This is a genomic window from Methylobacterium platani, assembly GCF_001653715.1.
In the GTDB taxonomy this organism is placed as follows: Bacteria; Pseudomonadota; Alphaproteobacteria; order Rhizobiales; family Beijerinckiaceae; genus Methylobacterium; species Methylobacterium platani.
This window is the reverse complement of sequence record NZ_LWHQ01000009.1, coordinates 55838-112530: the sequence shown is the minus strand read 5'-3', so window position 1 is coordinate 112530 and position 56693 is coordinate 55838. Positions and strand designations below refer to the sequence as shown.

48 protein-coding genes (1 of these 48 cut by a window edge) are annotated in these 56693 nt (G+C 72.3%); 27 read left to right on the top strand and 21 right to left on the bottom strand.

The features are described from left to right. The 3 genes from A5481_RS04495 to A5481_RS04485 form a co-directional block, all read right to left on the bottom strand. Positions 1-359, bottom strand: partial view of a transporter family protein gene (locus tag A5481_RS04495; protein ID WP_048433176.1) — the 5' end (the start) only. It extends 646 nt beyond the left edge of the window; 359 of the gene's 1005 nt are visible here — the first part of the coding sequence; its start codon is at positions 357-359; the stop codon falls past the left edge of the window. Positions 360-713: 354 nt separating this feature from the next. After that, on the bottom strand, positions 714-3704 hold the full coding sequence (uvrA, locus tag A5481_RS04490; protein ID WP_048433177.1) for an excinuclease ABC subunit UvrA: 2991 nt from the start codon (positions 3702-3704) through the stop codon (positions 714-716). Between the two features lie 216 nt (positions 3705-3920). After that, positions 3921-4385: an Lrp/AsnC family transcriptional regulator gene (locus A5481_RS04485; RefSeq protein WP_048433178.1), complete on the bottom strand. Its 465-nt coding sequence runs from the start codon at positions 4383-4385 to the stop codon at positions 3921-3923. A 166-nt stretch (positions 4386-4551) separates the two neighbouring features. On the opposite strand from A5481_RS04485, the gene A5481_RS04480 reads away from it, so the two are divergent. Further along, a complete protein-coding gene (locus A5481_RS04480) occupies positions 4552-5562 on the top strand; it encodes a 1-aminocyclopropane-1-carboxylate deaminase (RefSeq protein ID WP_048433203.1) in 1011 nt (336 codons plus the stop codon). Positions 5563-5866: 304 nt separating this feature from the next. Here the strand turns inward: A5481_RS04480 and A5481_RS04475 are convergent, their stop codons facing one another. Further along, positions 5867-6727, bottom strand: coding sequence for a glycoside hydrolase family 25 protein (locus A5481_RS04475; RefSeq protein WP_425339727.1), 861 nt, complete (start codon positions 6725-6727; stop codon positions 5867-5869). Positions 6728-6929: 202 nt separating this feature from the next. On the opposite strand from A5481_RS04475, the gene A5481_RS04470 reads away from it, so the two are divergent. Together A5481_RS04470 and A5481_RS33255 are read left to right on the top strand one after the other, a co-directional pair. Continuing rightward, positions 6930-7373, top strand: a complete 444-nt coding sequence (locus A5481_RS04470; protein WP_048433179.1) for a DUF488 domain-containing protein — start codon at positions 6930-6932, stop codon at positions 7371-7373. 424 nt (positions 7374-7797) lie between these two features. Next, positions 7798-8268, top strand: a complete 471-nt coding sequence (locus A5481_RS33255) for a hypothetical protein (protein WP_156311785.1) — start codon at positions 7798-7800, stop codon at positions 8266-8268. A gap of 623 nt (positions 8269-8891) precedes the next feature. Here A5481_RS33255 and A5481_RS04465 read toward each other — a convergent pair. Further along, positions 8892-9995: a glycosyltransferase family 4 protein gene (locus A5481_RS04465; protein WP_048433180.1), complete on the bottom strand. Its 1104-nt coding sequence runs from the start codon at positions 9993-9995 to the stop codon at positions 8892-8894. Next, positions 9992-10882 carry a UDP-2,3-diacylglucosamine diphosphatase gene (locus A5481_RS04460; RefSeq protein WP_425339728.1) on the bottom strand — a complete coding sequence of 297 codons (891 nt, stop codon included), beginning with the start codon at positions 10880-10882 and terminating at the stop codon, positions 9992-9994. The genes A5481_RS04465 and A5481_RS04460 overlap by 4 nt, the downstream gene beginning before the upstream one ends. 260 nt (positions 10883-11142) lie before the next feature. Here A5481_RS04460 and A5481_RS04455 point away from each other — a divergent pair, with 260 nt between their 5' ends. The 5 genes from A5481_RS04455 to A5481_RS04435 all read left to right on the top strand — a co-directional run bounded on the left by A5481_RS04455 (position 11143) and on the right by A5481_RS04435 (position 15547). Further along, positions 11143-12123 carry a DMT family transporter gene (locus A5481_RS04455; RefSeq protein WP_048433181.1) on the top strand — a complete coding sequence of 327 codons (981 nt, stop codon included), beginning with the start codon at positions 11143-11145 and terminating at the stop codon, positions 12121-12123. A gap of 125 nt (positions 12124-12248) precedes the next feature. Continuing rightward, a complete protein-coding gene (gene thiE / locus A5481_RS04450; RefSeq protein WP_048433182.1) occupies positions 12249-12953 on the top strand; it encodes a thiamine phosphate synthase in 705 nt (234 codons plus the stop codon). Beyond that, entirely contained in the window at positions 12950-13750 is an 801-nt protein-coding gene (gene thiD / locus A5481_RS04445) for a bifunctional hydroxymethylpyrimidine kinase/phosphomethylpyrimidine kinase (protein ID WP_048433183.1), read from the top strand. The genes thiE and thiD overlap by 4 nt, the downstream gene beginning before the upstream one ends. Before the next feature lie 136 nt (positions 13751-13886). Further along, a complete protein-coding gene (locus tag A5481_RS04440) occupies positions 13887-14507 on the top strand; it encodes a helix-turn-helix domain-containing protein (protein WP_048433184.1) in 621 nt (206 codons plus the stop codon). 89 nt (positions 14508-14596) lie between these two features. After that, positions 14597-15547 (top strand): phosphatase PAP2 family protein, encoded by a 951-nt coding sequence (locus tag A5481_RS04435; protein WP_053082312.1) that lies wholly within the window; start codon positions 14597-14599, stop codon positions 15545-15547. Positions 15548-15569: 22 nt separating this feature from the next. On the opposite strand, the gene A5481_RS04430 is transcribed toward A5481_RS04435, so the two are convergent. The 5 genes from A5481_RS04430 to A5481_RS04410 form a co-directional block, all read right to left on the bottom strand. Beyond that, positions 15570-16190 (bottom strand): ABC-type transport auxiliary lipoprotein family protein, encoded by a 621-nt coding sequence (locus A5481_RS04430; protein ID WP_048433185.1) that lies wholly within the window; start codon positions 16188-16190, stop codon positions 15570-15572. Positions 16191-16324: 134 nt separating this feature from the next. Further along, on the bottom strand, positions 16325-17404 hold the full coding sequence (locus A5481_RS04425) for an MlaD family protein (protein ID WP_048433186.1): 1080 nt from the start codon (positions 17402-17404) through the stop codon (positions 16325-16327). Positions 17405-17514: 110 nt separating this feature from the next. After that, complete coding sequence (locus A5481_RS04420; RefSeq protein ID WP_245238741.1) at positions 17515-18348, bottom strand: ABC transporter ATP-binding protein; 834 nt, start codon at positions 18346-18348, stop codon at positions 17515-17517. Positions 18349-18366: 18 nt separating this feature from the next. Next, entirely contained in the window at positions 18367-19491 is a 1125-nt protein-coding gene (locus tag A5481_RS04415) for an MlaE family ABC transporter permease (protein ID WP_048433187.1), read from the bottom strand. Between the two features lie 121 nt (positions 19492-19612). Further along, positions 19613-20779 (bottom strand): MFS transporter, encoded by a 1167-nt coding sequence (locus tag A5481_RS04410; protein ID WP_048433188.1) that lies wholly within the window; start codon positions 20777-20779, stop codon positions 19613-19615. Positions 20780-21000: 221 nt separating this feature from the next. Between A5481_RS04410 and A5481_RS04405 the strand changes: the two genes are divergently transcribed. Together A5481_RS04405 and A5481_RS04400 are read left to right on the top strand one after the other, a co-directional pair. Then, positions 21001-21864, top strand: a complete 864-nt coding sequence (locus A5481_RS04405) for a hypothetical protein (RefSeq protein ID WP_245298618.1) — start codon at positions 21001-21003, stop codon at positions 21862-21864. A 98-nt stretch (positions 21865-21962) separates the two neighbouring features. Beyond that, positions 21963-22403 (top strand): DUF1489 family protein, encoded by a 441-nt coding sequence (locus A5481_RS04400; RefSeq protein WP_048433190.1) that lies wholly within the window; start codon positions 21963-21965, stop codon positions 22401-22403. 43 nt (positions 22404-22446) lie between these two features. Here A5481_RS04400 and A5481_RS04395 read toward each other — a convergent pair whose 3' ends face one another. Together A5481_RS04395 and A5481_RS35665 are read right to left on the bottom strand one after the other, a co-directional pair. Further along, positions 22447-22941: a hypothetical protein gene (locus A5481_RS04395; protein ID WP_048433191.1), complete on the bottom strand. Its 495-nt coding sequence runs from the start codon at positions 22939-22941 to the stop codon at positions 22447-22449. 254 nt (positions 22942-23195) lie between these two features. Then, on the bottom strand, positions 23196-33158 hold the full coding sequence (locus A5481_RS35665; protein WP_064503793.1) for an apolipoprotein A-IV repeat region-like domain-containing protein: 9963 nt from the start codon (positions 33156-33158) through the stop codon (positions 23196-23198). 438 nt (positions 33159-33596) lie between these two features. Between A5481_RS35665 and A5481_RS04385 the strand changes: the two genes are divergently transcribed. The 3 genes from A5481_RS04385 (at position 33597) to A5481_RS04375 (ending at position 35808) form a co-directional block, all read left to right on the top strand. After that, complete coding sequence (locus A5481_RS04385) at positions 33597-33929, top strand: Hpt domain-containing protein (RefSeq protein WP_048437707.1); 333 nt, start codon at positions 33597-33599, stop codon at positions 33927-33929. A gap of 129 nt (positions 33930-34058) precedes the next feature. Then, positions 34059-34379 (top strand): 2Fe-2S iron-sulfur cluster-binding protein, encoded by a 321-nt coding sequence (locus A5481_RS04380; protein ID WP_064503792.1) that lies wholly within the window; start codon positions 34059-34061, stop codon positions 34377-34379. A 268-nt stretch (positions 34380-34647) separates the two neighbouring features. Further along, positions 34648-35808: a methyl-accepting chemotaxis protein gene (locus tag A5481_RS04375; RefSeq protein WP_082984893.1), complete on the top strand. Its 1161-nt coding sequence runs from the start codon at positions 34648-34650 to the stop codon at positions 35806-35808. A 4-nt stretch (positions 35809-35812) separates the two neighbouring features. On the opposite strand, the gene A5481_RS04370 is transcribed toward A5481_RS04375, so the two are convergent. From A5481_RS04370 to A5481_RS04355, 4 genes are read right to left on the bottom strand one after another with little or no spacing between them, the layout of a single operon-like run. Next, entirely contained in the window at positions 35813-36988 is a 1176-nt protein-coding gene (locus A5481_RS04370) for a vWA domain-containing protein (protein ID WP_048435955.1), read from the bottom strand. Positions 36989-37021: 33 nt separating this feature from the next. After that, positions 37022-37918 carry a DMT family transporter gene (locus A5481_RS04365; protein ID WP_053082519.1) on the bottom strand — a complete coding sequence of 299 codons (897 nt, stop codon included), beginning with the start codon at positions 37916-37918 and terminating at the stop codon, positions 37022-37024. Between the two features lie 12 nt (positions 37919-37930). Next, positions 37931-38827, bottom strand: a complete 897-nt coding sequence (hemF, locus tag A5481_RS04360) for an oxygen-dependent coproporphyrinogen oxidase (protein WP_156312002.1) — start codon at positions 38825-38827, stop codon at positions 37931-37933. Positions 38828-38867: 40 nt separating this feature from the next. After that, complete coding sequence (locus A5481_RS04355; RefSeq protein ID WP_048435943.1) at positions 38868-39323, bottom strand: tRNA (cytidine(34)-2'-O)-methyltransferase; 456 nt, start codon at positions 39321-39323, stop codon at positions 38868-38870. A 123-nt stretch (positions 39324-39446) separates the two neighbouring features. Between A5481_RS04355 and A5481_RS04350 the strand changes: the two genes are divergently transcribed. Beyond that, entirely contained in the window at positions 39447-41306 is a 1860-nt protein-coding gene (locus tag A5481_RS04350) for an ABC transporter ATP-binding protein (protein WP_048435944.1), read from the top strand. A 48-nt stretch (positions 41307-41354) separates the two neighbouring features. Here A5481_RS04350 and A5481_RS04345 read toward each other — a convergent pair whose 3' ends face one another. Continuing rightward, on the bottom strand, positions 41355-41819 hold the full coding sequence (locus A5481_RS04345) for an outer membrane protein assembly factor BamE (RefSeq protein WP_048435945.1): 465 nt from the start codon (positions 41817-41819) through the stop codon (positions 41355-41357). A 263-nt stretch (positions 41820-42082) separates the two neighbouring features. Here A5481_RS04345 and A5481_RS04340 point away from each other — a divergent pair, with 263 nt between their 5' ends. The 11 genes from A5481_RS04340 (at position 42083) to A5481_RS04290 (ending at position 53203) form a co-directional block, all read left to right on the top strand. After that, positions 42083-42640, top strand: coding sequence for a ubiquinol-cytochrome C chaperone family protein (locus A5481_RS04340; protein WP_048435946.1), 558 nt, complete (start codon positions 42083-42085; stop codon positions 42638-42640). Between the two features lie 188 nt (positions 42641-42828). Continuing rightward, positions 42829-43350 (top strand): YceD family protein, encoded by a 522-nt coding sequence (locus A5481_RS04335; protein WP_048435947.1) that lies wholly within the window; start codon positions 42829-42831, stop codon positions 43348-43350. Between the two features lie 168 nt (positions 43351-43518). Continuing rightward, complete coding sequence (plsX, locus tag A5481_RS04330) at positions 43519-44553, top strand: phosphate acyltransferase PlsX (protein WP_048435948.1); 1035 nt, start codon at positions 43519-43521, stop codon at positions 44551-44553. A 29-nt stretch (positions 44554-44582) separates the two neighbouring features. Further along, on the top strand, positions 44583-45560 hold the full coding sequence (locus tag A5481_RS04325) for a beta-ketoacyl-ACP synthase III (RefSeq protein WP_048435949.1): 978 nt from the start codon (positions 44583-44585) through the stop codon (positions 45558-45560). A gap of 120 nt (positions 45561-45680) precedes the next feature. Further along, on the top strand, positions 45681-45998 hold the full coding sequence (locus A5481_RS04320) for an integration host factor subunit alpha (protein WP_048435950.1): 318 nt from the start codon (positions 45681-45683) through the stop codon (positions 45996-45998). A gap of 44 nt (positions 45999-46042) precedes the next feature. Continuing rightward, on the top strand, positions 46043-46603 hold the full coding sequence (locus tag A5481_RS04315) for a MerR family transcriptional regulator (RefSeq protein ID WP_082173345.1): 561 nt from the start codon (positions 46043-46045) through the stop codon (positions 46601-46603). A gap of 45 nt (positions 46604-46648) precedes the next feature. Continuing rightward, positions 46649-47101, top strand: a complete 453-nt coding sequence (locus A5481_RS04310; RefSeq protein ID WP_048435951.1) for a hypothetical protein — start codon at positions 46649-46651, stop codon at positions 47099-47101. 199 nt (positions 47102-47300) lie between these two features. Then, positions 47301-47792: a hypothetical protein gene (locus A5481_RS04305; RefSeq protein ID WP_048435952.1), complete on the top strand. Its 492-nt coding sequence runs from the start codon at positions 47301-47303 to the stop codon at positions 47790-47792. A gap of 354 nt (positions 47793-48146) precedes the next feature. Further along, positions 48147-50099 carry a PrkA family serine protein kinase gene (locus tag A5481_RS04300; RefSeq protein ID WP_048435953.1) on the top strand — a complete coding sequence of 651 codons (1953 nt, stop codon included), beginning with the start codon at positions 48147-48149 and terminating at the stop codon, positions 50097-50099. A 117-nt stretch (positions 50100-50216) separates the two neighbouring features. Then, positions 50217-51530 (top strand): YeaH/YhbH family protein, encoded by a 1314-nt coding sequence (locus A5481_RS04295; RefSeq protein ID WP_064503790.1) that lies wholly within the window; start codon positions 50217-50219, stop codon positions 51528-51530. Positions 51531-51622: 92 nt separating this feature from the next. Next, positions 51623-53203 (top strand): SpoVR family protein, encoded by a 1581-nt coding sequence (locus tag A5481_RS04290; protein WP_048436061.1) that lies wholly within the window; start codon positions 51623-51625, stop codon positions 53201-53203. Positions 53204-53209: 6 nt separating this feature from the next. On the opposite strand, the gene A5481_RS04285 is transcribed toward A5481_RS04290, so the two are convergent. After that, complete coding sequence (locus A5481_RS04285) at positions 53210-53551, bottom strand: ATPase inhibitor subunit zeta (protein WP_048436065.1); 342 nt, start codon at positions 53549-53551, stop codon at positions 53210-53212. Positions 53552-53716: 165 nt separating this feature from the next. On the opposite strand from A5481_RS04285, the gene A5481_RS04280 reads away from it, so the two are divergent. Next, on the top strand, positions 53717-54208 hold the full coding sequence (locus A5481_RS04280) for a YciE/YciF ferroxidase family protein (protein WP_048436060.1): 492 nt from the start codon (positions 53717-53719) through the stop codon (positions 54206-54208). 45 nt (positions 54209-54253) lie between these two features. Further along, positions 54254-54667, top strand: a complete 414-nt coding sequence (locus tag A5481_RS04275; RefSeq protein WP_048436059.1) for a VOC family protein — start codon at positions 54254-54256, stop codon at positions 54665-54667. 16 nt (positions 54668-54683) lie between these two features. On the opposite strand, the gene A5481_RS04270 is transcribed toward A5481_RS04275, so the two are convergent. Next, entirely contained in the window at positions 54684-55673 is a 990-nt protein-coding gene (locus tag A5481_RS04270; protein WP_048436058.1) for a glucokinase, read from the bottom strand. Between the two features lie 68 nt (positions 55674-55741). Then, positions 55742-56692, bottom strand: coding sequence for a 3-hydroxyacyl-CoA dehydrogenase family protein (locus A5481_RS04265; protein WP_048436057.1), 951 nt, complete (start codon positions 56690-56692; stop codon positions 55742-55744). Position 56693 lies beyond the last annotated feature (1 nt).

Sequence of the window (56693 nt, the reverse complement as noted above, 5' to 3'; positions counted from 1 at the left end):
AAGATGCCGCCGAGGAACGTGCCGACATTGATGCTGGTGTCGCGGCCGCCGGCGGCGCGCGAGAAGGTGAAGACGGTCGGCGGGGCGATCACCGCCTCGAAGCGGGCGCCGAGCACCTTCCACGGGGTCGACCAGACCAGGACCGGGATGTTGACCGCGGTGTCGGTCGAGGTGAGATTCGGGCCGTCGGGGCTGCGATAGGTGAAGGTGTTGATCGCGTAGACGCCTTCCGGCAGCGGCGCGCCGATCGCGAGGCCGACCTGCTCGCCCGGAACCGTCGTGGTCTGTGCGTAGGACACCGTCGCGGACGCGCACAGCGACAGGGCAGCCGCCCCCGCGGCCAGCCAATACTTGCCCATGATCTTTCCTTCCCTAACGTCCCTGGGGCAGGCTCACGCACAATCCCCGGCCCGGTCGGCGCCCGATCGTTGCGCGCCTCGACCGGACTGGAACGCGCCCGGCCCCCACCCGACGACACAGTCTGAACAAGAACGATGGTCTTCCAGATTGTCCCGGAACGCCAGCCTTTTGCTCGCCAGGAAGGCAAACGACGACCCGGCGTTGCGCAAATGACGCATTTTCGTCATGCACTCGCCGCTTTGTACTTTGGTGGTAATGGGCATCAAAACGGAAACAAAACCCGGCTTGGTGCACCGCACAGACGGATTTTCCGCCCGTGCGGTCAAGCTTCGCGGGTGTTTTCGGCCGAAACGCTACTCGGCCGCTTGCTTGCTGCTCGCCGCCGCCTTGCGCGGCCGGGCCGGGCGGGCGGCCGGCTTCGCGGCGGGCCGGCGGGCCAGGACCTCGCGCAGGAAGCGGCCGGTATGGCTCGCCGCCGAATCGGCGATCGCCTCGGGCGTGCCCTCCGCAACGATGGTGCCGCCGCCGTCGCCGCCCTCCGGCCCCATGTCGATCACCCAGTCGGCGGTCTTGATGACCTCGAGGTTGTGCTCGATCACCACGACGCTGTTGCCCTGGTCGACCAGCTCGTGGAGCACCTCCATCAGCTTGGCGACGTCGTGGAAGTGCAGGCCGGTGGTGGGCTCGTCGAGGATGTAGAGGGTGCGGCCGGTGGCGCGCTTCGACAGCTCCTTGGAGAGCTTCACCCGCTGCGCCTCGCCGCCCGAGAGTGTGGTGGCCTGCTGGCCGACCCGGACGTAGCCGAGGCCGACCCGGGCCAGGGTCTCGAGCTTCTCGCGGATCGCCGGCACCGCCTTGAACAGCTCGGCCGCCTCCTCCACCGTCATGTCGAGCACGTCGGCGATCGAGCGCTCGCGGTACTTCACCTCCAGGGTCTCGCGGTCGTAGCGCTTGCCCTTGCAGACGTCGCAGGTGACGTAGACGTCGGGCAGGAAGTGCATCTCGATCTTGATGACGCCGTCGCCCGAGCAGGCCTCGCAGCGTCCGCCCTTGACGTTGAAGGAGAACCGGCCCGGCTGGTAGCCGCGGGCCTTCGCCTCGGGCAGGCCGGCGAACCAGTCGCGGATCGGCGTGAAGGCGCCGATATAGGTGGCGGGGTTCGAGCGCGGGGTGCGGCCGATCGGCGACTGGTCGATGTCGATGACCTTGTCGAGGTGCTCCAGCCCCTCGATGCGGTCGTGCGGCGCGGGATGCTCGAGGGCGCCGTTGAGCTTGCGCGCCACCGCCTTGTAGAGCGTGTCGACGACGAGCGTCGACTTGCCGCCGCCCGACACCCCGGTGATGCACGTGAAGGTGCCGAGCGGGATCGCCGCGGTCACGTCCTTCAGGTTGTTGCCCCGCGCGCCGACGAGGCGCAGCATCTGCGGCGCCGGCGGCTCGCCCTTGGCCGCCGCGGGCACCGTCTTGGCCTTGCGCCGCATCTTCGGCACCCGCACCGAGAGGGCGCCGGTCAGGTATTGCGCGGTCAGCGAGTTCGGGTCGGCCAGCAATTCCTGCGGCGTGCCCTGCGCCACGATCCGCCCGCCATGGATGCCGGCGCCGGGGCCGACATCGACGACGTAGTCGGCCTGCAGGATCGCGTCCTCGTCGTGCTCGACCACGATCACCGAGTTGCCGAGGTCGCGCAGGCGCTTGAGCGTCCCGAGCAGGCGCTCGTTGTCGCGCTGGTGCAGGCCGATCGAGGGTTCGTCGAGGACATACAGAACGCCGGTCAGCCCCGAGCCGATCTGCGAGGCCAGCCGGATGCGCTGGCTCTCGCCGCCCGACAGCGAGCCCGAGCCGCGGGCGAGCGTCAGGTATTCGAGGCCGACATCGACCAGGAAGGTCAGCCGGTCGCGGATCTCCTTGAGGATGCGGACCGCGATCTCGTTCTGCTTGGGCGTCAGGTGCTCCGGCAATTCGCCGAACCAGCGATGCGCGTCGCGCACCGAGAGCACCGTGGCATCGCCGATGTCCGAGCCGGCGATCTTGACCGCCAGGGCCTCGGGCTTCAGCCGCTTGCCGCCGCAGGCCGAGCACGGCGTCTCGGCCATGAACCGGCCGATATCCTCGCGCGCCGCGTCGCTGTCGGTCTCCTTGTAGCGCCGCTCCAGGTTCGGGATCACGCCCTCGAAGGGCTTGGAGACCTCGTAGGCGCGCAAGCCGTCATTGTAGGCGAAGCGGATATCGTCGCCGTCCGAGCCGTAGAGCACGACCTGCCGGGCGGCCTCGGTGAGCTTCGCCCACGGCGTGTCGGTGCGGAAGCGGTAGTGCCGCGCCAGCGCCTCGAGGGTCTGGCCGTAATAGGGCGAGGTCGATTTCGCCCACGGCGCGACGGCGCCGCGCGACAGGCTGAAGGACTCGTCGGCGATGACGAGCGTCGGGTCGATCCGCATCTCGTGGCCGATGCCGCCGCAGGTCGGGCAGGCGCCGAACGGATTGTTGAAGGAAAAGAGTCTGGGCTCGATCTCGGGAATCGTGAAGCCGGAGACCGGGCAGGCGAAGCGCGACGAGAAGGTGATCGGCTCCGGCGCCTCGCCGTCCTCGGGCGCATCCGCGAAGGTCACCACCGCGATGCCGTCGGCGAGCTCGAGCGCCGTCTCGAACGAATCGGCGAGCCGCGAGGCCATGTCGGCCCGCACGACGATCCGGTCGACCACGACGTCGATGTCGTGCTTGAGCTTCTTGTCGAGCTTCGGCACGTCGTCGATGGCGTAGTACTCGCCGTCGATGCGCAGGCGCTGGAAACCCTTCTTCTGGAACTCGGCGATCTCCTTGCGGTACTCGCCCTTGCGGCCGCGCACCACCGGGGCCAGCAGGTAGAGCCGGGTCTTCTCGGGCAGCGCCAGCACCCGGTCGACCATCTGGCTGACGGTCTGGCTCTCGATCGGCAGGCCGGTCGCCGGCGAGTACGGGATGCCGACCCGCGCCCAGAGCAGGCGCATGTAGTCGTAGATCTCCGTGACGGTGCCGACCGTCGAGCGCGGGTTCTTCGAGGTGGTCTTCTGCTCGATCGAGATCGCCGGCGACAGGCCGTCGATCTGGTCGACGTCCGGCTTCGCCATCATCTCGAGGAACTGGCGGGCATAGGCCGAGAGCGATTCGACGTAGCGGCGCTGCCCCTCGGCGTAGATGGTGTCGAAGGCGAGCGACGACTTGCCCGAGCCGGACAGGCCGGTGAATACCACCAGCTTGTCGCGCGGGATCGTCAGGTCGACGTTCTTCAGGTTGTGCTCGCGGGCGCCCCGCACCGCGATCACGCGCGCTTCCGCGGAACGGTCGAAGAGCTTGTCGAGAGAGGCCATGCAGGAAGGCTCCGGGCCGCCGCCGAACGGGGCGCGGCCAGGCTTGGTGGGACCGGGGACCGGCCGGGAGCCCGCGATGCCGGGAACCCTGTCGACCGTACGGAGGACCAGATGGGGCCTGTCGCACGGATAACCAGATCGGGCTCCCGGCCGGGGCTCCGGTCAATCTCGATCGACGACTAGAACAAACTGCGTACAGCGGCAACCGCCGTGTTCTCACAAGCTGAGCGGTGCGTTGTCGATCACCTCCTTCATGACGAAGAAGGTCCGGGTCTGGCGCACGCCGGGCAGGGCGATGAGGATCTCGCTGTGCATCCGGTTGAAGTCGGCCATGTCCGAGACGCGGATCTTGAGGAAGTAGTCGAAGTCGCCGGCGACGAGGTGGCAGTCGAGCAGCATCGGCATCGCGAGCGCCGCCGCCTCGAAGGCCGAGAAGCTCTCGGGGGTCGAGCGGTCGAGCACCACGCCGACCAGCACCAGCGAGCCGCGCCCGACCCGGTCCGGCGCCACGACGCCGCGCACGCCGCGCAGGTATCCCTCGTCGAACAGCCGCTGGGTGCGGCGGTGGCAGGTCGCCGGGCTGGTGTTGACGCGCTTGGCGAGCTCCGCGTTGCCGATCCGGCCATCCTCCTGCAGCAGCCGGAGAATCTTGACGTCGATCCGGTCGAGCCCAGGGCTCATGAAAGATCCTTCCGCAGGACTGGCAGAAACCGAGCGATCGTAGCACGAAAGCGCGGACCGGGCGCCATACGGGAGCGCATTTCGGGCAAGTTCGAGAGCACCTTCCGCTGGATCGCGGCTAGGATGACGGCGGCTTCCACACAGGACCTCCGCGATGATTCCGTCGATGCTGTCGCAGTTCGAGCGCTACCCCCTGACCTTCGGCCCGACCCCGATCGAGCACCTGCCGCGGCTGACCGCCCATCTCGGCGGCGACGTGCAGATCTACGCCAAGCGCGACGACTGCAATTCGGGCCTCGCCTACGGCGGCAACAAGCTGCGCAAGCTCGAATACATCGTGCCGGACGCGATCGCGTCGGGCGCCGACACCCTGGTGTCGATCGGCGGCGTGCAGTCGAACCACACCCGCATGGTGGCGGCGGTGGCAGCCAAGATCGGCATGAAGTGCCGGGTGATTCAGGAAGCCTGGGTGCCGCACGAGGACGCGGTCTACGACCGGGTCGGCAACATCATGCTGACGCGGATCATGGGCGCCGAGTCGCAGCTCGTCGACGAGGGCTTCGACATCGGCATCCGCGACAGCTGGAAGCAGGCGATCGAGGACGTGAAGGCCAAGGGCGGCAAGCCCTACGCGATTCCCGCCGGCGCCTCGGTGCACAAGTTCGGCGGCCTTGGCTATGTCGGCTTCGCCGAGGAGGTGCGCCGGCAGGAAGCCGAGATGGGCCTGCGCTTCGACTACATCGTGGTCTGCACCGTCACCGGCTCGACCCATGCCGGCATGGTGGTCGGCTTCAAGCCCGACGGCCGGGCCGGCAACGTCATCGGCATCGACGCCTCCTGCACCCCGGCCCAGACCCGGGCGCAGGTGCTGGAGATCGCCCGCAACACCTCGGCGCTCGTCGGCGCCGGCGAGATCACCGAGGACGACGTGGTCATCAAGGAAGACTACGCCTACCCGGTCTACGGCGTGCCCTCGAAGGAGACGGTCGAGGCGATCCGCCTCGCCGCCCGGCTCGAGGCGATGATCACCGACCCGGTCTACGAGGGCAAGTCGATGCAGGGCATGATCGACCTCGTGCAGAAGGGCTTCTTCCCCAAGGGCTCGAAGGTGCTCTACGCCCATCTCGGCGGGGCGCCGGCGCTGAACGGCTACAGCTACACGTTCCGCAACGGGTGAGGGGGAGGCCTGTTCGGCAGACGATCATTCGTCGAACAGACCCCGGACCATCATACCCTCCCTGTCATCCCGGGGCCGCTCGGCGGAACCCGGGATTCATGAACGCCGGCGCCTCCGAAAGAATCGGCACGCTGGTCGCTTCGCTCTGGACCATCAGCGGTTATGGATCCCGGCTTCCCGGCTGCGCCGAGCCCCGGGACGACGCGGAGGGTTTCAGATCCGGGTGCGAGAAACCATCGATGGGAACAGATGAAGCCCGGCCGCTCGTCGCGCGCCGGGCTTCTTCGTCTTCAGCCGTCTCTCGTCACTTGTCCGTGCACAAGCCTTCGGCTGAGAGCCGGCGATGGTGGCGCGGGTCGCAATCGGTCGCCAGGAACGAGGCCCACTCGGCCTTGGTGCCGTAGAAGGCGTTGCGGTCGACGTCGCCGCGCACCCCCGGCACCCGCCCGGTCGAGGTGAACTGCCACAACATCCAGTCGCGGTTGACGTAGCGCTGCTCCGGCTCGGCGGCCGTGGAGCGGACCCAGTGCGGATAATCCGGCAGCTCGCCTTCCAGCACGTCCTTGTGGAACGTGATGTCGGTGTAGATGATCGGCCGCTTGCCGGTATAGGCCTCCATCTCCCGCAGCATGTACTCGGTCATGGCGAGAGCCTGGGCCTTCGGCAGCTTCTTCGGGCAGAGCGCCGAATGGCCGTTCCACTCGACGTCGAGGACCGGGGGGAGGGCGGTCGGGTCGTTGGGGACGTTGCGCTTGAACCAGTCCATCTGGTCCTTGGCGGAGCGGCACCAGAACACGAAGTGGTAGGCGCCCCGCGGCACGCCGGCGCGGCCGGCACCGTCCCAGTTCTCGCGGAAGCGCTCGTCGACGTGGTCGCCGCCCTCGGTCGCCTTGATGTAGGCGAACTGGGTGCCGGCGCCCCGGACCGAGGCCCAGTCGATCGGGCCCTGCCACTTCGACACGTCGATGCCCTGGATCGGGTGCATCTTCGCCTTGGCGACGCCCGGATGGGGCTTCACGTCGCCCTTGGTCGGATAGAAATCGGCCCCCCCGCCGGCGCAGGCCGCGAGCGTCGCGAGGCTCGCCGCCGCCAGGGCGCGCCTGCCCCACAGGACGCCGCGCGACAGGAGGGAGGTCCACGGGGCGGAGGGGATCGTCGACTCCATCGGCATCGGGGCGCGGCCTGACTTGACGCGGAACACTATGGCTATTCGATGCGGTGGGGCCGGTTAATGGAAGCTTGACGGGATCTGAACGGAATTCCGAAATCCGTGGCCGATAAGCCACGTAAGAACCGCCGACAGCTCGCCCCGGCCTCGGCCATCGGGCATAAGCCCCGGCCATGCTTGAGATTTGTCGGGGCGGCGCATGGGCAAGGTTCTGTTTACCATCGGGTACGAAGGCGCCGATCCCGAGCGGTTCGCCGCCGCCTTGCGCGATGCGGGCGTGGCGAGGCTCGCCGATGTGCGGGCGGTGGCGGCCTCGCGCAAGCGCGGCTTCTCGAAGAGCGCGCTCGCCGCCGGCCTGACCGAGGCGGGCATCGCCTACGCGCATCTGCGCGGGCTGGGCACGCCGAAGGCCGGCCGCGAGGCGGCCCGCGCCCACGATGCCGGGCTGATGCGGCGGATCTACTGCGAGGAGGTGCTGGAGACCGGGGCGGGGCAGGCCGCCCTCGACGAGCTGGCAGCGCTCGCCGCGGCCGGCCCGACCTGCCTGCTCTGCTTCGAGCGCGATCCGGAACGCTGCCATCGGCGGGTCCTGAGCGAGCGGTTGGCGGGGCGGGGGTTTTCGATCGTGGACCTGTTCGCCTGAGGCGATCCCGCGATGTCGGTCGGCACCGGACCACGGTGCCGGCGACCCGGGCGAGAGCCGAGGCTGCGTCGCGTGCAGCCGACCCGCGGCCGGTCGGGGAGACGCCGGCACGCCGGACGGCCGGGCCCCTTGGCGGCCGCGGAAAGTCCAGCGCAGGTCGCGGGGAAGACGTCGTCTTGCCGTTCGTCCGGTCTTCCGCCGTTCGTCCGGCAGGCTTCGGTCGGCGGTCTCGCTGCTGCCCCTCGCGTCCATCCGCAGGACGCCTCGGGTTGGGGAAACGCCCATCGTGTCAGTAGATTCAAGAGACAACAACAATCAAGATTCCAGCGTTAAACCAGAATAATCTTGTTATTTCTTCACCTGTCAATCTTTCAGGAAAGACAATTCCAATAAATACGGTTTACACGGCAATTTCGATATCGTCATGTCGATGCGAGCGGTGCCGATCGACGCGATCGAGGATCCGCTCGCCGGGCGGGCGCGCTCAAGCCGAGCCGTCCGTTCGCAACGTGATTTTCAAGATCGGAGGATATCGTCCATGGCGTGGGATATGACGAAATGTCGTTGGGGCGTTCCTGCCAATTTCACCAATACGGATGCCGAGAACGCCGTCAGAAATGCCAATTTCAGCGCATCCGTATACGTCAACATCTCTTCTGCTCAGCAGATGACCAAGCAGGCTTACTGCTTCTATGAGTTCGGCGGTTTCCGCATCTGTGTTGTTGGTCATGTGCACCGAGATTCCAACCAGCAATGGACCATTGCTGGAAATTCCTTCATCCCGGGATGGGCGGGGTGGGACATGACGACACCGGCCAATCAAGTCACGGTGATCGGCGGTCTGCAGGCGGGCGGTGCTTTCCCCGGAGACGACCGCTACCCGCACCCCCTTTGAGCGCCTGTTGGATCGAGAGAACCTCAGTCGCATCCTCCGACGTCTTCCCGGGGCTCGCCGCTTGCGAGACCCCGGGATCCGTCACCGCTGACGGCGGAGGATCACGCGATCAACGTTCCGCCTCATCCTGCGGCGTCAGCGGTGACGGCTTCCGGGTTCCGCTGCGCGGGCCCGGGAGGGCGGGGAGACGTGTCGATATTTATGCAAGATCGAATCGAAGCGCCAATCGAACCGGCTCCGATGGCTACCGGCTATCTTGCCATATCGCGGCACAATCGATTTGTCTTGATTCTCCGGCCGAGAGGCACCGACCGACCAACCGGATCGACAGTGTCGTCGGATCTCTCGCTGTAGCGCGACAGGAAACGAGCCAGCGCGGGCTTGGCGGCGCCGGCACGGGCGAGATCGGACCTGTCTCCCGTCGTATCCGCCGTCCGGCGAGGCGGGCACGACTCGTTCCGGACCATCCCTCCGCCGGTATCGTGGATCCGTGCTCCGCGGTCGACCGCGGAACCGCGATGTCGCTCGTCGTCCGGTCATCGCATGCCGTCTTCGCTCCGACCGGGTGGACCGGGTTGGGCGACGGCCCGGGATCCGCCTCGCCGGACCATGCTCGGGCCCGCTCAGCCCTCGCCCGCCCGCGGCACCGGTGCTTCGCCCGGCAGCGCCCGCGGCCGGCCGAGGCGCCGCCGCCGGGGGAGAGCCGCGTCCTCCGCGTGGGCGGCCTCGATGTTGCCGTAGAACTGGTCGGCGCTCGCCGCCCAGGTGTAGCGCAGGGCCTCCGCCCGGCAGGCCGCGCGCGGGATCGCGAGCGCCGCCCGGGCCGCCGCCCCGAGGTCGTGGCCGAGAACCCCGACATTCGTGCCGCCGATCACGTCGAGGGGACCGGTGACCGGATAGGCCGCCACCGGAAGCCCGCTCGCCAGGGCCTCCAGGAGCACGATGCCGAAGGTGTCGGTCAGGCTCGGGAAGACGAAGACGTCGGAGGCCGCGTAGACCCGGGCGAGCGCCTCGCCGGTGAGGGTGCCGAGGAAGCACGCTGCCGGATCGACGGCGGCGAGCCGCGCCCGGTCCGGCCCGTCGCCGACGACGAGCTTGGTGCCGGGCAGGTCGAGGCGCAGGAAGGCCTCGACGTTCTTCTCCACGGCGAGCCGCCCGACGAACAGGAAGAACGGCCGGGGCAGGCCCGCCAGCGCCCCGGGCGCGGCCTCGCCGTCGCGGGGATGGAACAGGTCGGTGTCGACGCCGCGGGTCCAGCGCATCAGCCGCCCGAAGCCGCGACCCGCGAGGTCGCGCTCGAGCGACGGCGTGCTCACCATGGTGCCGCTCGCCGCGCCGTGGAAGCGGCGCAAGCACGCATAGCTCCAGCGCTCCGGCACCGGCAGGCGGGCGGCGAGGTATTCGGGGAAGCGGGTGTGGTAGCTCGTGGTGAAGGGGCGCCCCTGCGCCAGGCAGACCCGTCGCGTCGCGAGCCCGATCGGCCCCTCGGTGGCGATGTGGACGTGGGTGGGGGCGAGCGCCGGGAACCGCGCCGCGACGCCCCGGGCGGTCACGAGCGACAGGCGGATCTCGGGGTAGCCCGGCAGCGGCACGCTGGCGAAGTCGAGCGGCGTCAGCATCACCGGGTCGTGGCCGCGCCGGCGCCCCGCCGCGACCATGTGCTCGAGCGAGCGGACGACGCCGTTGACCTGGGGGTGCCAGGCATCGGTCGCGACGAGGAGCCTCACGCGACGGCCCGGGTGCCGGGGGCCGCGGCGGCCGGCAGGGGGTGACGCGCGGCGGGCGCCAGCTCCTCGACCGGGGCGGCCGGGCGCGGGCGCGCGGCGAGGGGCGCCGGGGCCTCGGCGTTGGCGCGGCTCCACTCGGCGAAGCGGATCACCTCCATCGTGCCGTCGTAATGCTCGACCACCGCGGTGCAGGATTCGACCCAGTCGCCGGTGTTGAGATAGTGCATGTCGCCGACCATGCGGCTCGCCGCGTGGTGGATGTGGCCGCAGATCACCCCGTCGGCCTCGGCCCGGCGGGCCTCGGCGATCAGGAATTCCTCGAACCGGCCGATGAAGTTGACCGCGTTCTTGACCTTCAGCTTGGCCCAGGCCGAGAGCGACCAGTAGGTCAGGCCGAGGCGGCGCCGCACCCAGTTGAGATGGGTGTTGACGAACAAGGCCGCCGTGTACGCGCCGTCGCCGAGCAGCGCCAGCCAGCGGGCGTGGCGCACCACGAGGTCGAACTGGTCGCCGTGGATGACGAGGTAGCGCTTTCCGTCCGCCGCCTCGTGCAGCACCTGGTCCTGGATCTCGATCCCGCCGAAATGCATGTCGAGGAAGTCGCGCAGGAACTCGTCGTGGTTGCCCGGCACGTAGACGAGCCGGGATCCCTTTCGCACCTTCCGCAGCAGCTTCTGCACCACGTCGTTGTGCGATTGCGGCCAGTACCAGCCCGAGCGCAGCTTCCAGCCGTCGACGATGTCGCCGACGAGGTAGATCTCGTCGGCATCGACGTCCCGCAGGAACTCGAGCAGCAAATCGGCCTGGCAGCCCTTGGTTCCCAGATGGATATCCGAGAGGAACAGGGTTCGCACGCGAAGCGCGTCGGCGTCCTCGGCCACGTGCATTCTCCTTGGCGGCGTCTCGCGCCAGCCAAACCCCATTCGCGTATCACTTTGATGACGCGGAGCCGGACCGGGACAGCGCGGCCGGGGATGCAGGCCGAAATCCGTTTGCGGAGACTTAAACGAGACCATGCGGATCGCGCAGGTCAGCCGCCCGGGCCGGCCTCTACCTCGGCCGTGCCGATTCGTGGTTCTGACAGGACGCCCCGCCGCGTGCCCCGCGGCCGCGCACCTCCCCCGACCGTCAGAAAAGCGCCCCGCCCATGGCAGCCCCCCTCGTCGTCCCCGGCCGTTCGGTCACCGGATCTGGCGCGTCGGGCCGTGCGGCCGCGCGGCCCTATCTTGGGATCGGGCTGAAGGTGCTCTCGGCGCTCGCCTTCACGCTGATGTCGGCCGGCGTGAAGATCCTGGCCGACCGGTTCCCGACCGGCGAGATCGTGTTCTTCCGCTGTTTCATCGCCATCGCGCCGCTGCTGCTGTGGCTGCGCTGGCAGGGCAGCGTGCGCGACGCCGTGCGCACGCAGAACCTCAGGGGCCACATCCTGCGCAGCATCATCGGTGCCTGCGGCATGTTCGCGGGCTTCGCCGGGCTGTCCTTCCTGCCGCTCTCGGATGCCGTCGCGATCGGCTACGCCTCGCCGATCCTCGTCGTGGTGCTGGCGGCGATCGTGCTGCGCGAGAAGGTCCAGGCCTATCGCTGGGCCGGCGTGAGCGTCGGCTTCCTCGGCGTGCTGATCACGCTCGCCCCCCACCTCGAATTCGGCGGATCGAATGGCGGCGGCGCGACCGGCGCCCTGTTCGCGATCCTGGCGGCGGGCTGCTCGGCGGCGGCCACGATCCAGGTCCGCAAGCTCACCGGCACCGAGCGCACCGGCGCCATCGTGCTCTACTTCTTCCTGTTTACCTCGCTCCTCGGCCTCTCGACCCTGGCGCTCGGCTGGCGGATGCCGGGCCTGTCCGACCTCGCCCTGTTCGTGGTCGTCGGCGTGCTCGGCGGCATCGGGCAGATCCTGCTCACCGAGAGCTATCGCCACGGCGACGCCTCGCTGGTCGCGCCGTTCGAGTACACCACCATGCTGTGGTCGGTGCTGATCGGCTGGTTCGTGTTCGGCCAGCTGCCTACCGCGGCGATCGCGGTCGGCGGCGGCATCGTCGCGGCGGCCGGCGTGTTCGTGGTCTGGCGCGAGCGGCGCCTCGTCGTCGAGCGGGCCCGCGAGGCGGCGGGCGGCGCGCGGGCGGGCTGACACGCCACCGTTGACGCCCCGGCGCGCTCGCCCTTACTCCGGGGGATCGTCGATCGGCCCCCCGGGTCCAGCAGGGAAGCGCCCCATGCCCGCATGCCCCATCCACGTCGCGCGGGAGCCTGCCCGTGACCTCTGAGGGCAACCACGCGACCGTGCCGGTGGACCTGCGGCTCTACGGCCTCCTCGACGTCGGGGTCTGCGGCGGCGATGCCGAGCACCTCGCCCGGATGGCGGCGGAGGCGGCCGCGGGCGGCTGCACCCTGCTGCAATACCGCGAGAAGACGATCGGCAACGCCCGCGAGACCGTGGCACGCTTGCGCCGGATTCACGCGGCGCTCCAGGGCAGCGGCGTGCCGCTCCTGATGAACGACCGGGTCGACCTGGCGCTCGCGGCCGGGCTCGAGGGCGTGCATCTCGGCCAGGAGGACATGCACCCGGCCGATGCGCGGCGCCTGCTCGGCCGCGACGCGATCGTCGGGCTCACCGTCAAGAACGCCGCCCAGGCCGACGAACTCTACCGCCTGCCGGTCGATTACGCCTGCATCGGCGGGGTGTTCGCCACGACTAGCAAGAACAACCCGGACCCGCCGGTCGGGCTCGACGGGCTCAACCGCATCGTGTTCCGGGCGCGGCTCGCCCGCGGCGCTTCCCTGCCGGTCGGGGCGATCGCCGGGATCGACCGCAGCAACGCCGCGGCGACGATCGGGGCGGGGGCGGACGGCGTCGCGCTGATCTCGGCGCTGTTCGGCACCGGCCGCGACGTCGAGGCCCGGGCCCGCGACCTGCGCGGGGTGATCGACGGGGCGCTCGCGGCCCGGGGCGCCGCATGATCGCCGTGACGATCGCGGGTTCCGATTCCGGCGGCGGCGCCGGCATCCAGGCCGATCTCAAGACCTTCTCGGCGCTCGGCGTCTACGGCGCCAGCGTGGTGACGGCGCTCACCGCCCAGAACACCCGGGGCGTGCAGGCGATCCACGACGTGGAACCTGAATTCGTCGCCCGCCAGATCGAGAGCGTGTTCACGGATCTCGACGTGACGGCGGTGAAGATCGGCATGCTCTCGCGCATCCCGACGATCACGGCCGTGGCCGAGGGGCTCGCCCGCCACGGCGCGGGCCTGCCCCGGGTCCTCGATCCGGTGATGGTGGCGACGAGCGGCGACCGCCTGCTCGCCGACGACGCCGTCGAGGCCCTGCGCACCAAGCTCCTGCCCCACGCCTCCGTGCTGACCCCGAACCTGCCCGAGGCCGCGGTGCTGCTCGGGGAAGGGATCGCCGCGACCGAGGCGGCGATGCTCGATCAGGGCCGGCGCCTCCTGGCGCTCGGGCCGGCCGCGGTGCTGATGAAGGGCGGCCACGCCGCCGGCCCGGAGAGCGTCGACCTCCTGGTCGGCCCCGGCGATTCCGTCCTGCGCCTCACCGGTCCGCGGATCGAGACCCGCAACACCCACGGCACCGGCTGCACCCTGTCGGCGGCGCTCGCCGCCGGGCTCGCCCGCGGCCTGCCGCTGCCGGAGGCGGCCCGGGCGGCCAAGGCCTATCTGAGCGCGGCGCTCGCCGCCGCGGGGCGCCTGCGGATCGGGCACGGCAACGGCCCGGTGCACCACTTCCACGCCTGGTGGAACTGACGTCCCATCCCGCCGGAATCGGCCCGCGCGGTCGCATGAACCCTTGCGCAGTCCGGGCGATTGCGTTTGATGGAGCGTACGGGCGTTCGGAATGCGGAACGCCGCGCGGCGATCGAGCGGGATTCAAGGGCGGGCGATGGGCGTCGAGCGGGGGCGGGAGCGCGGCAAGGACCTGTTGACCGGCGCGCAGGTGCTGTCGGGGCAGCTCGGCAAGACCATCCAGCGCCTGCGCAAGGCCTACAACCTGTCGCTCTCCGAGCTCGCCGAGCAATCCGGCGTCGCGAAGTCGATCATCAGCCAGATCGAGCGCAACGAGACCAACCCGACGCTGGCGACGATCTGGCGCCTCAGCCAGGCCCTCGACGTCTCGATCGAGCGGGTGCTCGCCACCGGCGACGAGGAGCCGTTCATCGAGAAGTCGTCCCGGGCCGACACGCCGATCCTGGTCTCCGACGACGGCCGGATGCGGCTCGCGATCATCGGCTGGATCAAGACCGTCGAGTGGCTGCAATGGTACGACCTCTCGGCCGATCCCGGCGGCGTGCTCGATTCCGACGCCCACCAGCGCGGCTCGGTCGAGTGCCTGTCGGTCACCGAGGGCGAGTTCGAGGTCGACGTCGCCGGCGCGGTGCAGCGGGCCCGGGCCGGCGAGACCCTGCGCTACCGCTGCGACCGTCCCCACACCGTGCGCTGCATCGGCGAGGCGACGGGGCGCGCCTTCATGGTGGTGATCATGAAGGCGGCGGTGATGGAGTGACGCGCGCCGCCGCGGTCAAACCTTAGGGAAGCCGGACACCGAATCTTATCGGGTCGGTTCGACAGTCGACATGACGCAGAGGAAGCGGCATGTCGAACCTTATCGCCCTGTCCGGCTTGCCGGCGCGCGGCCCGCTGGTCCTGCGGCGGGGACCCGGGGCGGCGTCCCGGCTCGGCTGGATCGTACTCGGAACGGCCGGTCTCGGCCTGCTCGCCGCGGCGTCCGTCGGCGGCTTCCGGATCGCCGACCACGTCCTCATCGCCCTGATGCAGCTCGTCGCCCTCGGGGGCTGCGGCGCGGCGATCCGCGCCCGCGGCTGGGTCCGGGTCGGAACCGCCGCCGACATCGCCGCCCAGCTCCTGCTTGCCGGCCTGCTCGCGCCTCTCCTGAGCGTCGTGGCGGCGAGCACGAACCTGCCCTATCGCGACGAGGACCTGCTCGCGCTCGACGCGGCGCTGTTCGGCTTCGACTGGGGCCACGTGGTCGCCCTGGCCCAGACCCGATCGCTCCTGATGGAGGTCCTGAGCCACGTCTACGCGAGCCTGATGCAGCAGCTCGTGATCCTGTTCGCGCTGCTCCTGGCCGCCGGGCGGACGGCCCGGGCGCAGGCCTTCTGCCTCGCCTGGATCCTGACGCTCGCCGCCACCATCGCGATCTTCCCGCTGGTGCCGGCGCTCGGGGGTTACCTGCACCACGGCGTGGCGCAGGACGACACGCACGTGCTGGTCTCGGCGGCATGGCGCCACGTCGACATCCTCGGCCCGGCCCGCGACGGCACGCTCTCGGCCCTGACCGGCGAGAGCCTGGGGGGCATCGTGACCTTCCCGAGCTTCCACGCCGCGGCCGCAGCGCTCCTCGCCTGGGGGTTCTGGGGGCTGCCGGTGCTGCGCTGGCCCGCCCTCGCGCTCAATCTGGCGATGCTCGCCGCGACGCCGGTGATCGGCGGGCACTACCTGGTCGACGTCGTCGCCGGCCTCGTGCTCGCCGGTCTCGCGCTCGGGTTCGTGCGGCTCCTGACTCGGATGCCGGCCGCGCCGTGAGCGCAGACCGGCATCGCCGTCGTCACGCCGCCGCTCCGACCCAGCGCACGATGTCGGCGAGCACGGTGGACAAGGCACGGTCGAGCCCGTTGGCCGCGCTCCCGGCATCGACCGCCGCGACCGGGACGCGCGCCTGGAACACCCGGGCGGCGGCCACCGTGCCGGTCGCCTCGGAGACGAGCTTGACCGAGATGTCGACCACCGCCTCGCGCGATCCGGCCGCGATGTCGAAGGCGCGGATCTCGGTCACCAGCACCGTATCGGCCGCGACCTTGTCGCCGGGCCGGCTCACCGAGCGCAGGCGCCCGGTATTCTCCAGGCTCTGGAGCAGGCGGGCCTGGATCAGGCGCGGCAGGCGGTCGGCCCACTGGCCGCCGCCGAGGAACGACAGGGAGCCGCCGGGCTCGCGCACGATGATCCGGTCGGCCTCGAACGGTTGCAGGCCGACCGGTTCGGCCACCACGATCGATCGCCGGGCCGGGCCGCTGCGGGCCGCCCCCGGGACGGCGGTGAGATCGAAGGTCGTCGGCACCGCGCCGCCGCAGGCGCCGAGGAGCAGGGGCAGGCCGGCCGCCAGGACCCCGGCGGCGAGGAGCGGGCCGGACCGGCGAGCGCGGCGCGGAGGGATGACCGTGAGAGGCATGGCGGCGGGAGGACCGAGGGCGGGCAGGGCCGGCGCGAACCGGAACCCTCGCCCAGAAGCTTGACCGGACATGACCTGACAACGCCCGGCCGGGCGCGCGGGTGCAACCGCCGCGAGGCTGGGCTGCAACATGGTTAGCGACCGTTGTATTCGGGCAACGACGGCTTGCCGCCGAAAATCACCTGCGACGGGTCGCGCTCGATCTTGCGCACGGCGCTGTTGAGGCTGTTGAGCGTGCGCTGACCGTCGGTCGAGAGGGTCTGGACCTCGCGCCGGCCGGCGCCGCTGAGGCGGCTGACGCTCGAGGTCAGGGTGGCGGTGCGCTTGTCGAGGTTCTCCGACATCGTCCGGAAGGCGCGGCCCGCCTCGCGAATCGAGATCGCGGCCTCGCGCACCTCCGCGAAGGTGCTCTTGCCGGCATCGCCCGAGGCCGAGCCGAGGAAGCCCTCGGCGCCCTTCAGCACCGCGTCGAGCCGGTCGGCGGAGGCGTTGAGCTTGCCCGCGAGCGTCCGTGCGTCGTGGATTCCGGCCTGGACGTCGGGCGAGGCGGCGGCGAGCGCCGAGGAGAACTTGTCGGCGTTGTCGATCAGGCTCGCGAGCTTGCGCCCGTCCACGGCCTTGGTGAGCGCGTCGAGGGCCGGCGCGCTGTCGCCGAGGGTCTTGGAGAAGCGCTCGACATTGGCGAGCGTGCGGTTGATCGCGCCCTCGTTGCCGGCGACCACCCGGTCGAGGCGCTGCAGCATGTCGTCCGCGCGCTGCGCGATGGTGCGGGCCGCCGCCATCAGGTCCTGGATGTCGGAGGCGTCGGCGAAGATCGTCGGGACGGGGTCGTTGCTGGTCGGCGCGAGCGGCGGCGCGTCGGCGCTGCCGCCGACGAGCGCGATCGAGGCGACGCCGGTCAGCATCGTCATGTCGAGGCGCGCGCGGGTGTCGGCGCGCAGCGGCGTGCCGCGGTTGACCTCGATGATCGCCGTCACGCGGCGCGGGTCCTGCGGCAGCAGCCGCACGTCGGTCGCCTCGCCGACCCGGATGCCGTTGAAGGTGACCACCGCCCCCTTGGCGAGGCCGCCGACCCCGCCCGAGAACACGATGCGCACCGGCATCCGGGCCTGGTTCGCGGAGCTGCCGCGCAGCCAGAACGCGAAGGCGAAGCCGAGAGCGATCACCGCCAGCGTGAAGGCGCCGATCAGGACGTTGTTGGCGCGGGTTTCCATGCCTTAACGGTTTCCGTGCTCGTGCGGGACGAAGGGCAGGACCCTCGCGGCATGGCTCACGCGGCCACGCTTAAGCGAGGCGGCGGAGCCGGCGGGTGCGCGACCGCACATCAGGCGACGCCCTCCACGATTTCGCGGGATGAGATCTCCGGGACCACGATCGAGCGGGCGCGCTTGCCGTGGAAGTAGGAGCGCAGCCAGGGATGGTCGGAGGCGAGCATCGCCTCGATCGGCCCCTCGGCGATGATCTGGCCGTCGCCCAGGGCCGCGATGCGGTCGCAGGCGGTGTAGAGGCTGTCGAGGTCGTGGGTGACCATGAACACGGTGAGCCCGAGCGTGCGCTGGAGGGTGGCCACCAGCTCGTCGAACTCGCCGGCGCCGATCGGGTCGAGGCCGGAGGTCGGCTCGTCGAGGAACAGCACCTCGGGATCGAGGGCCAGCGCCCGGGCGAGCGCCGCGCGCTTGATCATGCCGCCGGACAGCTCGGAGGGCAGCTTGTCGGCGGCGTCGGGCTTCAGCCCCACCATCTCGATCTTGAGCCGGGCGAACTCGTCGAGCAGGCGCTCGGAGAGGTCGAGGTGCTCGCGCATCGGCACCTGGATGTTCTGCTTGACGGTGAGCGCCGAGAACAGCGCGCCCTGCTGGAACAGCACGCCCCAACGCCGCTCGATCACCCGCCGCTGGGCGAGGCTCAGGCGGTCGACGTCCTCGCCGAACACCTCGATCGTGCCGGAGCGCTTCGGCACCAGGCCGAGGAGCGTGCGGGTGAGCACCGACTTGCCCTGGCCGGACGGGCCGACGAAGCCGAGGATCTCGCCGCGGCGGATGTCGAGGTTCAGGCCCTTGAGCACCGTGCGCTCGCCGAAGGCGACCACGAGGTCGCGCACGCGGATGATCGCGTCGGGCGCCGGGCTCGCCGGGTCGGTGGGGTTCAAGGTGGGCAAGGAACGCACTCGCCTCGCTCAGAAGTCGATGGCCGCGAAGAACACCGCGAAGAGTCCATCGAGGACGATGACCATGAAGATAGACTTGACGACTGAGGCGGTGACGTGGCGGCCGAGCGACTCGGCCGAGCCTTCGACCATGAACCCCTCGACCGAGGCGATGATGCCGATGATCAGCGCCATGAACGGCGCCTTGATGAGCCCGATCAGGACGTGGCGAAGGCCGATCGCGTTCTGGAGCCGGAACGCGAAGGCCTCGAGCGACAGGCCGCCGTAGACGAGCGAGGTCAGCGCGCCGCCGGCGAGGGCCGCGAGGTCGGCCAGGAACGCGAGCAGCGGCAGGGCCAGCATCAGGGCGAGGATGCGCGGGACGATCAGGATCTCGATCGGGTCGAGGCCCATGACCCGGAGCGCGTCGACCTCCTCGCGCATCCGCATCGAGCCGATCTCCGCCGTGAAGGCCGAGCCGGAGCGTCCCGCCACCATGATCGAGGTGAGCAGCACGCCGAGCTCGCGCAGCGACAGGATGCCGATCATGTTGACGACGTAGCTCTGGGCGCCGAAGCGCTGGAGCTGGATGATGCCCTGCTGGGTGACGATGCAGCCGACCAGGAACGCGATCAGCATGATGATCGGCGCGCCGCGCAGCGCGATCTGCTCGATCTGGTTGATCAGCGCCGGCCAGCGGAAGCTGCGCGGCCGGGCGAGCACCCGCAGGCAGCCGGCCACCACCTCGCCCAGGAAGGCGAGCCCGGCCAGCCCCTGGCGGCCGAGGCTGCGCACGCCCGATCCGAGGCCCGCGACGGGATCGAGCGGGTGGAGACGCCGGCGCCGCGCGGCCGGGGCGGCCTCCCGGTAGGCGACCTCGCGCAGGAGGATCAGGTGCTCGGGCGCGGCGCCCGCATAGGCCGTGCCCTGGGGCAGGCCCGCGCGGGTGCGTTCCAGCACCCAGGCGCCGAGCGTGTCGAGGCGGGCGAGGCCCGAGAGGTCGATGACGAGGGGCGCGCCGGCCGCCAGCATCGCCGCGGAGGCGGCCTCGACGGCGGGCGCCTGGTCGGCGGTCCAGCGGCCGCTCAGGCGCGCGGCGAGGCCGTCGCGGACGCGCTCGATCGCGGCGCCGGCCGGATCGGCCCCCCGCGTCATGGGTGCGGTCGGCACGGGCCGGCCTCCCTCGTTCGTCCAAAGAATCCCCTCGGGCCGGTCCTATACCGCGTCATGCTAACAATTCGCAAACCATCGGGCCGGCCGTTTGCGCCGGTGCCGCTCAGCGTCGTGCCGCGCGCGCCGCCGCGACCGTCAGGACGAGGCCGAGGCCGGCCATCGGCAGCATCAGCGCGAAGGCGAGGGGCCCGCCGCCGGCCCGGTAGGCCGCCCCGCTCGCCAGGGTGGCGGAAGCCGAGGCGAGGGCGGCGCAGGCCGCGTAGGTCCCCTGCGCGGCGCCGCGCCCGCCCTCCGGCGCGAGCCGCGACAGGGCCGCCATGGCACCGAGCTGCGTCGCCCCGAAGGTCAGGCCGTGCAGCGCCTGCAGCGGCAGCACCAGGGCCGGCAGGCCGGACGCCGCGAGGAGGCCGCCCCAGCGCAGCAGGGCGGCGGCCGCCCCGAGCCCGAGCAGGCGGAACGGCGCATCGCGCAACCACCCGATGCGCCCCACCGCCGCGAAGAACCCGATCTCGGCGACGACGCCGACGCCCCAGGCGATCCCGGTCTCGGCCGGCGACAGGCCGATCAGGCCCCAGTGGATGCTGCCGAAGGCGTAGACCGCGGCGTGGCTCGCCTGGATCGCCGCGCCCGCCGCGATGGCGAGCCACAGGGCGAGGGGCAGGGGCACGCGGCCGGGCGCGCGGGAGGCCGGGACGGCCGCTCTCGCCCGGTGCAGAAGCAGGGCGGCGCCGCAGGCCGAGGCGAGCTCCAGGCCGGCGAGGAAGTTCGGGATGCCGCCGGTGCCGACGAATCCGAGGAGCCAGCCGCCGAGCAGGCTCGCGGCCAGGAACCCGAGCGACCCGCCGAGCCGGATCCGGGCGTAGTCGAGCCGCGCGTCGCGGCGCACCGCGGCGAGGCTCTGGTAGTCGAGGCAGGGCACCAGGGCGGCGCCCGCGACCGCGTTGACGACGATCAGCCCGGCGAGCGCCGGCCAGCCGAGGGGAGCCGAGGCGGGCATCAGGGCGTAGGTCGCGGCGAGGCCGAGGCTGCCGGCGACCATCAGGGTGCGCGGCGGGACGCCCCGGTCGATCAGCCCGACGAGGGGGGCGGTCGCCACGATCCTGACCAGGATCGGCAGGGCCACCAGCGCGCCGATCAGTTCCGGCCCGAGGCCGAGCCCGGCGAGCCAGAGCGGCAGGAACGGCATCGCCACGCCGATCCCGGCGAACACCGCCGCGTACAGGAGGGCGAGGCGCAGGCCGTCGCGGGATGAGGGCGGCAGAGGAGACACGAGACCCCGGTGGGACGAGGACCCGACGGCACGGGACGGCCTCGGGCGCGGGCGGATCGACCGCCCGAATCAGGGTCGCACGGCGGGCCTCGCGTAAGCCGCCGTTAACGCCGGGATGTCAAGCGTTATCCACGACGAGCCCTCGCGGGCGCCGCCGCCGGGCCGGGGCTTCGGCCGGCGATGACAGGGCAGGTGAGATGACCGGGACCCCTTCGCTCCCCATGAAGCGGGAGGAGTACGACGTCATCGAGGGTGCGATGCTGGAGACGGCGCGGGGGCGCTGGTTCCTCGGCGAGTACGCCAAGCGCAACCGCACCGCCGATACCGACATGCTGCTGCAGGCGATCGGCCGGCTCGAGAACGCCGTGATCGGCGAGCGCACGCCCGCCGGGATGGAGCGCCTGCGCTTCGACCTGATCGAGATGGCCAAGGCGATCAGCCGCACCAAGTCCGAGATCGCGGCGATCCACGCCCCCGACCAGGACCAGAGCCGGCTCGGCGCCGCCTCGGAGGCCCTCGACGGCATCGTGCGGACCACCGAGCGCGCGACCTCGGACATCCTGCAGGCGGCCGAGGAGGTGCAGGAGGTGGCCTGGACCCTGCGCGAGACCGGGGCCGACAGCCGGGTCTGCGACCGTCTCGACCACAACGCGACCCAGATCTACACCGCCTGCTCGTTCCAGGACCTGACGGCGCAGCGCACCAGCCGCATCGTCAACACCCTGCGCTACCTCGAGCAGCGCCTGACCGCGATGATCGAGATCTGGGCCAGCGAGGACGACCCTCCGGCGCAGGAGGCGGACCGGGCCGCCGTGCCCGAGACCGCCCTCGACCAGAACGACGTCGACCAGATCGTGGCGACCGGGGGGGGCGGAGATCGGGACGAGGCCCGGGCGCGGGACGCCGAGACCGTCCCCGCGCCGCGGCTGCGCCTCGTCGAGTCGCCGCTCGCCGACGACGACATCGCCTTCGTGCCGGTGCGGGACGAACCCACGGCTCAGGCCGACGACACGCTGGCGCTCGAGGACGCCTTCGCGGAGATCGACGGCCTCGCCCTCGACGAGAAGCTCGCCCGCTTCACCTGAGGCCGCACGACCTGAGGACGCACGGGGCCCGCCCTCGCGCCGCCACGATCGCCGCGCAGGGAGCCCGCGCCCCCGATCCGCTCTCACAGCCGGCCGCGATGACCCTGCACCTCCTCAAGCTCTGCGTCGGCTGCGAGTCCATCGCCGACCTCGAGGAGTGGATCGCCGCCCGCCGGGCGGAGGCCGTGCGCCAGGGCCGGCCGCACGAGCAGGCCCACATCACCCGCATGGTGCCCAAGCGCGGCGACGAGATCGTCGGCGCCGGCTCGCTCTACTGGGTGATCCGCGGCCTGGTCGCCTGCCGCCAGCCGGTGCTGGCGATCCGCCCCTTCACCGACGGCGACGGCGTCGGCCGCTGCCGCCTCGTCCTCGACCCGGCGGTCACCCCGGTCGAGCCGCGGCCGTGCCGGCCGTTCCAGGGCTGGCGCTACCTCCCGGCCGCCGACGCCCCGCGCGACATCTCCCGCCACGCCGCCGGCGACCTCGCGGCGATGCCGGAGGCGATGCGGCGGGAACTGGCGTCGCTGGGGCTGCTCTGACGGGGGTCATACCCTCGCGCCTGCGGGCCGCCGGACCCTCGCGTCACCGTCCGTCGATCCCCGCCTCCAGCGTCCGCACGATCCAGGCGTCGCGGCTCTCCTTCGCCTTGGCCGCCGCGGCGTCGATCTGGTCGGACAGGGCGGTCGAGACCGGCACGTCGAGGAGGATGCGCGTCTCGTCCTGGGACGGGTCGTAGACGAGAGTCGTCAGCTGCGCGGCGAAGCTGCGCAGGGCCGCCTGCTTCTGCGGCAGCGTCAGGCTGCCGTCGCGGTCGACCAGGGGGCAGTAGGAGGCGACGGCGTGGTCGATGATCGCGCCGTTCGACAGGCCCTCGGCCCGCAGGCGCTTCACCGCCTGATGCAGGGCCCGGTTCGAGCCGGCCGCGGCGCCGGGCTTCGCGATCGCCTCGAACAGCGGCCCGTCCGGCGCGCCCTTGCCGTTGCCCGGGCAGGCGAGTCCGGCCGCCGCCGCCGGAAAGGCCGCGAGGACCAACAGGCCGGCCAGGGCCAGGGAGGGGAGGCGGGATCGGGTGCTCATGACATCTCCTCGCTCGACGGATCGGCCGGCGGCATCGGCCCCGGTCGTCAGATGAGCGGGAAACGTGGCCGCTTCCCCAACGTTGCGCGCCGGAATCATGAAAACCCCGTAATGCAACGACGACGCGCCACCATCCTGGGCCACGATTCGGGATCGTCGACGCGGAGCGGCTCCCGACGAAACGGGCCCCCACCGGTCCCGAGGGATCGATGGGGGCCCGTCTCTCATCGGGTGATCGCGGGGTTCTCGGGGGCTCACGCCCCCTCGAACCGCCCGCTGGCATGGGCCAGCATCGTGTAGACCTTGCCGCTCTCCGAGGTGAGGTAGGCGTTGGCCCGGCGCGGATCCTTGTCGGTGCGCGAGACCTCGCCGAGCAGGCGCTCGAACTCGCGCACGTAGTGGTCGACGGTCCGGCGGAAATCCGGCTCGGCGCGGTAGCGGCGGCGGATCTCGTCGAAGGTCTGCTGGCCCTCCGCGGTGTAGAGGCGGCGGGTGAACAGGTTCGTCTCGCCGCGCCGGTAGCGCTCCCAGACGTCGACCGCGGCGGCGTGCTCGATCATCCGGGCGATGCTGCCCGAGAGCGAGTCGATCGCCGCGGCGCCGGCCGTGCCGGACGCGCCGCCCTGTCCCGTCTTCGCCTTGCCGGCCGCCGGCACCGCGTCCTCGTCGTCCTGCGAGGCGCGGGTCAGGAGGTCGGAGAGCCAGCCGCCGGAGCCGCCGGCCGGCGGGGCGGCGTCGCGCCGCGCCTCGGCGGGCCGGCTCGCGCCCTGCGGCGCGGCCGGACGGGCCTGGCCCTGCGGGGCAGGGGCCTTCGCGGGCTGCCCCGCGGCTTGCACCGGGGCCCTGACGGGCTGCGCCGGGGCCTTCGCGGGCTGCGCCGAGGCCCTGGCAGGCTCCCTGGCTACCGGCGCCTGGACCGGGGCGGACTGGATCGGAGCCTGCGGCTTCGGGGCCGCGGGGACCGGGACCGCGGGGGCGGCCCGGCCGGCTTCGGCGGCGCGGGGCTGGGCCAGCGGCTGGGCCAGCGGCTGGGCGACGTCGACCGAGCGGGGCGAGCGCTGGACCAGGGCCGAGAGCTCGTTCAGGGCCTTGATCTGCTCGGCCACCACCCGGCGCATCTCGCCGGTGGCGTCCTGGGCCTCCTGCGGGATGCTGACCACGCCGCGCTGCAGGTCGCCGCGGATCTCCTCCAGGGTACGGCGGATCTCGGTCGCCATGCCGCGCATGGACTCCACCGTGCCCTGGAAGCGCTCGGCGGCGTCGCCGAAGGCCTCGCGTAGCTCGCCGGAGGCGCCGGCCACGGCCTGCCGGACCGATTCGGCGGTCCGCTCGCCCTCCTGGCCGGAGCCGGTGCGCAGGCGCTCGAACGCCTCCGTGACGGCGCTGCCGGCCTGGCGGGCCCCGGCCTCGATCTCGCGACCGAGCGCCTGGGTGCGGGCCTCGATGGTCTTGAGCGTCGCCTCGACCCGGGCGCCGACGCCCTCCGTCGCGGCGGCGAGCGCCGCCGAGCGGGCGTCGATGCTGCCGAGCAGGGCGTCGATCTCGGCCTGGCGCTCGCCGAGCGAGGCGCTGACCCGGCCCTCGGCACCTTCCAGCGCGCCGGCGGCCGCCGTCAGGTCGCCGAGATGCTGGCGGGCGGTCTCGGTGAGCGCCTTGCCGCGGGCGTCGAGCGTCGCGGCCAGCCCCGCCGCCTGGCGCAGGGCCCCGGTCGCCGCGCCCTGGAGCGCGCCGACCTGCTCGGCCACCCGGTCGGAGGCCTTGGCCGTCTCCCCGGCGATCTCGGCGAGCGCCGCCTGGATGTCCTGCACCCGGCCGGACAGCCCGCCCTCGATCGCCGAGAGGTTCTCGCCGGACTTGCCGATGAGGTCCTGCAGGGCGCCGCAGGCGGCCTCGATGCGGCCGATCAGGCCGCCGAGCTCGCCGCCGAGGCGCTGGTTGACCTGCGTCAGGGCCTCGACCGCCCGGGCCGCGCCCTGGTCGGCCGCCCGGCGCAGGGTCTCGGACGCCTCGGAGGACAGGGCCGCCAGCGTCTCGGCGCGCTCGGCCAAGGCCGCCACGGCGCCGCCCATCCCCTCGGTCACCGCCCGCTCCAGCGCCTCGCTGCGCTGGGCCAGCACCGCCACCAGCTCGCTGCCGGGGCCCTCGACCAGGCCGCGCAGCTGCGCCACCTGGCGGTCGAGCCCCGCGACGGTCTCGCCGCTCGCGGCGAGGGCCGCCACCAGGGCGCCGCCGCGCTGGTCGATGGTCCGGTGCAGGGTGGTCGCGGTCGCCTCGAGCGTCTGCCCGAGGGCCCCTCCGCGCTCCTCGACGAGGTGGCGCAGGGTCTCGACCTGCTCGGCGAGGCCGCGGTTGAGCTCGGCCCCGCGCCCGTCGATGGTCTGGGTCAGGTCGCGGGCGGTCTCGGCGAGCGTCCGGGCGAGGGTGGTGCTGCGCTGGTCGATCAGCGCCGCGAAGGCCGCCGCGCGGCGGTCGAAGCCCGAGCTGAGCTGGGCGCTGCGCTCGTCCACCGCCGCGGCGAGCGCCGCGGAGCGCTCGTCCATGGCGCCGTGCAGGCTCGCCACCCGCTCGTCGAGGGCCGCGGTCAGCGCCGCCGTGCGGGCGTCGACGAGGGCCGCGTAGGCGTCGCTGCGGTCATCGAAGGCGTCGGCCAGGGCCTCGCCGCGGGCCGCCACCAGGGCCGCGAAGGCGCGCATGCGGCCGTCGATGCGGGCGGTGAAGGCGGCCGAGCGCTCGTCGACGCTGCCCGACAGGGCCTCGGTGCGGGCCGCCAGCAGGGCGGCGAGCTCCGCCGCCTTGCCGTCGACCAGGGCGCCGAAGGCGGCGGCGCGCTCCTCGACGGTGCCGTCGAGGATCTGGACGCTCTCGCGCAGGCGCTCGGCCACCGCCGTGCTGCCGGCATCGAGCCGCGCGCCCAGGGCCTCGACCTGCCCGCCGAGCACCGCGTCGAGGGCGGCGCGGCTGCGCTCCAGGGCCCCCGACAGCTCGGCGACCCGGGCGTCGAGGAGCGCGCTCAGCGCCGCGCCGCGGCCGTCGAAGGTCTCGGCGAGGTCGGCGTTGCGCGAGTCGAGCAGCCCGGCGAGGGCGTCGCCGCCGCTGCGGATGGTGGCGGCGAGGGCGTCGATGCGCTCCTGGACCCGCCGGGCCAGGACGTCGCCGGCGCCGGTGAGCTCGGCGAGCGCCCGCTGGCGCCCGTCGATCAGCCGCACGAGGTTGCCGCCGCCCTGCGCGATCGTGCCGGCGATGGCCTCCTCGCGCTCCCCGAGCAGGGCCGCCAGAGCCTCGACGCGCTCGGTGAGGGTCCGGGCGAGCGCCGTCCGGTGCCCGTCGAGGGCGTCGCCGAGGCCGGCCTGGCGCTCCGCGAGCAGCCCGGAGACCGATTCGGCGCTGCGCGACACGGCATCGCCCAGGGACGCGACGCGGGATTCGAGCAGGCCGGCGGCCTCCTCGCCGCGGGCCGCGATCAGGCCCGCCACCGTCTCGCCGCTGCGGCCGAGGCTGGTCTCGAGCGCCTGCGCCCGGGCCTCGATCAGACCGTCGAGGGCGCGCAGGGCCGCGTCGACCCGGCCCGACAGGCCCTGGCCGCCGGCTTCCGCCGCGCGGACGAAATCCTCGGCGCGGGCATCGATGAGGCCGGCGAGCGCCTGGGCGCGGGCCTCCACGGCCTCCGCGAAGGCGGCGCCGCGGTGCTCGACCAGGTGGTCGAGGGCGGCGAGGCGGTCGTCGAACAGGCCCGAGAGGGCGCGGGTATGCTCCTCGACGGAGCCGAGCGCCCGGCCGACCCGCTCCTCCAGGGTCGCCGCGAGGCTGTCGCCGCCCTGGGCGAGCACGCCGCGCAGGGTTCCGACCCGCTCCTCCAGCACGGCGCCGAGAGCGCCGGTGCGGTCGTCGAGCACGGCCCCGAGGGCGCCGGCCCGGTCGTCGAGAAGGCCGCGCACCGCCGCGGCGCGCTGCTCCAGCGCCTCGTGCAGGGCGCGGATGCGGGCGTCGAAGCCGGACTGGAGCGCGTCCGCCTGCCCGTCGAGGAGGCCGCGCAGGGTCGCGGCCTGGCCGTCGAGCCGGTCGCCGAGGGTCCGCAGGCGCTCGCCGAACAGGCGCTCGATCCCGGCCTCGCGCTCGTCGAGCAGGGTGGCGAGCGCCGTCGAGCGGTCGCCGACCACCGATTCCAGGCGGCCCGAGCCCTCGGCCAGCACGCGGTCGGCCTCCTCGACCGTGCCGCGCAGGGCGCCGAGCACCTCGTCGCCGCGCCGGCCGATGAGGTCGGTCAGGGCCGTGCCGCCGCGGTCGAACAGCCGCGCCAGCTCGGTCATGCGGCCGGCGAGCGCCCCGAACATCGCCCGGCCGCGCTCGTCGATCTCCTGCGCCATCGCGGCGGTGCGCTCGTCGACGAGGCGGGCCAGGGCCTCGGTGCGCCCGTCGAAGGCGGCGCGGATCGCGTCGGCCTGGGCGGCGAGGTCGCGGCTCGCCGCGCCGCTATGGGTCTCCACGAAGGCGACCAGCTCGCGGGTGCGGGCGCCGAGCTCCTCGTCGAGGCCGCGGGTGCGGCTCTCGATCAGGCGCAGGGCCTCCTCGGCCTTCACGCCGAAGGTCTCGTCGACGATGCGGCCGCGCTCGTCGAGGGTCTGGGCGAGGCCGTCGAGGCGGGCGATCACCCGCTCGTCGAACCGGGCGGCGCCGGCATCGAGGCTGCGGGTCATCTCCTCGGTACGGCGGCCGAGCTCGTCGCCGATCTCGCCGACCCGGGCGGTGAGCGCGTCGCTCATCGCCTGGCTGCGGGCCGTGATGGCGCGGGCGAGCTCGTCGGCGCGGCCGTCGAGGGCCTGGGCGACCTCGCGGCCGCCCTCGGCCATCACCCGGGCCATCTCGCCGGCCCGCACGATCAGGGCCTCGTTCAGCGCCGTGGCGCGGGCGCCGATATGCTGGTCGACATGGGCCACCATGGTGCTGAAGGTAGCGCCGATCTCGGCGGTGCGCTTGGCCGAGCGGTCCTCGAGGGCGCCGAGCTGGGCCTCGACGGACTCGCGGGCCTCGCGGGTGCGCTCGGCAATGGTCTCGGCCACGGCACGGCCCTGGACCGTGATGAGCCGGTCCATCTCCTCGAGGCGCCCGGAGACCGTCTCGGTGAGGTGGTGAGTGTCGCGGGAGATCCGGTCGGCCAGGATGTCGCCGCGGGCGATCGCGTCCTGGAGGACGGCGAGGCGGTTCGTCAGCACGTCGTCGATCGCGCGGCCGCCGGTCTCGGCGGCGCTGGCGAGGGCCGAGCCGGTCTTCTCCAGGGCGTCGTTGACCCGCGCACCCTGGCTCGCCACCGCCACCACGATGTCGCGGCCGACCGCGGCGAGGCGGGTCTGGGTCTCGTCGGCGTGCTGGCCGATCAGCGCGGTGAGCGCGCGGCCATGGCCGTCGAAGGCGGTCCCGACCTCGTCGAGGCGGGTGTCGAGGGCGCCGGTGGCACTCTCGGCGGCGAGCGCGAGGGCCGCCGAGACGTCCTCGGCCTGGCGCGTCAGGTGCTCGACCGCGCCGCGCAAGGCCGCGTCGGTGGTCTCGGTGCGCGCGGCGACGAGGCGCCCGGCCTCTTCCGCCGCCTGCACGAAGGCCGTCGCCGCCGCGAGCGTGCGGTCGTCGAAATGCCCCGTCGCCTGCTCGGCGGCGCGGGTGATCGAGGCGGCGACCGCCTCGGCCCTCTCGGCGAGCCCTTCGACGGTTGCACGCAGGGTCTGGTCGACCGTGCCTGCCCGCTCGGCGACGAGGCGCCCGGCCTCTTCCGCGGCCTGCGCGAAGGCCGTCGCCGCCGCGAGCGTGCGGTCGTCGAAGTGGCCCGTCGCCTGCTCGGCGGCACGGGCGATCGAGGCCGCCACCGCCTCGGCCCGCTCCGCCAGGCCGTCCAGCGTGCCGCGCAGGGTCTCGTCGACCGCGCCCGCCCGCTCGGCGACCAGACGCCCGGCCGCCTCGGCCGCCTGCGCGAAGGCCGCCGTCGCCGACAGCGTGCGCGCGTCGAGCGCGCCCGTCGCCGTCTCGGCCGCCCGGCCGATCGCGACCGCCGCCTCCTCGGCCCGGCCCGCCAGACCCACCACCGCGCCGTGCAGCGCCGCGTCGGCCTCGCCGGCCCGCACCCCGATCACGCTCGCCGCCTCCTCCGCCACCCGGGCGAAGGACGCAGCGGCTTCCGCCAGACGCGCCTGCAGCGCGCCCGAAGCCTCCTCGGCGCCCTGACGGAACGCCTCGACGCTCTCGGCCGTGCGGGCGCCGACCGCGCCCGTCGCCGTCTCGGCGGCCCGGCGCAGCACCGCGGCGGCCTCATCGGCCCGGGCACCCAGCTCGCCGGTCGTCGCGGTGGTGGCCTGACGGAACAGCTCGGCCGCAGCCTGGCTGCGGGCGTCGAGCTCGGCCCCGGTGGTCTCCAGCGTGCGCCGGAAGATGTGCGCCACCTCGACCGTGCGGGTGCCGAGCGCGCCCGTCGCCTGCTCGGCGGCGCGGCGCATGATCTCGGCGGCTTCCGTCGAACGGCCCTGCAGCGCGTCGCCGACCGTGTCGGCCGAGGCGGTGAGAGCGGCGGCGGCGGCCTCGGCCCGCTCGGCGAGGCCGGCGAGCGCGGTGCGCAGCGAGGCGTCGGCGGCCTCGGTGCGCTCGCCGATCAGGCGGCCAGCCTCCTGGGCCGCGGCCACGAAGGCGGCGGTCGCGGCGGTGCTGCGGGTATCGAGGGCGCCGGTGGCGCTCTCGGCGGCGAGCGCGAGGGCCGCCGAGACGTCCTCGGCCTGGCGCGTCAGGTGCTCGACCGCGCCGCGCAAGGTCGCGTCGGTGGTCTCGGTGCGCGCCGCGACGAGGCGCCCGGCTTCTTCCGCCGCCTGCGCGAAGGCCGTCGCCGCTGCGAGCGTGCGGTCGTCGAAGTGCCCCGTCGCCTGCTCGGCGGCGCGGGCGATCGAGACCGCCGCCGCCTCGGCCCGCTCCGCCAGGCCGTCCAGCGTGCCGCGCAGGGTCTCGTCGACCGCGCCCGCCCGCTCGGCGACCAGACGCCCGGCCGCCTCGGCCGCCTGCGCGAAGGCTGCCGTCGCCGACAGCGTGCGCGCGTCGAGCGCGCCCGTCGCCGTCTCGGCCGCCCGGCCGATCGCGACCGCCGCCTCCTCGGCCCGGCCCGCCAGACCCACCACCGCGCCGTGCAGCGCCGCGTCGGCCTCGCCGGCCCGCACCCCGATCACGCTCGCCGCCTCCTCCGCCACCCGGGCGAAGGATGCAGCGGCTTCCGCCAGACGCGCCTGCAGCGCGCCCGAGGCCTCCTCGGCGCCCTGACGGAACGCCTCGACGCTCTCGGCCGTGCGGGCGCCGACCGCGCCCGTCGCCGTCTCGGCGGCCCGGCGCAGCACCGCGGCGGCCTCATCGGCCCGGGCACCCAGCTCGCCGGTCGTCGCGGTGGTGGCCTGACGGAACAGCTCGGCCGCAGCCTGGCTGCGGGCGTCGAGCTCGGCCCCGGTGGTCTCCAGCGTGCGCCGGAAGATGTGCGCCACCTCGACCGTGCGGGTGCCGAGCGCGCCCGTCGCCTGCTCGGCGGCGCGGCGCATGATCTCGGCGGCTTCCGTCGAACGGCCCTGCAGCGCGTCGCCGACCGTGTCGGCCGAGGCGGTGAGAGCGGCGGCGGCGGCCTCGGCCCGTTCGGCGAGGCCGGCGAGCGCGGTGCGCAGCGAGGCGTCGGCGGTCTCGGTGCGCTCGCCGATCAGGCGGCCGGCCTCCTGGGCCGCGGCCACGAAGGCGGCGGTCGCGGCGGTGCTGCGGGTATCGAGGGCGCCGGTGGCGCTCTCGGCGGCGAGCGTAAGCGCCGCCGAGACGTCCTCGGCCTGGCGCGTCAGGTGCTCGACCGCGCCGCGCAAGGTCGCGTCGGTGGTCTCGGTGCGCGCCGCGACGAGGCGCCCGGCCTCTTCCGCCGCCTGCGCGAAGGCCGAGGCCGCCGCGAGCGTACGGTCGTCGAAGTGGCCCGTCGCCTGCTCGGCGGCGCGGGCGATCGCGGCGGCGACCGACTCGGCCCGCTCCGCCAGACCCTCGACGGTCCCGCGCAGGGACTCGTCCAGGGACTGGGCGCGGGCGGCGACGGTGCGGCCGGCCTCGTCGGCGGCGCGGGAGAAGGCGAGGGCGGCCGCCTCGGCGTTCTCGCCGACCTGGCCGGTGGCGGCCTCGGCGGCGGTGCGGAAATGCGCGGCGAGCGCGGCGGCGCGGACGTCGAGATCGGCGGCGATCTCGTCCGCGGTGCGGCGGAGCGCATCGCCGGCGCCGGCGGTGCGGGCCTCGAAGCTGCCCTGGAGGGCCTCGGCCGCCACCGCGAGGGCGGCCTGGGTGTCCCGGGTGCGCTGGTCGAGGCCGTCGATCAGGTCGACGCTCCTCGCCGCGAAGGCGGCCGCCAGCCCGTCGAGGGCCTGGCCGATCCGGCCCTCGGCGTCGCCGGTCCGGGTGGCGACGAGCGCCGCGACCCGCTCGCCGGTCTGGTCCAGGCTGCGCTCGAGGCTGCCGCCATGGCCGACCAGGACCTCCTCGACGCGCCCGATCGTCTCCTCGAGGCGGGCGGTGAGGTCGGCGCCGCGGACGCCGAGCGCCTGGGCGGCATCCTCGACCAGCGTCGAGAGGTCGTCGCGCACCTGCGAGGCCTTCTCGCCGAAGGCCGTGATGACGCCGTCGCTGGCGCGGGACAGGCCGGCCTCGGCCTCCGCCGCCCGGGCCTCGATGGCCGCGACGACGCCGGTGCCGGCCTGCTCGATCTCCTCGCGCAGCGCGACGCCGCGATCGGCGATATGGGCCGCGATGGCGCTGCCGGAGGCGGCGAAGCGCTCGGTGATGCCGGTGCCGGTCTCCGCGAAGCGCTCGGTCAGGTCGGTGCCGCGGGTAAGGAAGCGCTCCTCCAGCCCCTGCGCCGAGCGCTCGAAGGTCTCGCGGACCTGGGCACCCTCGCGGTTGAGGGCCTCGATGACCCCGGCACCGGTCTCGGCGAGCGTGCGGGCGACCTCGCCGGCATTCTCGGCGAGCGTCCGGGTGAGGAGGCCGCCGGTGCGCTCGAACGCCTCCGTCACCTCGACCGCGCGGCTCTCGAGCGCCCGGCTCAGGGTGTCGCCGACGCTGCCGAGATCGGTCTTCACGCCCTCGCTCGTCGCGACGAGGCGCTGCACAAGGTCGTCGCCGCGGCCGGCCACCGCCTCGACCACCCGGTCGCCGGTGGCGGCGAGCGCCGCGGTGACCGCCTCGCCGCGGTCGCCGATCGCCGCCGTGATCGCGTCGCCCCGGGCGCCGAGCGCGAGGGTCACCCGCTCGCCGGCCCCGTCGACCGCCGTGACGATCCGCTCGGCCGCGGTGTCGAGTTCCTGGGTCAGGTTCTGGTGCGAGCCCTGGATCGCGCCGCGCACCCGCTCGGCGTTGGCGACGATCGACTCGCGCTGCGCCACCAGCTCGTCGACGAGGGTACGGATGCGGATCTCGTTGTCCGAATAGGCGCGCTCCAGGGTCGAGATCTCGCCGCGGACCAGGGTCTCGAGCTCGCCGGCGCGGGCGAGCGCCCGCTCGACGCCGTCGCCGACCGCCGCGACCTCGCGGCGGACCGCCTGCGACATGGTGAGAACGGCGTCGGTGGAGAAGCCCTCGGGCTCGGCGAGCCGGATCGCCACCTCGCCGACGGCGCGGGCGACGAGGCGCATCTCCTGGGCGCGCACCGCCAGCATCGCGGCGATGAAGAACAGCATCACGGGGGCGAGCACCGCCGCCGCGCCGACGGCACCCTGCAGCCCGGTCATCCCGGCGGCGAAGCCGCGCAGGTCGCCGCCGGACTGGCTCCAGGCCAGGCCGGCGAAGCCCGCGAGCCAGACGAAGGCGGCGAGCGCCGCCAGCGCGTAGGGCCCGCGCGACGGCTCGACCCGCAGGGTCTGCTGCAGGGCGCCGACGCTGCGGCGGTCGTCGTTGGCGACGAGGGAGCGGTCGGGCGGCAGCAGGCCTCCCTCGCGGCGGGCGTCGCGGGGGCCGGGCAGGGCGCTGCCGTCGAAGCCGGGCTCGCGGGTCGCGCCCGCGAGCGGGTCGGAATCGTGCACGTCGGGCAGGCGCGGTTCGACGCGGCTGCCGTCGAGGGCGTCGGGCGTCGGGGCATCGGGCGACCGGGACGTCTCTCCCGCGACCGGATGGTCGAGGTTCAGCGCCTGCTCAATCGCCGACAGCGCCGCTTCCGCCGGATCCTTGAGCTTCTTTTCCGTCGCCATCGAACGCCCCGTTACGCCGTGAACGCCGCCGGGCGGCCCGTGAGGGCCGCCGCGCCGCATCATCCCCGAGATCCCGAAAAGAGCGCGCCGTGCCGCCAGCCGACGCGATCCTCAGCGGTTTACCACGGGAACCTTAGACGCAAGGAGTACCAGCCGGATACCCGAACGCCGCGAACCCTCCCAAAAAGCTTAAGAGAATGGTTACCATGTGTCCGGCGGCGGGCCCGCACCACCGCTATCCCGCGGCGGAATCTCGGTTTTGGCCGCCCGGACCCACGGCCGGGACACGCGGCATCGGGCTGTGGACAGGGATCCACCGCCCGCGCCGGAACCGTTCCGGCCCGCGACCGTGCCCCCCGGCGCCTTGCGTCGCCGCCGTGCCTGGGGGATCTGGCGGACTTCGCCCCCCGCTCCCCGCCCATTTCCGGAGACGCCGCGATGGAAACGCTCCTCGATCGTGCCCACCTCGATCGCGCCCACTTGGCGCAGCAGACCTTCGGCGACGACGAACTGGCCCGCGAGGTGCTGGCGCTGTTCGCAGGCCAGTGCGACCGGCTGGTGCCGGGGATCGCCGATCCGGGCCTCGACGGCGCGGCCCGGGCCGACCTCGCCCACACGCTCAAGGGCTCGGCCCTCGGCGTCGGCGCCCTGCGCGTCGCGGCCCTCGCCGACCGGATCGAGACCGCCCTGCGGGCGGGCGACGCCGCTTCCCTGCCCGCGCTGGAGGCGGCGCTGGCGCTGGCGGCGCGTGAGACCCTTGCCCTCCTGTGAAGCGGCCAGGGGAGGCGGGAGTGCCGCGCGACGCACGGCGCGCTTGCATTCCGGGGCGGCAGCCGCCAATCAGACCGCGCCGCGTCCTCGTCCGATCCGCGGCCGCGCTCGAGGCTTCCGGAGTCCCAGATGGTCCAGATCACTTACGTCGATGCCGCCGGCACGCCCCGCACCGTCAAGGGCGAGGTCGGCTCGACCGTGATGGAGACCGCGATCCGCAACAACGTGCCGGGCATCGACGCGGAATGCGGCGGCGCCTGCGCCTGCGCGACCTGCCACGTCTATGTCGGCGAGGACTGGGCGGAGGCCGTCGGCCCGGCCGAGCCGATGGAGCAGGACATGCTCGATTTCGCCTCCGACGTGCGGCCGACCTCGCGCCTGTCGTGCCAGATCCGGCTGAAGCCGGAGCTCGACGGCCTCACCGTGACCACCCCGGCCCGCCAGGGCTGAGGCGCAGGGACCGACGGGCGGGGACCGAGGTCCGGACGGCCCGGTCGCCGGGCGGCCCGGGCAGGTGCCGTAGGGAACGCGGTGCCCTCACTTGCCGTACAGTCGATGACGAGCTCCCTCCCCGTTCCGCCGGCAAGATCTGACATATGCCGGGCAAGACCTGACATACGCCGAGACCGAACAGGCAAGTCGACGGCCGCATGGTCTAGGCCGTCCAACGACGCGATTCCTTAAGACGCCGTCCCGAATAATCGGGCCGTGTCCGGGCATGACCGGACCCGGGAGAAACACCGTGACCCACCATGCCCGAACGATAGGCGCCGATCGCGCAGGCGACGGGTGTGCCCTCTCGGACATCGCCGTGGCGGCGACGACCCTGCGCCAGGCGGCCCACGACAAGACGCAGCGCATCCGCCGGATCACCAGCCAGGTGAAGATGCTGGCCCTCAACGCCCGCATCGAGAGCAGCCGGGTCGGCGAGCACGGCCGCGGCTTCACGGTGGTAGCCAACGAGGTCGGTGCCGTCGGCGAGGCGATCGCCGGTCTCGCCCGCGAGCTGGAGGCCGACGTCGACGGGCGCATCGTCGGGCTGCAGGAGCAGGTCGCCCGGCTGGTGACCCGGGCGCAGGGCGAGCGCCTGGTCGACCTCGCCCTCAACGCGGTGGAGCTGATCGACCGCAACCTCTACGAGCGGACCTGCGACGTGCGCTGGTGGGCGACCGACGCGGCGGTCGTGGCCTGCGCCGCCGACCCGGCCCCTGCCGCCACGGCGTTCGCCGAGAAGCGGCTCGGCGTCATCCTGTCGGCCTACACGGTCTATCTCGATCTCTGGCTGTGCGACCTCGACGGCCGCATCCTCGCCACCGGCCGGCCCGACCGCTTCCCCGGCCTGCGCGGGCGGAGCGTGGCGCAGGAGCCCTGGTTCCGGCAGGCCGCGAAGCTCGCCTCGGGCGATGCGTACACCGCCGCCGACATCCGGGCGGAGCCTCGCCTCGGCGACGCCCAGGTGGCGACGTACTGCGCCGGCGTGCGGGAGGGCGGGGAGGCGTCCGGCCGGCCCCTCGGCGTCCTGGCGATCCATTTCGACTGGGAGCCGCAGGCGCGGGCGATCGTCCAGGGCGTGCGGGTCGCCCCCGAGGACCGCGCCCGCACGCGGGTGCTGCTCGTCGATGCCGGGCAGCGGGTGATCGCCGCGAGCGACGGCGTCGGCCTCCTCGGCGAGCGGCTGCGGTTCGACCTCGGCGAGGCGGCGAGCGGCGTCGCGCCGCTGCGGGACGCCGGAGGCCTCGTCGCCTACCACCGCACCCCGGGCTACGAGACCTACCGGGGCCTCGGCTGGTACGGGGTGATCGTGCAGGCCGCGGGCCGGGATGGGTTGGGCCGGGATGGGTTGGGCAAGGACGGGTCGGGCAGGGCCGGCGCCGGCTGAGCCCTCAGCGCAACAGCGCCCGCGTCGCCTGGTCGATCCCGTCGAGGGTCAGCGGGTACATCCGGTCGGAGAAGATCTGCCGGATCATCGCGTTCGATTGCGTGTAGCCCCACTGCGCCTGCGGCACCGGGTTGAGCCAGGCCACCTTCGGGAAATGGGCGAGCACCCGGCTGAGCCAGACCTGGCCGGCCTCCTCGTTCCAGTGCTCGACCGAGCCGCCCGCCATCGCGATCTCGTAGGGCGACATCGCGGCGTCGCCGACGAACACCACCCGGTAATCGGACGGGTAGGTGCGGATCACGTCGAGGAGCGGGGTCCCTTCGGTGTGGCGCCGGCGATTCTCCTTCCAGACCGTCTCGTAGAGGCAGTTGTGGAAGTAGAAATGCTCGAAATGCTTGAACTCCGAACGCGCGGCGGAGAACAGCTGCTCGGCGAGCTCGACGTGCCAGTCCATCGAGCCGCCGACATCGAGGAACAGCAGCACCTTGACGGCGTTGCGGCGCTCCGGCCGCAGGCGCAGGTCGAGCATGCCGTGGCGGGCGGTCTCGCGGATCGTGCCGTCGAGGTCGAGTTCCTCCGCCGCGCCGGTGCGGGCGAAGCGGCGCAGGCGCCGCAGCGCCAGCCGGATGGTGCGCGAGCCGAGCTCCGCCGAATCGTCGAGGTCCTTGAAGGTGCGCTGGTCCCAGACCTTCACCGCCCGGAAGTTGCGGTTGCCGTCCTGGCCGATGCGGATGCCCTCCGGATTATAGCCGTAGGCGCCGAAGGGCGAGGTGCCGCCGGTCCCGATCCATTTCGAGCCGCCCTGGTGGCGCCCCTTCTGCTCGGCCAGCCGCTGCTTCAGGGTCTCGAACAGCTTGTCCCAGCCGAGCGCCTGGAGCTGCGCGCGCTCCTCCTCGGTGAGGTACTTCTCCGCGAGCTTGCGCAGCCACTCCTCGGGAATGGCCTGTGCCTCCACCGCCTCGCCGACCGTGACCGCACCCTTGAAGACGCGGCCGAACACCCGGTCGAACTTGTCGAGGTTGCGCTCGTCCTTCACCAGGGCGGTGCGGGCGAGGTAGTAGAAATCCTCCACCCGCTGGTCGGCGAGGTCGCGGTCGAGGGCCTCGAGCAGGGTCAGGTACTCGCGCAGCGAGACCGGGACCTTGGCGGCGCGAAGCTCGGTGAAGAAGGACAGCAGCATGGCGCCGATCAACGCGCGACGGCCGCCTCCGGGTCAAGCCCCCTTCGGGACCGCGTCCGGGGCCTGACGCCGCGCCTCCGCGGCGAGGTTCCAGACGATGCCGCCGACGATCAGCGCGGCGCCGAGGAACAGCCAGGGATCGAGCGGCTCGCCGTAGAGGCGCCAGCCGAGGAGCGCGATCAGCGGGATGCGCAGGAAGTCGAGCGGCATGACCAGGATGGCGTCGCCGCGCCGGTAGGCGCTGGTCAGGCACCAGTGCGAGGTCAGGCCGGCGATGCACAGGACCGCCAGCGCTAGGGCGTGCCGCCCCTCGAAGGCGTGGGCCGGCACCGCGGGGAAGATCCGTCCGGCCGCGAGGTTGAGCGGCAGCTGGATCAGGTTCATCCAGAACAGGATCGAGAGCACGCTCTCGGTCCGGGTCAGCGCCTTGGTGGCGACCGCGGTGAGCGCGAACATCACCGCCGAGAGCAGCACCACCAGACTCGCCGGCTGCAGCGCCGCGACGCCCGGCCGCAAGACCACCAGCACGCCGAGGAAGCCGAGGGCCACCGCCGCGACCCGGCTCGCCGTCAGCCGCTCGCGCAGGATCAGCACGGCGAGCAGCGTGACCCAGGCCGGCGTGGTGAATTCGAGGGCGAAGACCACCGCCAGCGGCAGGAGCGTGACCCCGTACGACCAGGCGTAATTGCCGCCCCAATGGACGAGGTTGCGCGCCAGATGCAGCCTCATGCGCCGCGGCGCGAGGGGCCGGCGGCGCAGGAGCGCGACCGCCCCGACGATCGCCACCCCGGCCCCCGCCCGGGTCGCCAGGATGTCGAACAGGCCGAGCGCCGGCGCCACCTCGCGCACCGCGATCGCGGTGGCCGAGAACGACAGCAGGGCGCCGGCCATCCACAGGACGACGGCGGCGAGGTCGGGGAGGGGTTTCACCGGGGCGTCTTTTTACGGCCAGCGCACCGTCGGCGGCATCGAGGAGAGGATCGACGCGACGTTGCCGCCGGTCTTCAGGCCGAAGATCGTGCCGCGGTCGTAGAGCAGGTTGAACTCGACGTAGCGGCCGCGGCGCACCTGCTGCTCGTGCCGGTCGGCCTCGGTCCAGGGGGTGGCGAGGTTGCGCCGGACGATCGCGGGATAGACCTCCAGGAAGGCCCCGCCGACCTCGCGGGTGAGGGCGAGGTCGGCCTGGGGGTCGCCGGTCCAGTGGTAGTCGTAGAAGATGCCGCCGATGCCGCGCGGCTCGTCGCGGTGCTTCAAGTGGAAGTACTCGTCGCACCAGGCCTTGTAGCGGGCGTAGTCGGCGGCCGGGTGCTTCGCGCAGGCCGCCTCGAAGGCGGCGTGGAACGCGACCGTATCCGGATCACCCTGCGTGCGGCGCCGGTCGAGGACCGGGGTCAGGTCGGCCCCGCCGCCGAACCACGTCTTCGTCGTCACCACGAAGCGGGTGTTCATGTGCACGGTCGGCACGTGCGGGTTCCACGGATGGGCGATCAGCGAGATGCCCGTCGCGAAGAAGCGCGGATCCTCGGCCGCGCCGGGAATCTGGCCGCGGAACTCGGGGGCGAACTCGCCGTGCACCGCCGAGACGTGGACGCCGCACTTCTCGAACACCCGGCCGCGCAGCATCGCCATGGTGCCGCCGCCGCCAGGCGCCCCGGAATGGTCCCGGCGCTCCCAGGGCGTGCGCTCGAACCGCCCCGGCCCGCCGGCCTCGGGGGCGAACGGGCCCGCCGCCTCCGCCTCGATCCGCTCGAGGGCGGCGCAGATGCGGTCGCGCAGGGTGGAGAACCAGGTGGTCGCCTCGACTTTGAGCGCGGCGATGTCGGGAGCGGCGTCGGTCATGGATGGTGTCATCCCACAGCGCCGGGGCCGGGCCAAGGTCTCAGATCGCGCCGATCTGCCTCAAGCCCTCCCCCAGCATCATCCCGGCCGCGACCGCGACGTTGAGCGAGCGCAGGCCTGCGCGCATCGGGATCGCCACCCGGGCCTCGGCATCGGCGTGGACCGCCTCGGGCACCCCGGCCGATTCGCGCCCGACCATCAGGCAGTCGCCGTCCTGGAAGGCGTGCGCCGTGTAGGGCACCGAGCCGCGGGTCGTGGCGAGCACCAGCCGGATCCCGGCCTGCCGCCGCCAGGCGTTGAAGGCGGCGTAGGAGCGGTGGCGGGTGATCGCGACATGGTCGAGGTAGTCGAGGCCGGAGCGGCGCAGGTGGCGGTCCGAGACGTCGAAGCCCGCCGGCTCGATGATCTCGACGGCGACGCCGAGGCAGGCGGCGAGGCGCAGCATGGTGCCGGTGTTCTGGGGAATGTCGGGCTGGTAGAGGGCGAGGCGCAGCATGGGTCCGGATGGCATCGGTTCGGGCGCCCGTCATAGCCCGGTCCGCGGCCTGCGGCATCGCCCCCCGGTTGGCCGACGCCCCCGGCCGCATAGCTGAGACACCCGTCACCGTCGGAAGCCCGCATGTTCCTCGACTGGCTCGAGCGCCGCATCGATCCCTTCGCCCCCTTCGAGGAGGCCCGGCGCCCGCCCGGCACGGTGGCGGGATTCGCCTGGTTCTACCTGCGGCCGGTGCGGGGGCCGCTGGCGATTTTGTTCATGGTGGCGCTCGCCGCCGGCAGCGTCGAGGCCTCGCTCTACCTGCTGATGGGCTGGTTCGTCGACATCCTGGCCCGCTCCGGCCCGGACACCCTGTGGCGCGACCACGGCACCGGCCTGATGCTCGCCGCCGGCCTGATCCTGGTGGTGCGCCCGATCCTCGCCTGGCTGCACGAGGTCCTGTCGAACCAGTACATCGTACCGCAGACGACGAGCCTGATCCGTTGGCGCACCCACCTCTACACGCTGGGCCACGCCCTCTCGTACTTCCAGGCCGATTTCGCCGGGCGGCTGGCCAACCGGGTGACGCAGGTCGGGGTGGCGGTGCGCGAACTCGCCATCGTGGTCATCGACACGCTGCTCTACGTGGCGATCTTCGCGGTCACCGCGGTGAGCCTGTTCGGCGCGATCAGCCCGTGGCTGATGCTGCCGGTGCTGGCGTGGATCCTGGCCTATGCGGGGCTCACCGCCTACTTCGTGCCCCGGGCGCGGGCGCGCTCGCTCAAGGTCGCCGATACCCGCTCGGCCCTGATCGGCCGCATCGTCGACAGCTACACCAACATCCTCACCGTCAAGCTCTTCGCCCGCGACCGCGAGGAGCGCTCGGCGGTGCAGTCGGCCACGATCGACCACACCGACGCCTACCTGCGCTCGTTCCGGCTCATCACCGCGGTCACCGGCACGCTCTCGCTCCTCAACAGCATCCTGATCGTCGTCACCGCAGGCGTCGTGCTGGCCCTGTGGTCGCGCGGGCAGATGACGACCGGGGAGGGGGCGGCGGGCCTCGCCCTGGTGCTGCGGCTGATCGCGATGTCGGGCTGGGTGATGCAGACCGTGCGCGGGCTGTTCGAGAATATCGGCGTCGTCCAGGAGAGCATGCAGACCATCGCCACCCCGCACGGGCTGACCGACCGCCCGGGCGCCCGCGACCTCGCGGTTGGCGGCGGCGAGGTGCGGTTCGAGGGCGTGAGCTTCCACTACGGCAAGGCCGAGGCCGGGATCATCGAGGACCTGTCCTTGCGCATCGCGCCCGGCGAGAAGGTCGGCCTCGTCGGGCCGAGCGGGGCGGGCAAGACCACGCTCACCTCCCTGCTCCTGCGCCTGCACGACCTCGAGGGCGGCCGCATCCTGATCGACGGCCAGGACATCGCAGGCGTGACGCAGGCCTCCTTGCGCCGGCAGATCGCCGTGGTGACGCAGGACACCTCGCTGCTCCACCGCTCGATCCGCGACAACATCGCCTACGGCCGCGAGGACGCGACGCAAGACGAGATCATCGCTGCGGCGCGGGCGGCCCATGCCGACGGGTTCATCCGCGATCTCACCGACCACAAGGGGCGCGGCGGCTACGACGCCCAGGTCGGCGAGCGCGGGGTCAAGCTGTCGGGCGGCCAGCGCCAGCGCATCGCCATCGCCCGGGTGATCCTGAAGGACGCCCCGGTGCTGATCCTCGACGAGGCGACCTCGGCCCTCGATTCGGAGGTCGAAGCGGCGATCCAGAGCTCGCTCGACCGGCTGATGCAGGGCAAGACCGTCCTCGCCATCGCGCACCGGCTCTCGACCATCGCGGCCCTCGACCGGCTGGTGGTGCTCGATCGCGGCCGCATCGTCGAGGAGGGGCGGCACGCCGACCTGGTCAAGGCCGGGGGGCTCTACGCGCGCCTGTGGGCGCGGCAATCCGGCGGCTTCCTGGGGGACGACGAGGAGCGCGCGGCGGCGGAGTGACGGCGCCGGGTCCCCCCTCCCGTTCGGAAGGGGGGCGGCGGCGTCGCGTCACTGCGCGTTGCGGAACGGCTCGAACTTGGTCAGGCCGCGCATCAGCTGGCCGAGGAAGGCCTGCTCGCCGCCGCTGGTCGGCGTGGTGCGCGAGATGAAGTCGAACACCTTCCCGTCCTGCTCGCCGTAGAGCGCCACGCGCTCGACCTTGAAGCCGCCGTTGAAGTAGACCGCGAGCACGCGCTGGTCCCGCGGGCGTTCGCCCAGGAACATCACGGTGCGCTGGGTGTTCTGGCTGATGTAGTACCAGGACTTGTTGCCGACGGTGGACACCGTGGTCGGCGTGCCGAGGAGCTGGAGCACCTGCTCGGCGCTCGCGCCCGGGCGCACCTGGGCGACGGCGGCGTCGTCGATGATGTAGCCGTGCCGGAACTCTTCGCCGATCACGCAGCCCGCGGCCGACAGACCGATCAGGCCGGCCGCGGCGAGGCGGAGAAGCGACGGTGTGAAGCGGCGCGGCATCGAGACCTCGGGAGACGGATACGGGACAGTGAGACGGCCGACCGGACGGCGGCCTTGCGCGAGAAGCGACCGTTGCCGTACCCCGGGGTTGTGGCGTTGGCAAGGCACGGTCAAGGTTCCGGCACGGCCAAGATTCCGGCAGGGACGAGCTTCCGCCACGGATGGACGGCCCGCCTGCGAAGCCCCGACGCGGCGGTGCCCGGCCTGTGCAGAGAATGGCCTCGCGGACCGGCGGGGCGGTGCGGAAGGCGTGAGACACCCCGATGATCCGAAACCCCTTCCGGCGCGACAATGCCCGCACCCGCGCCATCGAGGCGCTGCACGTCCGCACGAATGCCGGCGCCCGGGTGCCGGCGCTCTACCTCGATCTCGGCGTGCCCGACACGGTCGAGGGGCGGTTCGAGGCGCTGTGCCTGCACGTGGTCCTGGTGCTGCGCGCCTTGCGCCGGCTCCCCGCCCCGGCGGCGGACGTCGCCCAGGACCTGGTGAACTCGGTGTTCGAGCAGCTCGATTCGTCCCTGCGCGAGCTCGGCGTCGGGGACATGGGCGTCTCGAAGCGGATGAAGAAGCTAGCCCAGGCCTTCTACGGTCGCGCCGCCGCCTACGACGCGGCGCTCGATGCCGGCGACCAGGACGCGCTCGCCGAAACGCTCGCCCGCAACGTGCTCGCCCGCGAGGACGCGGCCGCGGCGCGGGGGCTCGCGGCCTACGTGGCGGCGGCCGATGCCGGTCTCGCCGGCACCGGCCTCGACGCCCTGATGGCGGACGGACCGGTCCTGCCCGATCCGGCGGGCTTCGCCGGCGGCGCGGCGCCGGCCTGAGCGCCGGCGCCGTCCTCGCCGCCGTTTGCCCCTTGCGCCGGCGCGGGGCGCGACGCATCTCCCGGAGGATCGGGCCCGATCGCGCGGGAGCGCTCCCCGGGGGCCGCCGCGCCCGCGCCTCGCGCTCGACCCCTCTCGTCCCGTCCCGTCGCAAAGACTCGCGTCCAAGCATCCGGAAAGGAGCCCCCATGACCCCCGACAGCGTCGGCCCGTTCTCCCGCCCGATCCTGGTCGAGCGCACCCTGAAGACCGGCCAGCCCGTGACCGTCGAGGCGAATGAGGCCGAGCGCGCGGCGCTCGCCCGCGATTTCGGCTTGGCCGGAATCGCGCGGCTCACCGCCACCTTCCGGCTCTCCGGATCCCTGCACCGGCTCCAGGTCACCGGCACCGTCGAGGCGGCGCTCACCCAGACCTGCGTCGTCACCCTCGAGCCGTTCGACGGCACCGTCACCGAGGAGGTCGACGTCGACTTCGCCGACCAGGACGCCTTCGCGGGCACGCCGGCCGAGGATGCCGACATCCCCGATCCGATCGTCAACGGCCGGATCGATCTCGGCAGCCTCGCCGCCGAGTTCCTGGCGCTCGGCCTCGATCCCTATCCGCGCAAACCGGGCGTCGCCTTCGCGCCGCCGGCCGAGGATGCCGAGGAGACGCCCTTCGCCGCGCTCCACACCCTGAAGGGCGGGGGACCGGCGGGCAACGACGGCTGAAGCGCGCGCGACGGCACGCTTCCGCCGCCGCGCGGGAGCCTTCGGACCCCGCTCGCGGCAGATTTCGTTTGCGACCCGGCGCCGGGTCGCTATTTTCCGCCGCGCCGCGGGACACCCGATCCGTTCCCGCATTCCCGGCGGATCGTTGAGAGGCTGTTCGACACCCCCATGTCCCAGAGAGTGCGCATCTCGCTCGACGCGATGGGCGGCGACCACGGCCCCTCGACGGTCGTGCCCGGTGCCGGGCTCGCCCGCGAGCGCCACCCCGAGACGACGTTCCTGATGTTCGGCGACGAGGCGGTGCTCACTCCCCTGGTCGCGGCCGAGCCGCGCCTGAAGGGCGCGGTCGAGATCCGCCACACCGCCGTCTCGGTGGCGATGGACGAGAAGCCGAGCCAGGCGGTGCGCTCGGGGCGCGGCAAGTCGTCGATGTGGAAGGCGATCCAGGCGGTGCGCGACGGCGAGGCCGACGCCGCGGTGTCGGCCGGCAATACCGGCGCCCTGATGGCGATGTCGAAGATCTGCCTCAAGACGATGTCGCATATCGAGCGGCCCGCCATCGCCTGCCTGTGGCCGACGGTGCGCGGCGAGAGCGTGGTGCTCGACGTCGGCGCCACCATCGGCACCGACGCCAACCACCTCGTCGACATGGCGGTGATGGGCGCGGCCATGGCCCGCATCGTGTTCGACCTCGACCGGCCGACGGTCGGCCTGCTCAACGTCGGCACCGAGGAGATGAAGGGCAACGAGGCGGTCAAGGAGGCTGCCCGGATGCTGCGGGAATCCGACCTGACGGGGCTCGCCTACCACGGCTTCGTCGAGGGTACCGATCTCGGCCGCGGCACCGTCGACGTGGTGGTGACCGAGGGCTTCACCGGCAACATCGCGCTCAAGACCGCCGAGGGAACGGCCAAGCAGATCGCCGCCTACCTCAAGGGCGCGATGGGCCGGACCCTGATGGCGAAGATCGGCTACCTGTTCGCCCGCGGCGCCTTCCGGGCCCTGCGCGAGAAGATGAACCCGAGCCGGGCCAATGGCGGCGTCTTCCTCGGCCTGGAGGGCATCGTCATCAAGAGCCACGGCGCCGCCGATGCCGAGGGCTTCGCCAGCGCCATCGACCTCGCCTACGACATGGCCCGCCACGACCTGATGCGGACGATCCGGGAGCGCCTCGACGCGACGCCGGCCCAGGCCTCGGCGTGACGACCGCGTCGGCTCAAGGAGACCACACCATGACCCGCCTTCGCTCGGTGGTGCGGGGCTGCGGCTCCTACCTGCCACGGACGATCGTCACCAACGACGACCTCGCCGCCCGGGTCGAGACCTCGGACGACTGGATCATCCAGCGCACCGGCATCCGCCAGCGCCACATCGCCGAACCCGACGAGACCACCTCGGTGCTCGGCATCAAGGCGGCCGAACGCGCCTTGCGCGACGCCGACATCGACCCCGCGACGATCGACCTCGTGATCTGCGCGACCTCGACGCCGGACCACACCTTCCCGTCGACCGCGACCCAGATCCAGGGCGGGCTCGGCATCCGGACGGGGGCCGCCTTCGACCTCCAGGCGGTCTGCGCCGGCTTCGTCTACGCGGTCGCCACCGCCGACAAGTTCCTGACCACCGGGGCGGCGACCCGCGCCCTCGTCGTCGGCGCCGAGACCTTCTCGCGGTTGCTCGACTGGGAGGACCGCACCACCTGCGTGCTGTTCGGCGACGGCGCCGGTGCCCTGGTGCTGGAGGCGCAGGCCGGCGAGGGGCTGCCGAGCGACCGCGGCGTGCTGACGAGCCAGCTCCGGGCCGACGGCCGCCACCGGGAGAAGCTCTACGTCGACGGCGGCCCGGGCTCGACCGGGACCACCGGCAAGCTGCGCATGGTCGGCAAGGAGGTGTTCCGCTTCGCCGTCGGCTCGGTGACCGACGTGGTCGCCCAGGCGTTCGAGGCCACCGGAACCACCGCCGACGACCTCGACTGGTTCGTGCCGCACCAGGCCAACCGGCGGATCATCGAGGCCTCGGCCGACAAGCTCGGCATCGCCCGCGAGAAGGTGGTGCTGACGGTCGACCGCCACGGCAACACCTCGGCGGCCTCGATTCCCCTGGCGCTGGACGCCGCCTGCCGGGACGGCCGGATCAAGACCGGCGACCTCGTGATGATCGAGGCGATCGGCGGCGGCTTCACCTGGGGCAGCGCGCTGATCCGCTGGTAGATCCCGCAAAGTCCCCGGGAACCCGCCGGGCGCCCGGTTGACCCGGCGCGCATCGCCGATTAGCGTGCGCGATCATAGACATACGTTAGTTCGCGATTCAGCCGCCGGGGGAGCAGCACGATGGCAGGCAAGACGGTCACGCGGGCCGATCTGAGCGAGGCCGTCTATCAGCGGGTCGGCCTGTCGCGGACGGAATCCGCCGCCCTGGTGGAGACCGTGCTGTCGGAGATCTGCGGCTGCCTCTCCTCCGGCGAGACCGTGAAGCTGTCCTCGTTCGGCTCCTTCGTGGTGCGCGACAAGGGCAAGCGCGTCGGCCGCAACCCGAAGACCGGCGTCGAGGTGGCGATCGAGCCGCGCCGCGTCATGGTGTTCAAGCCCTCGAACGTGCTCAAGGCCCGCATCAACGGCGACGCCGCCCCCGACGAAGACGACGGGTGAGGCGCCGGGGCTCGGGCTGAGTCGGGATCGGGCCGATGACCGGGATGCCGATCGAGGACGAGGACCCGGCCGAACCCGGCGGGAACGACGCTCCCGGACGCGCGCTGCCGCCCGAGAAGGAGCTCTTGCCGGAGAAGGGGCTCCTGCCGGAGAAGGAGCCCGGCGCGTTCCGGACGATCGGCGAGGTCGCCGAGGATCTCGACCTGCCCCAGCACGTGCTGCGGTTCTGGGAGACGCGCTTCACGCAGGTGCGCCCGCTCAAGCGCGGCGGCAACCGGCGCTACTATCGCCCCGACGACGTCGACCTCCTGCACGGCATCCGCCGGCTCCTCTACGGCCAGGGCTACACGATCCGCGGCGCCCAGCGCGTCCTGCGCGAGCGCGGCATGCGCTTCGTCCAGGCGGTCGGCCGCGGCGAGCAGGTCGCCCCCGCCTTCGTCGAGACCGACCACGAGCCGGAACCGGAAGCCGCCGCGCCGCCGCTCGGGCGGGCCGACCGGGCGAGCCTGACTGCGGTGCTCGACGAGTTGCGGGCGTGCCGGCGGACCCTGGCCGGCCTGCGCCGGGTCTCGGCGACCGAGTTGGACGCGCCGGAGGCGACATAGCCGTAAGTCCGGAGAACCATCCGCCGAGGCTCGCGTTACGCGCTCATGACCGACCCCCGCCGGCACGCTTCCCCGACCACCGAGCTGATCGCGCGGCTGATGCGCGTCGTCCGCTCCTGCCCGGAGGCGACCGCCGACGTGCTCGAACTGGTGCTTCTGGTGAGCCAGATCGAGGCAATTCCCGTCGTCGACCGCGACTATCGCGACGCCAGGCGGGTGATCGCGCGGCTGCGCCAGCCGCTCTGGGACATGACGCCGGACCAGCGCGCGGTGCTGCGCCGGGCCGCCGACACCATCCGGGACGCCTGCCGCCTGACGGAGTCCGACATCCCGGCCGACCCGATCGGCGATGCCGGCGAGCGGGCGCGGATCGAGCGCGGGCTCGCCTCGGCCCTTGCGGGCGAGTTCACGCCGGCCCAGATCGCCCGGGTGACCGGCGCCGCCCTGGCGGTGCTGCAGGCGGCGGCCGGCGACGATGCGGAGGAGGGGACGGAATGATCGGCGACTACCCGGTCGAGGGACGCGGCTACTGGATCTGGCTCGGCGGCGTGGCCTTGCTCGGGCTGTTCAACCTCTTCGTGATGCTGGTCCTGCACTGACGCTGGTTCCTCGCCCGGAACCCGCGCGCGAGCCCTCGACGGGGCCGGTCCCGCTCCCCACATGCGGCCGGCACCCCCTCGGAGAGCTTCGAGCAACAATGTCTCGCCATTCCCGGACCCGCCCCTTCCGCCCGACCCTGGCGCTCGCCGCGCTGATCGCCGCCGGGCCCGTGCTGGCCGCCGGTCCCGCTCTCGCCCAGGCCGCCAAGGTCCGCGAGCACTCCGTCGCCTCCGGCAAGCAGGTCCGGCTCGTGATGGTGCCGAATCTGAAGAAGGATTGCTCGCTCGGGCCGCAGCCCGAACTGAAGGTGACCAGCCCGCCGAAGAACGGCGCGCTGATCCAGCGCGCCGGCAAGGTGAAGACCCCGGCCACCTATCGCTGCCCGAACGCCGACGCCAACGTCCAGGCGCTGTTCTACGAGAGCAAGCCCGGCTTCACCGGCGCCGACGAGGTCACGGTGGAGATCAAGGGCACCGACGGCAACGTCAGCACCCAGACGATCAAGCTCACGGTCGGGCCGGCGGGCACCAAGGAAGGCCCGAAGGACGCCCCGAAGGACGGCGCCAAGAAGGACACCACCGACCTCTGAGGCCGGTCCGTCCCGCGCGGAGCGCAGGGTCCGAAACGAAGCGGGAACGGCGGCCCTGCGGCCGGCGTTTCCCTGGCGTCCCGCGAAGGGCCGGACGGCGCTTCGAGGGGTGTGGAAGAACCGGAACAGGCGTGTCCTTTGCGGCACAGGGCCGGTCGCTCACCGGCTTTGGCCTTGGCGAACTTGCGACTTTCCCGGCCGCCGCGGCACGCGCCTTGCCCGCAGCCGGCCTGCATACAGGCTCCTGCCCGCCTCCGCACCCCTCCCAACGTCGCCGCGCTGCGACAAACATGGGGATATCGATTGCATCCGAGGCGGGACAGGATGATCCTGGCGATGTCGTGAGGGTCCGGAATGCCAATGCCGTCAGCGAGCGACCTCTTTCAAACTTTCGCGCGCAGCTACGAGTCCCGCAGGGACACGGAGCTGACGCTGTCCGAGTATCTCGACGCCTGCCGTGACAATCCCCTGATGTACGCGAGTGCGCCCGAGCGCATTCTCGACGCGATCGGGCGGCCCGAGTTCATCGATACGGCGCGGGATCCGCGCCTTGGCCGGATCTTCATGAACCGGACCATTCGCACCTACCCCGCCTTCTCCGAGTTCTACGGCATGGAGGAGACGATCGAGCGGATCGTCTCGTTCTTCCGCCACGCCGCGCAGGGCCTGGAGGAGCGCAAGCAGATCCTCTACCTGCTCGGGCCGGTCGGCGGCGGCAAGTCGTCCCTCGCCGAGCGGCTGAAGGCCCTGATGGAGGTGCACCCGATCTACGTGCTCAAGGCCGGCAACGAGATGAGCCCGGTCTTCGAGAGCCCGCTGGTGCTGTTCGACCCCGAGACGATGGGGCCGATGATCGAGGAGCGCTACGGCGTGCCGCGCCGGCGCCTGACCGGGCTGATGAGTCCGTGGTGCCTGAAGCGCCTCGACGAGTTCGGCGGCGACATCTCGAAGTTCAAGGTCGTCAAGGTCAACCCGTCGCGCCTGCGCCAGATCGCGATCGCCAAGACCGAGCCGGGCGACGAGAACAACCAGGACATCTCGTCCCTCGTCGGCAAGGTCGACATCCGCAAGCTCGAGACCCTGAGCCAGGCCGATCCCGACGCCTACTCGTACTCGGGCGGCCTCAACCGGGCGAACCAGGGCATCCTCGAATTCGTCGAGATGTTCAAGGCGCCGATCAAGATGCTCCACCCGCTGCTCACCGCGACGCAGGAGGGCAACTACGTCGGCACCGAGAATATCGGGGCGATTCCCTTCACCGGCATCATCCTCGCCCACTCGAACGAGGCCGAGTGGCAGAGCTTCAAGACCAACAAGAACAACGAAGCCTTCATCGACCGCATCTACGTCATCAAGGTGCCGTACTGCCTCCGCGTCACCGAGGAGCAGCGGATCTACGAGAAGCTGGTCTCGGGCTCCGAACTCGCCAATGCCCGCTGCGCCCCCGGCACGCTGGAGATGCTGGCCCGGTTCTCGGTGCTCTCGCGCCTGCGCGAGCACGCGAACTCGAACGTCTTCTCCAAGATGCGGGTCTATGACGGCGAATCCTTGCGCGAGGTCGATCCCCGCGCCCGCTCGATGCAGGAATACAAGGACACCGCCGGCGTCGACGAGGGCATGGACGGGATCTCGACCCGCTTCGCCTTCAAGGTGATGGCCGCCACCTTCAACCACGACACCACCGAGGTCTCGGCCGACCCGGTCCACCTGATGTACGTGCTCGAGCAGTCGCTGCGCCGCGAGCAGCTCCCCCCTGAGACCGAGAAGCGCTACCTCGAATTCATCAAGGGCGAGCTGGCGCCGCGCTACGCCGAGTTCATCGGGCACGAGATCCAGAAGGCCTACCTCGAATCGTACCACGATTACGGCCAGAACCTGTTCGACCGCTACATCGACTACGCCGATGCCTGGATCGAGGACCAGGATTTCAAGGACCCGGAGACCGGGCAGCTGCTCAACCGCGAGCTCCTGAACCAGGAGCTCACCAAGATCGAGAAGCCGGCGGGCATCGCCAACCCGAAGGACTTCCGCAACGAGGTGGTGAAGTTCGCCCTGCGCTCGCGGGCCCAGCACGGCGGGCGCAACCCGTCCTGGACCTCCTACGAGAAGATCCGCGAGGTGATCGAGCGGCGGATGTTCAGCCAGGTCGAGGAATTGCTGCCGGTGATCTCCTTCGGCTCGAAGAAGGACAGCGAGACCGAGAAGAAGCACGGCGAGTTCGTCGAGCGGATGAAGGACCGCGGCTACACCGAGCGCCAGGTCCGCCGCCTCGTCGAGTGGTACATGCGCGTCAAGCAGGCGGGCTGAGCGCATCAGCCGAAAACCCCGTGGGAGACCTCTCCCGCGGGCCCTTCCACCCGGTGGACAGGTGGCAGGGGACGGACCCGGTACGGTATGATGGCGTGATCGGAGAGCGCGAAGCGGATGCACATCATCGATCGACGCCTCAATCCCGGCGGCAAGAGCCTGGCGAACCGGCAGCGTTTCCTGCGCCGCGTCCGCGACGTGGCCCAGCGCGCCGTGCGCGAGGCGGCCCGGGACAAGGACATCAAGGATCTCGGCAAGGACGGCAACGTCACCGTCCCGGTCGACGGCGTGCGCGAGCCGAAATTCACCCGCAATCCCTCGACCGGGATCCAGGACCACATCCTGCCCGGCAACAAGACCTACATCGAGGGCGACCTGATCGAGCGCCCGCCGGGCGGCGGCGGGGGAGGGGGCGGCAGCGGCGAGGGCAGCGACGGCGGGGCGGACGGCGAGGACACGTTCCGCTTCGTCCTCACCCGCGAGGAGTTCCTGGAGCTGTTCCTGGAAGACCTCGAGCTGCCCGACCTCGCCAAGCGGCGCCTCGCGGTCGTCGAGACCGCCACCTTGCGCCGGGCCGGCTACACGGTGTCCGGCTCGCCCGCGAACCTCGCGCTCGGGCGCACCCTGCGCAACTCGCTGTCGCGGCGCATCGCGCTGAAGCGGCCCAAGGCCGTCGAGCTGGCGGCGCTGGAGGAAGAGATCCGGGCGCTGGAGGAGAGCGACCCCGACGCGGTGATCCTCGACGAGCTGAAGGCCGAGCTGGAGCGCCTGCGCACCCGCTCGCAGCGCATTCCCTACGTCGACCCGATCGACCTGCGCTACCGCCGCTTCGAGCCCTATCCGCGGCCGGTCGCCCAGGCGGTGATGTTCTGCCTGATGGACGTCTCGGGCTCGATGACCGAGCACATGAAGGACCTCGCCAAACGGTTCTACATCCTGCTGCACATCTTCCTGACCCGGCGCTACAAGCACGTCGAGATCGTCTTCATCCGCCACACCGACCACGCCAAGGAGGTCGACGAGGAGACGTTCTTCGGCTCGCGCGAGACCGGCGGCACGCTGGTCTCCTCGGCGCTGGTCGAGATGAAGCGGATCATCGCCGAGCGCTACAATCCCGAGGACTGGAACATCTACGCGGCGCAGGCCTCGGACGGCGACAACGTGTCGAGCGACGGCGCCACCTCGCAGGACCTGCTGCGCTCGGCGATCCTGCCGGCCTGCCAGTACTTCGCCTATCTGGAGGTCGGCGACGAGGGCGGGCCGCGGGCCGGCTTCGTCGAGCACCGCACCACGCTCTGGCGCACCTACGAGCCGGTCTCGAAGACCAACTCGGTGCTGGCGATGCGCAAGGTCAACCACCGCCGCGACATCTACCCGGTCTTCCGCGAGCTGTTCGCCCGCAAGGCCGGCCAGGAGAGTGCTTCGCCGTGACGGGGTGCGGCCCCGCGCGAGGGGCGCGCTCGTGAGCTGAAGGTCCGCATCCCGCCGGGGGATGCATGAGACGCCGGGAGGTTCGACGCCCGATGAGTTCCACTACCTTCGACGCGCGGCCCGCCGGCCCGGCCGTGATCGCCAGGAAGGGCCCGCTCTTCACCGGGAACGACTGGGATTTCGACACCATCCGGCGCATCCACGACGCCTGCGAGGCGATCGCCGGGCCGGAACTGGGCCTGAGCTGGTACCCGAACCAGATCGAGATCATCACCGCCGAGCAGATGCTCGACGCCTATGCGTCGATCGGCATGCCGCTGTTCTACAAGCACTGGTCGTTCGGCAAGCACTTCGCCCAGCACGAGGCCGGCTACCGCCGCGGCCTGATGGGGCTCGCCTACGAGATCGTCATCAATTCCGACCCGTGCATCTCCTACATCATGGAGGAGAACACGGCGACGATGCAGACGCTCGTCATCGCCCACGCCGCCTTCGGCCACAACCACTTCTTCAAGAACAACTACCTTTTCCGGCAGTGGACCGACGCGGAAGGCATTCTCGACTACCTGGAATTCGCCAAGACCTTCATCACCCGGTGCGAGGAGCGCTACGGCCACAACGCCGTCGAGGCGGTGCTCGACGCCGCCCACGCCCTGATGAACCAGGGCGTCCACCGCTATCCGCGCAAGAAGCGCCCCGACCTCTCCTCCGAGCAGCGCCGCGAGCGCGAGCGCCACGAGCACCAGGAGAGGATGTACAACGACCTCTGGCGCACCTTGCCGGCCAAGGCCCAGTCGGGCAAGCCGGATCCGCATGCCGAGCGCCGCCGGGCGCTCCTCGAGCTGCCGCAGGAGAACATCCTCTATTTCCTGGAGAAGGCGGCGCCGCGGCTGCAGCCGTGGCAGCGCGAGATCCTGCGCATCGTCCGCCACGTGGCGCAGTACTTCTACCCGCAGCGCCAGACCAAGGTGATGAACGAGGGCTGCGCCACCTACAACCACTACCGGATCATGACCCGGCTGTCGGAGACCGGGCAGATCAATGAGGCGGCCTACCTCGAGTTCCTGCAGTCGCACACCAACGTGATCCGCCAGCCGACCTACGACGACCGGCATTACGGCGGCCACAACCCCTACGCCATCGGCTTTGCCATGATGACGGACATCGCCCGCATCTGCACCGAGCCGACCGAGGAGGACCGGGCCTGGTTCCCCGACATCGCCGGCAGCGGCGATCCGATGGGAGTCCTGCGCGACGTCTGGGCCAATTACCGCGACGAGAGCTTCATCGCCCAGTTCCTCAGCCCGAAGCTGATGCGCCAGCTGCGGCTGTTCCACGTCACCGACGACCCGGACCAGCCGGAGCTGCGCGTCGAGGCGATCCACGACGAGCGCGGCTACCGGCGCCTGCGCCGGGCCTTCGCGCGGCAATACGACGTCGCCTGGCTCGATCCCGACATCGAGGTGGTGGATGTCGATCTCGAGGGCGACCGCAAGCTGATCCTGCACCACAAGGTGCTCAACCGGGTGCTGCTCAACAAGGACGACGCGATGCGGGTGCTGCAGCACCTCGCCGACCTGTGGGGCTACGACGTGCTGATGAAGGAGGTCGACTCCACGACCGGCGCGGTGCTCAAGGAGCACACCGCCAGCGCGCGTCCGACCTTCTTCTAGGATGCATCAGCCCCGGGCCTGCTCGCGCACGGTCCGGGCGGCCTCGGCGCCGGTGCGGGCGATCAGCCCGGGCAGATCGTCGGCGGCGGCGCCCTTCGCCGCGAGGTCGGCCCGCAGCCGGTCGGCCAGGGCCTCGTCCGGCGACCGGCCGAGCGGGGGCGTCTCGGCACCGGCCTCGATCAGGTGCCGCTTGTACGCCTCGGCCGCCTCGCCGGTGAGGCTCAGCCGCTCGCACATCCAGGCTCCCAGCATCTTGTTGCGCCGGGCCAGCGCCAGGAAGCGCAGCTCCTCGTCGAGGGCGAACAACGCCTCGGCCGCGCGCTCCCGCTCGTCGAACAACGTCGTCATCGGGGTGATCTCCCGCGGAATCACGCCCCCCGTCCTTCGAGATGGCGACGAGCTCGCCGCGCGACCAGGGCCGGTCGCCGAGCCGTGATCGCCGGGGCCCCGGCCGGAACGATGCCCGGCGCCCGCGAGTTGCCGGGGCACCTCGGTACCCCATGGGAGCATAATATGGCCGACGACAAGAACCTTCGCGCGCTCTTCCTTCACCAGCTCAAGGACACCTACTTCGCCGAGAACGCGATCCTGAAGGCGCTGCCGAAAATGGCGCAGGCGGCCCGCTCGGACGAGCTGCGCGGCGCGCTCAGCGTCCATGTCGAGGAGACCCGGGGCCAAGTGAAGCGTCTCGACCAGGTCTTCCGGATCGTCGGCGAGAAGCCCGAGGGCGTCACCTGCCAGGCGATCCAGGGCATCATCGCCGAGGGCGAGGAGGTGATGCAGGACTTCGCCGGCAGCGATGCCCTCGATGCCGGCCTGATCGCCGCCGCGCAGGCGGTCGAGCATTACGAGATCACCCGCTACGGCACGCTCCTGGCCTGGGCGAAGCAACTCGGGTTCTCGGAGGCCGAGTCCCTGATCAAGGAGACCCTGGTCGAGGAGGAGAACACCGACGAGCTGCTCTCCGAACTCGCCGAGGAGGCCGTCAACCCGGCGGCGGCGTAAACCGTCGCGGCGGCCCGCGCGTTACCCCGGCACGGAGGCAGCACGATGCCGGACCTCACCGGAATCCTCGAGACGGTTCTCTACGTCGACGACCTCGCGCGGGCGGCGGCGTTCTGGGGCGGGCCGATGGGCCTGCCCTACCTCCACGAGGACCACCGGATGCGCGCCTACGACGTCGCCGGGCGCGGCGTCCTGCTGCTGTTTCCCCGCGGCGGCTCGCTGCATCCGGTGCCGACGCCCGGCGGCACCATCCCGCCCCATGACGGCGCGGGTCCGCTGCACCTCGCCCTGTCGATCTCCGCCGACGCGCTGCCGGCGTGGGAGGACCACCTGGCGGCGCACGGGATCGCGGTCGAGGGCCGGACCACCTGGCCGCGCGGCGGCGTCAGCCTGTATTTCCGCGATCCGGACGGGCACCTCGTCGAGCTGGCGACGCCGGGATTGTGGAAGGGGTACTAGCGCGGGGCCTTGCCCCTCACGCCGTCCAGTGCTGCCCGTCGTAGGCGAACCGCTCCGGGTGGCAGGCGAGCGCCGAGAGGCCGGTCAGCGCCGGATCGGCGATGGTGATGACGCAGGTCGGGATCCTGCTCATCCGGTCGGAGAAGGGCGGCTTGTGCTCGAACGCCCGGCGGAAGGTGCCCTCGTTCAGCACGTCGAGGATCCGGGGCGCGATGCCGCCGCCGATATAGACCCCGCCGGTGGCGAGGAAGGTGAGGGCGAGGTCGCCGCAGAGCCGCCCGAGCAGCTTGGAAAAGACCCGCAGCGTGCGCTGCGCCGCCGGGTCCTCGCCGGACATCCCGCGCTCGGTGATGTCCTTCGGGTCCAGCTCGGCCCCGCCGAGGCCGGCATGGAGCCGGCTGAGGCCGGGGCCCGACAGGAGCGACTCGACGGTGATCCGGCCCTCGATCCGGGCGAGCTGCGGCCAGAACGCGATCTCCTCGTCGTCGCTCGGGCCGAAATCGACGTGGCCGGCCTCCGTCGAGACGATGGCGAGCTGCTTGCCGTAGGGGACGAGGCCGGCGGCGCCGAAGCCGGTGCCGGGACCGAGCACGAGGCGCGCGCCGCCGTCGGGGCAGAGGGTCGGGCCGATCTGCTCGAGGATCGAGCTGTCGCGCCCGGCCGGGTCGAGGGCGGCGGCGCCGGCCGCCACCGGGACGTAGTCGTTGACGACCCGGCAGCTCGCGAGGCCGAAATCGCGGCCGATCCGCTCGCCCTCGATCACCCAATGGGCGTTGGTGAGGTGCACCGCCGGCCCGTCGACCCGGGCGGCTACCGCCAGGATCGCCGAGCGCGGCGGGGCGACCCGGCTCTCGGCGAGCGCGGCGCGGATCGCCGCGCTCGGATCGGGATAGGCGGCCGTCTTCTCGTGGGCGAGCACCACCGGCTCGGCGCCCGGCTTCTCCTGCACGGCGAAGCGCGCGTTGGTGCCACCGATGTCGCCGAACAGGACCGGGAACTCGAACATGGGCCGCCGCCTCGCCTTCCGCACTCACGGCTGATCGTTATAGCGCCGCGGCGGCGCCGGTCGACGGGTCAGTCGCCCTCCATCCGGCCGACCTGCTTCATCGCCTGCTTGAGGGCGAGGAGCCGGCGGTCGCGGTCGCGGAACAGCTCGGCCGGGTCGCGCCCGCCCCAGTCGAAGAAGCCCTTGCCGGCCATCACGCCGGTGCGCCCCTCCGCCACGAGGCCGTCGATCGCCTCCGAGCGGGTCCGTGCCGGGGGCGGGCTGTAGCTGGCATTGGCGAGCGCGTGGCGCAGGAGCTCGATGCCGGTGAAATCCGCCTTGGCGAGATGACCGAGGATCGGGATGCGCAAGGCGAGGCCGTGGATGATCGCGTCGTCGATCTCGCGGGCCGAGGCCACGCCCTCGTCGAGGAGGTGGTAGACCTCGGCCGAGATCGCCGACTGGATCCGGTTGGCGACGTAGCCCGGGATGAAGCGCTTGAGCACGATCGGCACCTGGCCGAGGCCGAGCACCAGCTGGCGCGCCTCCTCGATCACGGCCGGATCGGTCTGCGGCCCCGGCACCACGTCGACGAGGTCGACGATGTAGGGCGGGGTGTACCAGTGCATCACCAGGGCGTTCCGCTGCCGGCCCTCCGGGATCAGCGGGAAGACGTCGAGGTAGCTGGTGTTGCTGGCGATCCTCGTCTCGGGCGCGCAGAGCCGGTCGAGTTCGGCGAACAGGGTGCGCTTCGCCTCCGGGTTCTCGGTGATCGCCTCGATGACGAGGCTCGCGCCGGAGACGGTCGCGGCGAGCTCGGGTTCGAGGCGGATCGCCTCAGCCGCGCGCTCGGGCGTCCAGTCGGGCCCGACCGCGCCGGCCTCCCGCAGGGTGTCGAGGGCCGAGGCGATCAGGCCCGGCACCCGCTTCAGGGTCTCGGGCCGGCTGTCCGTCAGCCGTACATGATGCCCGCCCAGCGCCAGCACCAGGGCGATGCCGTGCCCCATCAGCCCGGCCCCGACGACCGCGATCTCGCTCATG

Coding starts and splice junctions, on each gene's coding strand:
- thiD (WP_048433183.1), top strand. CDS start 12,950: ATGATCGCCGTGACGATCGCGGGTTCCGATTCCGGCGGCGGCGCCGGC.
- A5481_RS04395 (WP_048433191.1), bottom strand. CDS start 22,941: ATGAGCACCCGATCCCGCCTCCCCTCCCTGGCCCTGGCCGGCCTGTTG.
- A5481_RS04480 (WP_048433203.1), top strand. CDS start 4,552: ATGCTGTCGCAGTTCGAGCGCTACCCCCTGACCTTCGGCCCGACCCCG.
- A5481_RS04300 (WP_048435953.1), top strand. CDS start 48,147: ATGCCAATGCCGTCAGCGAGCGACCTCTTTCAAACTTTCGCGCGCAGC.
- uvrA (WP_048433177.1), bottom strand. CDS start 3,704: ATGGCCTCTCTCGACAAGCTCTTCGACCGTTCCGCGGAAGCGCGCGTG.
- A5481_RS04325 (WP_048435949.1), top strand. CDS start 44,583: ATGACCCGCCTTCGCTCGGTGGTGCGGGGCTGCGGCTCCTACCTGCCA.
- A5481_RS04440 (WP_048433184.1), top strand. CDS start 13,887: ATGGGCGTCGAGCGGGGGCGGGAGCGCGGCAAGGACCTGTTGACCGGC.
- A5481_RS04265 (WP_048436057.1), bottom strand. CDS start 56,692: ATGAGCGAGATCGCGGTCGTCGGGGCCGGGCTGATGGGGCACGGCATC.
- plsX (WP_048435948.1), top strand. CDS start 43,519: ATGTCCCAGAGAGTGCGCATCTCGCTCGACGCGATGGGCGGCGACCAC.
- A5481_RS04475 (WP_425339727.1), bottom strand. CDS start 6,727: ATGGAGTCGACGATCCCCTCCGCCCCGTGGACCTCCCTCCTGTCGCGC.
- hemF (WP_156312002.1), bottom strand. CDS start 38,827: ATGACCGACGCCGCTCCCGACATCGCCGCGCTCAAAGTCGAGGCGACC.
- A5481_RS04425 (WP_048433186.1), bottom strand. CDS start 17,404: ATGGAAACCCGCGCCAACAACGTCCTGATCGGCGCCTTCACGCTGGCG.
- A5481_RS04380 (WP_064503792.1), top strand. CDS start 34,059: ATGGTCCAGATCACTTACGTCGATGCCGCCGGCACGCCCCGCACCGTC.
- A5481_RS04405 (WP_245298618.1), top strand. CDS start 21,001: ATGAAGCGGGAGGAGTACGACGTCATCGAGGGTGCGATGCTGGAGACG.
- A5481_RS35665 (WP_064503793.1), bottom strand. CDS start 33,158: ATGGCGACGGAAAAGAAGCTCAAGGATCCGGCGGAAGCGGCGCTGTCG.
- A5481_RS04315 (WP_082173345.1), top strand. CDS start 46,043: ATGCCGATCGAGGACGAGGACCCGGCCGAACCCGGCGGGAACGACGCT.
- A5481_RS04485 (WP_048433178.1), bottom strand. CDS start 4,385: ATGAGCCCTGGGCTCGACCGGATCGACGTCAAGATTCTCCGGCTGCTG.
- A5481_RS04320 (WP_048435950.1), top strand. CDS start 45,681: ATGGCAGGCAAGACGGTCACGCGGGCCGATCTGAGCGAGGCCGTCTAT.
- A5481_RS04355 (WP_048435943.1), bottom strand. CDS start 39,323: ATGCTGCGCCTCGCCCTCTACCAGCCCGACATTCCCCAGAACACCGGC.
- A5481_RS04310 (WP_048435951.1), top strand. CDS start 46,649: ATGACCGACCCCCGCCGGCACGCTTCCCCGACCACCGAGCTGATCGCG.
- A5481_RS33255 (WP_156311785.1), top strand. CDS start 7,798: ATGTCGATGCGAGCGGTGCCGATCGACGCGATCGAGGATCCGCTCGCC.
- A5481_RS04435 (WP_053082312.1), top strand. CDS start 14,597: ATGTCGAACCTTATCGCCCTGTCCGGCTTGCCGGCGCGCGGCCCGCTG.
- A5481_RS04460 (WP_425339728.1), bottom strand. CDS start 10,882: ATGCACGTGGCCGAGGACGCCGACGCGCTTCGCGTGCGAACCCTGTTC.
- A5481_RS04415 (WP_048433187.1), bottom strand. CDS start 19,491: ATGACGCGGGGGGCCGATCCGGCCGGCGCCGCGATCGAGCGCGTCCGC.
- A5481_RS04370 (WP_048435955.1), bottom strand. CDS start 36,988: ATGCTGCTGTCCTTCTTCACCGAGCTTCGCGCCGCCAAGGTCCCGGTC.
- A5481_RS04280 (WP_048436060.1), top strand. CDS start 53,717: ATGGCCGACGACAAGAACCTTCGCGCGCTCTTCCTTCACCAGCTCAAG.
- A5481_RS04335 (WP_048435947.1), top strand. CDS start 42,829: ATGACCCCCGACAGCGTCGGCCCGTTCTCCCGCCCGATCCTGGTCGAG.
- A5481_RS04430 (WP_048433185.1), bottom strand. CDS start 16,190: ATGCCTCTCACGGTCATCCCTCCGCGCCGCGCTCGCCGGTCCGGCCCG.
- A5481_RS04470 (WP_048433179.1), top strand. CDS start 6,930: ATGGGCAAGGTTCTGTTTACCATCGGGTACGAAGGCGCCGATCCCGAG.
- A5481_RS04270 (WP_048436058.1), bottom strand. CDS start 55,673: ATGTTCGAGTTCCCGGTCCTGTTCGGCGACATCGGTGGCACCAACGCG.
- A5481_RS04375 (WP_082984893.1), top strand. CDS start 34,648: ATGACCGGACCCGGGAGAAACACCGTGACCCACCATGCCCGAACGATA.
- A5481_RS04305 (WP_048435952.1), top strand. CDS start 47,301: ATGTCTCGCCATTCCCGGACCCGCCCCTTCCGCCCGACCCTGGCGCTC.
- A5481_RS04340 (WP_048435946.1), top strand. CDS start 42,083: ATGATCCGAAACCCCTTCCGGCGCGACAATGCCCGCACCCGCGCCATC.
- A5481_RS04285 (WP_048436065.1), bottom strand. CDS start 53,551: ATGACGACGTTGTTCGACGAGCGGGAGCGCGCGGCCGAGGCGTTGTTC.
- A5481_RS04455 (WP_048433181.1), top strand. CDS start 11,143: ATGGCAGCCCCCCTCGTCGTCCCCGGCCGTTCGGTCACCGGATCTGGC.
- A5481_RS04290 (WP_048436061.1), top strand. CDS start 51,623: ATGAGTTCCACTACCTTCGACGCGCGGCCCGCCGGCCCGGCCGTGATC.
- A5481_RS04345 (WP_048435945.1), bottom strand. CDS start 41,819: ATGCCGCGCCGCTTCACACCGTCGCTTCTCCGCCTCGCCGCGGCCGGC.
- A5481_RS04275 (WP_048436059.1), top strand. CDS start 54,254: ATGCCGGACCTCACCGGAATCCTCGAGACGGTTCTCTACGTCGACGAC.
- A5481_RS04400 (WP_048433190.1), top strand. CDS start 21,963: ATGACCCTGCACCTCCTCAAGCTCTGCGTCGGCTGCGAGTCCATCGCC.
- A5481_RS04350 (WP_048435944.1), top strand. CDS start 39,447: ATGTTCCTCGACTGGCTCGAGCGCCGCATCGATCCCTTCGCCCCCTTC.
- A5481_RS04385 (WP_048437707.1), top strand. CDS start 33,597: ATGGAAACGCTCCTCGATCGTGCCCACCTCGATCGCGCCCACTTGGCG.
- A5481_RS04295 (WP_064503790.1), top strand. CDS start 50,217: ATGCACATCATCGATCGACGCCTCAATCCCGGCGGCAAGAGCCTGGCG.